This window comes from Thermopolyspora sp. NPDC052614 (assembly GCF_040678635.1).
Lineage (GTDB): Bacteria > Actinomycetota > Actinomycetes > Streptosporangiales > Streptosporangiaceae > Thermopolyspora.
The window spans coordinates 165,800-212,163 of record NZ_JBFATZ010000014.1; the positions used below are offsets into that span (position 1 = coordinate 165,800).

Consider the following 46,364-nt stretch of genomic DNA (forward strand, 5'->3'; position numbering starts at 1 on the left):
GCCCTGGGCCCCCAAGCCCACACGAGCAACCGCCCCCACCACGAAAGACCCCGACACCTCGAACAGGGCGGGAGCGCACATACCCGCCCCGAGAACCGGGAGAGCCGACCCACCCGCCGCGCAGCCGCACAACCACGCCCTGGGCCCGCAAGCCACACGGCCGACCGCCCCCACACCGGCAGGGACCTCGACGCCTTCAAAGAGCGCAGGGCATAAGTCCGCCCGGTGAGATCCGTGCCTGTGCCTCCGGACACGAAAGCCCGCCCGGCGGCGCGGAAACGCGGCGCGCGGGCAGGCGGAAGTGCTCCGGCCGGGTGGACGCCGGCGGAATGGGACGTCCGGGCGTGTGAACGTCAGGTCAGGCGGAGGAGGGCAGGCTGCTGACGGCGGGCCAGCCCATCTTGACGCGCATGCCCTTGGGGCTCGGGTAGACCTCGACGTCCTCGGCCAGGCCGGCGATGACCGCAAGCCCGAGTCCCGACATGTCGGGAAGCAGGCTTGCGAGTTCATAGCCGTTGGCGATTCCGCCCGGTTCGGTGACCTCGCCGGAGAGGTCGGCGTCCTCGTTCGGCGCGACGTCGGTGACCGTCACCTCGAACCGTCCCGAATCATCGCTCAACTCGATGCGGACGGGCTCGTCCGGGCAGTGGAGCCGGTGGGCCTCCACCGCCCGGGAACACGCCTCCCCCACAGCGAGCCGTACCTCGTCCAGCAGATCCTCGGCCACCCCGGCCCGCCGCGCGACCGCCGTGGCGATCAGCCGGGCCGTGCGAACATGTGCCGGGAGGGCGCTGAACGTCAGCTCGACGGTGGCCATGTCTACTTGTCTCGGCCGTGGGCTTCCTTGGCCTCGTCCACCGAGGCGTAGATCCCGAAGACCTTGGTCAGCCCGGTGATGCGGAAGATCTTCAGAATGCGCTCCTGCGTGCAGACGAGTTCCAGGGACCCGTCGTGCGCGCGAACGCGCTTGAGCCCGCCGACCAGGACGCCGAGCCCGGTCGAGTCCAGGAAGTCCACCTTCTCCATGTTGACGAGCAGGTGGAAGTTGCCCTTGTTGACCAGATCGATCAGGAGCTCACGCAGCCTCGGCGCCGTGTACACATCGATCTCACCCTCGACCTCGACGATGGTGAGGCGACCCTCGGTGCGATGGTCCAACTTCAGATCCACAGATCCTCCAGCGCCTTGCCTGCAGAATAATCGATACGGGCCTGCGGCCCCGAGACCCATTGTCCAGGGAAGCACGACCCCGACGCGCGGCATTCAACCACGCTCCGCCTCCGTGTCTATACGAAATCACGACTCCGGGCGACTCTCCCCACAGATGCCAAACTAGAAACCAGTGACTTCGAACGCATCACCTTCCCAGCGAGCCGGCACCCTGCTGACCCGGCTGCTGACCATGCCCGCCCGTGCGGGAAGGGTCACCCATGTGGAGCATGTTCCAGCACGTCAGGCCGGTCAAGCCCGCTGGCCGGACTGGATGCCGGAACTGCTCGCCGACCGCCTGCGCAACCAGGGCGTCGAGGGCCTGTGGGAGCATCAGCTTCGCGCCGCGGAGCACGTGCACCGTGGCCAAAACGTGATCATATCGACGGGCACGGCGTCGGGTAAATCCTTGGCATACCTGGTCCCCGCCGTGGCGGAGATCCTCGCCGGGCGCACCGTGCTGTACCTCACACCCACCAAGGCGCTCGCCGCCGACCAGCTCCGCATGCTGCGCTCCCTGCACCTCGCCCAAGTCAGAGCGGCGACCTACGACGGCGACACACCCCCCGACGAACGCTCCTGGGTACGGCAACATGCCAACTATGTCCTGACCAACCCGGACATGCTGCACAGGTCCATGTTGCCGCGACACGCCCAATGGGCGGCCTTCTGGCGGCGACTCTCCCTCGTGATCGTCGACGAGTGCCACGGCTACCGCGGCGTCTTCGGCTCGCATGTGGCGCAGATCCTTCGCCGGCTGCGCCGGGTCGGCGGCAAGTACGGCTCGCGCCCGACGTTCCTCCTGGCCTCGGCCACGGCGAGCGACCCCGGCGTCGCTGCGATGCGCCTGACGGGCCTGGAAACGGCCGAGGTGACCTTGGACGCCTCGCCCCGGGGTTCGACCACCTTCGCCCTCTGGGAGCCGCCTCTGACGGATCTGCGGGGCGAGAAGGGGGCACCGGTCCGGCGCACCGCCACGGCCGAGACCGCCGACCTGCTGTCGGACCTCGTCATCGCCGGGGTGCGTACGCTCGCCTTCGTCCGCTCCCGCCGGGCCGCCGAGACCGTGGCGCTGACCGCCCGCAGGTACCTGGAGGAGGTGTCGCCGGAACTGCCCGCCCAGGTGGCCGCCTACCGCGCCGGCTATCTCGCCGAGGACCGCCGGATGCTGGAGAAGGCGCTGCGCTCCGGCGAGGTGACCGGCCTGGCCACCACCAACGCCCTGGAACTGGGCGTGGACGTCTCCGGCCTGGACGCGGTGCTCATCGCCGGCTGGCCGGGCACCCGCGCCTCGTTGTGGCAGCAGGCGGGCCGGGCCGGACGGAATGGTCAGGACGCGCTGGCAGTGCTCATCGCCCGCGACGACCCGCTCGACACCTACCTGGTGCACCACCCCGAGGCGCTGTTCGGCCGCCCCGTGGAGGCGATCGTCCTCGATCCCGACAACCCGTACGTGCTCGCGCCCCACCTGTGCGCCGCCGCGGCCGAGATCCCCCTCACCGAGGCCGACGTGCCGCTCTTCGGCCCCGCCGCCCCCGACGTCCTCGACGACCTGGTACGGCGCGGCATGCTGCGCCGACGGTCCAACGGATGGTTCTGGACCCGCCGGGAGCGTGCCTGTGACCTGGCCGACATCCGCGGCTCCGGCGGCCCGCCGGTCCACGTGGTGGAGGGCTCCACCGGCCGCCTGCTCGGCACCGTCGACGAGCCCTCGGCGCACACGACCGTGCACGAGGGCGCGGTCTACCTGCACCAGGGCGAGACATACCTGGTGGAGGTGCTGGACCTCGACTCCGGCGTCGCCCTGGTCGAGGCCGCCGACCCCGACTACTCCACCTTCGCCCGAGACGTCACCGACATCACGATCGTCGAATCGCTGCGCTCCGAGCCTTTCAGCCCCGGCGAGTTGCACTTCGGCACGGTCGAGGTGACCAGCCAGGTGGTCTCGTTCCTCAAGCGCCGTGGCCAGACCGGCGAGATCCTCGGCGAGGAGCCCCTGGACCTGCCGCCCCGGGGCCTGCGCACCCGCGCCGTCTGGTGGACCCTCCCCGACTCCGCCCTGGCGCGCCTCCCCGATCCGGACAGGGCCGACCTCGGCGGAGCCGCCCACGCCGCCGAGCACGCCTCGATCGGCCTGCTCCCCCTGTTCGCCACCTGCGACCGCTGGGACATCGGCGGCGTCTCCACCGAACTCCACCCCGATACCGGCCTGCTCACCGTCTTCGTCTACGACGGCCACGCCGGCGGTGCCGGCTTCGCCGAACGCGGCTACACCCGCGCCCGCGAATGGCTCCAGGCCACCCGCGAGGCCATCGCCTCCTGCGAGTGCGACGAGGGCTGCCCCTCCTGCATCCAGTCCCCCAAATGCGGCAACGGCAACGAACCCCTGAACAAACACGCCGCCATCCACCTCCTGGACATCCTCCTGTCCCCGTAACCTCGCCCGCCGCACGCAGAGCGCCTCCGCCTCGCCCAGCGCCCACACCCACCATCAGCCACCACCCAGCAGCCGACACGCACTACCAACGCTCGCCGCGCCCGAAAAGCCACCACCGAACCCCGGCCATCTCCCCAGGCATCCCCTCTGAAGCAACCACGCGCGGCCACCGCACACCCCAACCACGACGGCTCCGCCCCCACCGTTCCTCGCCCGAGCCAACCCCTCCCTCGGGCCCAGCCAAAGGCCGGGCAGCAGGCACTGCCTCCCCACGTCGGTCCCCGACCCGCGCTGCTCCTCGTCGCAAAATGGCGTTTCATGCCGGAGTGGCCTGACGGTCACGCATGGCCTGACGGTCCACTTCGGGAACCTGGCGGCGGGCCTCCGCTCTGGCGCGGGCGGTCACCGTGTGGACTCCCAGCGGCGGCAGGTCGATTTCCATCGTCACCGCGACGTCCGCGATCGCTCCGACGACCGCGCATCGCACGAGGCGTGCATGATTCGCCATCGCGACCTTCACACCGCGCTCGCATGCCTCCTGCCCCGCGGGCACCGCCTGGGCCGCGACGGCCAGCGCGCTGAGGTCAGCCGCCGCCTGGGCCCGATGCCGGGCCGCGCGAGCGCCTGCCACGGTCAGCAGCCCCAGCACGACCGTCCACATCACGCCCATGGCGGCCACCGCCCAGAGAGTCGCCATGCCCTTGTCGGACCTCACCTGCCACGTCTCGCGGCGGAAGGTGCCACTCGTCGCTCCCCAGGCGGGGAAGGCGGGGTCGCTTCGGAGTGCCTCCGGCTTTTCCGGCGACCACGGCCTTTCCGGCGACCACGGCGTGTCCGGTCTCGAGGTGGGCGGCCCGTCAACCATGGCGGGCCTCCGGGTGATGGTCGAACTCGCGTTCGGTGGCCGATGAGGCGGTGGCGGTCACGGTGATGGATGGCAGCGCCGCTCCCCAGTTTGGGCGGACGACCGCGGTCACCACCACCTTCGTCAGGTCTCCCTCATCGATGACCGAGGCCGTGGCATGGGGCGGGGCCGCGCGGATCACCTCGGTGCGCACGTCGTGGATTGGTTCGCCGCGGGCGGCGGCCCGAGCGCCGGCTCGGGCCGCGTCCACACAGGCGAGTTGCGCGGTGACGACGGCGATCGCCCACAGCCCCGCCGCCAGGACGAGCACGAGCGCCGGGATGGCCATGGCCGTCTCCGCCGTGACGTAGCCGTCTTCGCCCGTCCTTCGCGTCATCCGGCCAGCTTCAGAGCGCGGTCGATCAGCCCGGACAGCATCTCCTGGACCTCCGGGCTGGTCACGATCTTGAAGAGAAGGGCGGCGAAGGCACAGGCGGCGATGGTGCCGACCGCGTACTCCGCCGTGGACATGCCCGCCTGCCCGCGCACTCGGCTGCCGGGAACCACGGCCCGCACTCTTCTGACCCACTGCACACCCCGCATGGGACTCCTCCGTTTCTGAGCCCGTCCCTTGGTCTCGGGCTCGCCACGGACAGGTTCGCGTCTCGCGCCCTCCTCCCGGGGAGCCGAACCGGGTTCTGTGGATAACGCGATCCGCCCAGGTCATGGCACGAGCACCTGCGAGGCAAGGCCCGCGATGACGGGCACGATGCCCAGGCAGACGAACGCGGGCAGGAAGCACATGCCCAGCGGGGCGACTGCGCGGACTCCCACCCTCCTGGCGGCGGCCGTGGAACGCGCCCTCGCCTCCTGCCGGGCGTCCGCGGCGAGCCGGATGAGGACATCGGCCACCGGGGCCCCGCTGAGCGCGGCGCGGGTCATGGCGCGGGCAAGCGGAGCGAGGGACGGCTCAGCCGCCATCGCCGCCCAAGCCTCCCCCGGGTCGGCTCCCAGCATGAGCCGCCGCCCGACCGACGCCAATCCCTCCCCAAGCGGGCCGCCCACCGCCCCGGCCACGGCTTCAACCGCCGACCGGGTTGGCTGGCCGGCGCGCAGACAGGCCACCAGCATCTCGACCGCGAATGGCAGGTCGGCGAGCAACCGTTCACGCCTCCGCCGCGCGTCCGCCGGTTCCCGCCTCCGCATCACCGTCACAACGACCGCGGCCACCGCCATCCCGGCCACAACCCCTGGAACGCCTCCCACGCCGATGGCCACCGCCACCGCACAGGCGATCGACATCCCCCACTCCCGCCCCCGCGCGCGGTCCGCCGGTATCCGAACGTCCCCCACCGACGACGCACCGTCCGGCGATGTCACCCCGAGCACCTCCCGCCGGATCGCAAACAACCGATCACGGGCACGCGTCGAGGGCGGCCAGACCAACACCGCGACTCCCATCAGTGCCACGGCCAAGACTCCACCCATCACACAGCCTCCCTTCCAACAGGGCCGGGGCAACTGCACCGCCCACGCCCAGAACCCCCATCGGGGCGCTCACATCGAGTCGCAGGAGCGGCGACCCGCGGCGCGACAAATCTCGGGACCAAGGCCCGGGGAACAGTGGAAACACGGAACCCTTTTCAACCTGGCCAGAAGGCCGGGGCTGGGCCCACCCGACGTTGGTCGGAATATGGCCGCCCTGCACCACGGGCCGCCTGGGGCGCGATGGCCGAGGCCGCGCATACCTGTCCTGACCGGCAAGCATGAGGTTGGAAAGGGTTCACGGAACGGGAACCTGGCCCGGCATCTCGTCCCTGGGCAGCGGCACCGGGCCTTGTGCTTTCAAGAGGCCCGATCGCTCCATGCACGTGCATGGTGGGTCGCGCCCAACGCCGAGGACGCGAATGTCCCATGGGCGGTCGAGCCGATGCCAGACGGGAGCGGACAGCCATCGCACCCGGCCGCATCGAACGCCGTGCGCACCTACGGCGCACCCTCGGCGCAGGAATCACGGAATTCGACAGGCGTGCTCATGCCGGCCCGCGAACGATGATCATGGCACGGCAGTAGGTTGCGCGATCAAAGGGACGCGGATCTCTCGGCGGCGGCCACCATTCGATTGATCCACACAATGCCCGCAGCGTCCAACGACAGGCCCACCACTAGGCAGACGATGCCACCCAGGTGGCCGAGCAGGAAGTCGAAGGGCCGCATGCCCAGAGCGACGGCCATGAGGATGCCGAGCACGGGCAGACCCGCGAGTAGGCGTGCGGTGGCCCGAGGGCCCGCGAGCTGGGCGGCGAGGTCTCGCCGGTGGGCTTCGGCCTCGCGCAGGGATGTGGCCACGCCTTCGACGAGCCCGGCCAGACCGGCGCCGACCGTCACGCTGACCTGCCAGCACATCGCCAGCCGCCGCAGCCCCTCGGCACCGGGAAGGTGGGCCGCCTCGGCCAGCGCCGAAGGGATGTCGCCGCCGTCGCGGGCCACGGCGGCGACCGGCCGGAGCACCACCGGGTCCGGTGGATCGACAGCGGCGATCGCCTGGACCAGCGCCTCTCCTGATGCCCGGCCCGCCGCCAACTCGGCCACGATCGCCTGGCACAGCTCGACGCAGGCCCGCCGCCACGCCGCCGCCTTCCGATCCGCCCGGCCCGGCCGCGCCAGCCTCCCCAGTCGCAGCACGAACCCGCTCGCCCACGTACGCCACCGTCGTTCCGCGACCGAGCGTAGCGCCAGTTCCCGCAGCCTCAGTCGCCTCGGCCCCGGCCCGCAGCCCACCCATGCGGCGAGCCCAGCAACGAGAATCGCGACCATCCCCATCACCAGCGAGCCCTCCCACCGGCCCAACCGAACAACGTCGAGAAACACCTCGCCTCAGCGCCCTCACCCACTCGCATGGCCACCTCGATCCCGAGCCCACCTCAACACCGCCCAGCCCCGGCTAAGAGGCCATCCGACCAGTGCGGGGCGAGCGCGGCCGTCCCCGCCGGCACCCTGATGCCGGTTCTCGGCGACATCAGGGTGTCGTCGGCTACCGCCACGACAAGTCCCCGGCTCGATTTCGAAGGCCTAAGCCGACGCGCCAAGCCCACCGGCTCGACCGGACGGCGTCGAACACGCGCCCAGCCCAAGCCCACCCACACACAGCCCGCCTCGACGCCGAGACCGACCACCGAGCCCTGCCAGCCGTCTCCGTCAGACGGCACCGAACACGCGCCCAGCCCAAGCCCACCCACACACGGCCCGCCTCGGCCCCGAAGTCGACCACCGAGCCCTGCCAGCCGTCTCCGTCAGGCGGTGTCGAACAAGCGGGCGATCGCCGGAATCCGGTTTGCCAGGTCGGGGAAGGCGGGCCCCGGGATGGGCGCACCCGTCGCAGGGAACGTCAAAGCCGGGGCAGCCGTCACCAGGCCGGAGAGCTCGCGGCGCAACAGGCAGATCTCCGACAGGCGGCGGCGACCGCCGCCGGGGTCACGGACTAGGCGGACGACGGCGTCGAGGGCGGCGGCGAACACGCGCCCAGCCCAAGCCCACCCACACACGGCCCGCCTCGGCCCCGAAGTCGACCACCGAGCCCTGCCAGCCGTCTCCGTCAGGCGGTGTCGAACAAGCGGGCGACCGCCGGAATCCGGTTCGCCAGGTCGGGGAAGGCGGGCCCCGGGATGGGCGCACCCGTCGCAGGGAACGTCAAGGCCGGGGCAGCCGTCACCAGGCCGGAGGGCTCGCGGCGTAACAGGCAGATCTCCGACAGGCGGCGGCGGCCGCCGCCGGGGTCGCGGACCAGGTGGACGACGGCGTCGAGGGCGGCGGCGATCTGGCTGTGCACTGCGTGGCGGGGAAGGCCTGCGGCGCAGGCCAGGGCCTCGAGGCGCGCGGGCACGTCGCCGGCGGTGTTGGCGTGCAGAGTGCCGCAGCCCCCTTCGTGGCCGGTGTTCAAGGCGGCCAGGAGGTCCACAACCTCGATTCCTCGGACCTCGCCGACGACGAGGCGGTCCGGACGCATGCGCAGGGCTTGCCGGACCAGGTCGCGGAGCTCGACGCCGCCTCGGCCCTCCAGGTTCGGCGGGCGGCACTCCATGCGCACCACGTGCGGGTGGAGTGGGCGGAGTTCGGCCGAGTCCTCCACCAGGATGAGGCGCTCGCCGCGGTCGGCGATGGAGAGCATGCTGGACAGCAGGGTCGTCTTGCCCGTTCCCGTGCCGCCGGTGACCAGGAACGCCAGTCGGGCCGCGAGGATCTCGGCGAGGACGCGTGCGCCGATCCCGGGGACGAGTTCCTCCAGCCCGAACACGCGCCGCGAGGGCAGGCGCAGGGACAGGCAGGTGCCGTCGATCGCGATGGGCTTCAGCACCGCGTGCAGTCGGATGCCGCCGGGCAGCCGGGCGTCCACGTAGGGGCTCGCGTCGTCGAGGCGGCGGCCCGCGCTCGCGGCGAGGCGCTGGGCCAGCCGCCTGACGTCGTCGTCGCCCGGGAAGACGATCGGCGTGCGGCGCAGGCCGCACCCGTCGTCGGCCCACACCTCACGTGGCCCGTTGACCAGGATGTCGGTGACGCCGGGCTCCGCGAGCAGCGGCTCAAGAGGCCCGGCCCCGATCAGGTCGGCGCGCAGCACCCGGGTCACCTCGAGCACCTCGGCGTCGCCGAGCACCGCCCGCTCGGCCCGCAACGCCGCCGCCACCTGAGCCGCCGTCGGCTCCGCGCCGGCCCGCGCCAGCCGTACCCGGACGGCTTCCACCAGTTCGGCGGGGACCGCCGGGGTCTCCCCTCGCGTTCGTTCGCGTTCTGCGGCATCGCCGTGGGGGCGTGTCATGAGGCCTCCTCCCGGCGCAGCGTGTCGATGAAGTCGGCGCAGAAGCGGCCGAGGGGGGTGCGTGGCGAGAGGGGAGGGGCGTCGCCGCGGTCCAGGGCGGCCGTCAGGCCGCGTTGGTCCGGGAGGTGGCCCGCGCACGGCAGGGCGAGGCAGGAGGCGGCGACGTCGGGGGCGAGGGGGTGGCCGCGGAGCACGGCGCGGATGTCCTGGGTGTGGCGGCGGAGCACGAGGAGGATCTGGCCGGCGGCGAGGACGCCGCGCAGGTCGGCGGGCACGACCAGGAGGGTGGTGCGTGACCTGGCGAGGGCTTCGGCGCCGCCGGGGTCGATGTGGCGGGGGAGGTCGACCACGACGAGGTCGCAGCCGCGGCGGGCGGCGTCCAGCACCGCCCGCATCGCCTCGGCGGGGATAAGGGTGGGCTCGCCGCGGTGCCAGGACAGCACGGTGAGGGCGCCGAAGGTCGGCAGGGCCTTGCGCAGCGCGGCGAAGGAGACGCGTCCCTCCCGCCCGACCACCTCCGGCCAGCGGGCGCCCTCCGCCCGTTCCTCTCCGAGCAGCACGTCGATGCCGCCGCCGAGGGGATCGGCGTCGACGAGCAGCGTGCGCGCGCCGGCCCTGGAGGCGCTGAGCGCGAGGGAGGCGGCCAGCACGCTCGCCCCCGAGCCGCCGCGCCCGCCCACCACGCAGATGATCCGCCCGCCGCGTGACGCGGGCTCGGCGGCCTCGGCGAACTCGTCGACCAGGTGCCGCTCGGCGGCGGGCAGCTCCAGCACGCCTTCGGCGCCCACCGCGACGCAGCGGCGCCACAACTCCGGGTTCTCCGGCTCGCGCGTGACGAGCAGGACCCCGGCCCGCCGGGGCGGCCCCGTGGCGGCGACCGCCTCGGCGAGGTCGGAGCCGACGACCACCAGTGGGGCGGGGGTCCAGTACGGCCGGGCGTGCGCGGCCGCGTGCGCGACGTCGAGTTCCACGCCGGCGGCGGCCGCGATGCGGAGGAGTTCGTCGAGTAGTTCCTGATCGTCGGTGATGACCAGGGGACGGTTCATCGTTGCCTCCCTGTCGAGTGGGAGGTCCACCGTCGGCCACATCTGGCCTGCCCAGGGGGCCCGAACGCGGTTCTGTGGAAACTTCGGTCCCCTGTGGAAAAAGGGCGACCCCCGCCGGGGGGGAGAGCGGGGGTCGCCGAACCGGTCCGGCTCCGGGGGGGTAGAGCCGGTCCCGTGTTAGAAGAAAGCTTTCAACACCTGGCCACTACATGGCAAGAGGCCTGCAAAGAAGCCGGTGCAAGGTCACACCAGTGTAGGAAGATACTCCGTATGCTGCCCGATCCTTGGGAGTTTCGTCGAGAACCAAACTGAATTTTCGCCGGTTTTCTGGCCGCTTCGGGCCCGAACCCGGTAAAGGTCTTGCTCCGAGGGGTTCCCAAGCCTGTGAATCCGACGTAGAAAGGTTCCACGGACCGAGTGTCCGAGTACGGCCATCGGGTACCCACGCGCGACCAGCCGCGGGAGGCGCGTCGAGTTGGGCTAGTCCCACTCAGACGGATTGAGGTGCACGCTTGGTAGCCCGGTGTGACGTACTGGCGACGGCGTCCCGCACCAGGGACGCCGTTCGCTTTGCCGTCGCGGTGCACGTGGGGAATGCCCGCGCCACGAAATCCCGCGCCGCCGGACTTCCGGTCCGATCCCGGTCCCGTGAATGGGCTCACGCGCGCCGTCGGCCGGGAACCCTGTGCCGCGCCGGCCGGGCCCCACGCTTCGCGGCTCACGTCCGCGCGTTCGCTCACGATGGGCTCCTGACCTGCTCGGCTTCTTGAATCGGGACCACAGCGGGCCGTCGATCGGCACCCGCATCGTTGATCATGGCAGAGACGGCGGTTCGCCACCAGTCCCGATCTCTAGTATATGAGCAGGCATCATCTTTGTCCTGACAACGCGAGCAAGGCCCGGTCCGGGCCCGCGGCGGTGAATCGCGGCGCAGGTCAAGACCAGGTCGAGATAAGGTCAAGCGCAGGTCAAATGGTCATTTCGTGGCCTGACGTGCCCATCGCGATCGGCCGCCGCGCGATCCGACCCGGCGCTCGAGCCCGCAGATCAGGGATCTTAAATTATCCGCGCCGCCGCACGTTACGAAGCTGAACCGGTGTAGTCGAACCTCAAGTCCGCCGCTATCGGCCCGGCCCTGCGACGCGCATTGGACGGCCTTCGACCGGCCAATGAAGAGGCGCAAGCCGTACCGTCGCGCTCCGGCCGGTCCTCTTGTCATCGAAAATAAATTCGGTCGGCGCGGCCGTCAGGGCGGACGACATACGGCGTCAAACGCCTGGTCAAACGCCTGGTCAACGGTCGTCAGGGCGGGTTCCGGCGCCTCGCCGGCGCTTTGCGGCCGCGATGAACGGCATATTCCTGTCACGGGCCGATCATCGCCGTGGCGGTCAACGCGACAGGGCCTCGCAGACGGCCGTGGCCTCGCGTGCCCCAAGAACCACGGCGGTCGCGCAGTGCCGGACCCACGCCGCCACGCCGTCCGGTGTGCCCTCCAGATAGGCCCGCAGGTTCTCCGGGTACGCGTCGCCGAGCTCGGCGTGCCCCACCTCGACGGCCACCAGCGATTTCGGATCCAGGCCGAACTCCATGAGCGTGAGCCGCTCCGCCGCCCGGGCCACCAGCCCGTCCACCACGCCGAACGGCCGCACCGCGACCAGCTCGGCGTGCACGAGCGCGCCGAGCACGAGGGCGGGCGCGTCCCCCACCCCCGTCACCAGGTCCGAGAGCGCCTCGATGCGCGCCGCCGCCTCCCGCGCCTGCGGCGCGGCCCCGAGCTTCAGCGGGTCGGAGCCGGTCGGCCCCTGACGCGGGCGCCCCAGCTCCCGCTCGTCCGTCAGCCCGATGGCGGCCACCGCGTGCAGCCGGGCGAGCACCTGCCGGGGAGCGGTCCGCCAGGTCCGGCCCAGTCGCGCCGCCTCCGCCAGGGTGCGCAACGCGCCCTGGGAGACCGGATCCGTCGCCTCGCCCCGCCGTACCGAATCGAGGGGGACGTCCACGCCCTCCAGCGCGGCCGACGCCCGTGCGCCGCGAAGCGCCGACTCGGCCGAAACCTCCGGTCCCCGTCGCCGCAGCACCCGATGGCGGTAGAGCCGGTCCACCGCCTCGCGCGCCTCGCGCACGGCCTCCGCCACCCCGGGAAGTGCGGCGACCGCCGCGACCGGGCCGCGGGCCCGCCCTTCAGAACTCATAGCCACTGATCGCCGTCCGCCCCATCGCTTGATACGCCTGCCGGTCAACTCGGGTCCCGACCCTACAAGGTGCCGCTCACCGACCGGTTTATACCGTTGGTCGAGAGGCGTTGGGCGTCCCTACCACGGCTCTTCCATTTGTCGTGGGATACCGGTAGGAACACGAAACCCGGTTTCGCCGCACCCGGCGGGATCGGCAGGCTGACTTACGGGCATGGGGAGCGCCTCTTGTCCCTGCCGGTGGGTAACTGCTGGAGTGGATAGCGCCACCACCCGATACGAGGCATGTGAGGAGTACGTCGTGGCCCCGGAAACCCCTGGTCGTCAGACCCAGGAGACGCTGTCGAACCTGCTGCAGGAGAACCGCCGATTCGAACCACCGGCCGAGCTCGCCGCGCAGGCGAACGTCAAGGCGGACGCCTATGAGCAGGCCGCCGCCGATCGCCTGGGATTCTGGGAGCAGGCCGCCGAACGGCTGGACTGGGCGAAGCGGTGGAACACCGTACTCGACTGGAATCCGCCGTTCGCCAAGTGGTTCGTCGGCGGCAAGCTGAATGTCGCCCAGAACTGCGTGGACCGCCATGTGGAGGCGGGCAGGGGCGACAAGGTCGCCTACTACTGGGAGGGCGAGCCCGAGGGCGACAGCCGTACGATCACCTATGCGGAGTTGCAGCGTGAGGTCGCCAAGGCGGCGAACGCGCTGGAGGAGCTCGGTGTGGGCAAGGGCGACCGGGTCGCCATCTACCTGCCGATGATTCCCGAATTGCCGATCTCGATGCTCGCCTGCGCCCGCATCGGCGCGATCCACTCGGTGGTCTTCGGCGGGTTCTCGGCCGCCGCGCTCGAAGGCCGTATCCAGGACGCGGACGCCAAGATCGTCATCACCGCCGACGGCGGGTTCCGCCGCGGCAAGCCCAGCGCGTTGAAGCCGACCGTGGACGAGGCCGTGGCCAAGTGCCCGGGGGTCGAGCACGTGGTCGTCGTCCGGCGTACCGGCGAGGAGCTGCCCGCCACCGACAAGGACATCTGGTGGCACGACCTGGTGGACCGCCAGAGCGACAAGCACGAGGCGGTGCCGCACGACGCCGAGGACCCCCTGTACATCCTCTACACCAGCGGCACCACCGGGAAGCCGAAGGGCATTCTGCACACCTCCGGCGGTTACCTCACGCAGGTCGCGTACACGCACCACGCCGTGTTCGACCTGAAGCCGGACACCGACGTCTACTGGTGCACGGCGGACATCGGCTGGGTGACCGGGCACTCCTACATCGTGTACGGCCCGCTCGCCAACGGCGCGACGAGCGTGATCTACGAGGGCACGCCGGACACGCCGCACCGGGGCCGTTTCTGGGAGATCATCCAGAAGTACAAGATCACGATCTGCTACACCGCGCCCACCGCGATCCGCACGTTCATGAAGTGGGGCGACGACATCCCCGCCAAGTTCGACATGTCGAGCCTGCGGGTGCTCGGCTCGGTCGGCGAGCCCATCAACCCCGAGGCGTACGTCTGGTACCGCGAGCACATCGGCGGCAACCGCTGCCCGGTGGTGGACACCTGGTGGCAGACCGAGACCGGCGCCATCATGATCAGCCCGCTGCCCGGCGTGACCGCGGCCAAGCCGGGGGCGGCGATGCGCCCGCTGCCGGGCATCGTCGCCGACGTGGTGGACGACACCGGCGCGAGCGTGCCGAGCGGCGGCGGCGGCTTCCTGGTGGTGCGGGAGCCCTGGCCGGCGATGCTGCGCACGATCTGGGGCGACGACCAGCGCTACATCGACACCTACTGGTCGCGTTTCGAGGGCATGTACTTCCCCGGCGACGGCGCGAAGAAGGACGAGGACGGGGACCTGTGGCTGCTCGGCCGCGTGGACGACGTCATGCTCGTCTCCGGGCACAACATCTCCACGACCGAGGTCGAGTCCGCCCTGGTGTCGCACCCGAAGGTCGCCGAGGCGGCGGTCGTGGGCGCCACCGACCCCGTCACCGGGCAGGGCATCGTGGCCTTCACGATCCTGCGCGGCGACGCGGGCGAGGGCCCGGAGCTCGCCAAGGAGCTGCGGGACCACGTGGCCAAGACGCTCGGGCCGATCGCCAAGCCGCGGCAGATCCTCGTCGTGCCCGAGCTGCCGAAGACCCGCTCCGGCAAGATCATGCGCCGGCTGCTGCGGGACGTGGCCGAGAACCGGTCGCTCGGTGACGTCACCACGCTCACCGACAGCACCGTGATGGACCTCATCTCCGCCAAGCTGCCCACCGCCAAGAGCGAGGACTAACCGGAGCAGGGACCAACCGGAGCGAGGACTGGCCAGAGCGAGGACCGGCCGGAGCGAGGGCCGGCCGCGAGCCGGGCTGAGCCCGGACCGGTACGAGCGCCCGGACCGCCCAGATGATCGGGGCAGGTCCGGGCGTTCGTACGTCCACGGGCCCTCCCTTGTCCACAGGGTCGCCGGTTGTCCACAGGCCGGCACGATCACCTCGCGTGATCTTGACGAAGGGGGTAGTTCTTAGTCAGACGGCCGAGGCGGCCACGCGTGCGGCGGCGGGTTCGCACGCAGGATGATGTCCGAGGCAGCTTTCGATAGGAGAATCAACGATGGCCACACCGCCCGACCAAGAGGAGTCGCTCGGCACGCTCGTCGCCCAGGCGACCGACCAGATCTCGACGCTGGTGCGTTCGGAGATCGAGCTGGCCAAGGCCGAGCTGAAGTTCGACGCCAAGAGGGTCGGCAAGGCGGTGGGGGCGTTCGCGGCCGCGGCGTTCATGGCCCATCTGTGCCTGATCCTCGCCTCGTTCGCCATCGCGTACCTTCTGACGTCGGTGTTCGGATTGTGGGAGTGGGCCGCGTTCGCCGTGGTGACCCTCATCTATCTGCTCGTCGCCGGGCTGCTGGTGCTCTTCGGCGTACGGCGGCTCAAGGGACTGACCGGCATGAAGCGCACCACCCGTACGCTCAAGAGCCTTCGGGGAGGAGACGACGACGCGGCACTCGCCTCGGGGCAGGTCAAGCCGTGATCGCGTCCGCTGCCGCGGCGCCCGACGAGTCGCAGGTCCAGATCGAGGGCCCGTGGAGTCACCGCGCCGTGCACGCGGGCGGCACCCGCTTCCATGTCGCCGAGGCCGGCAAGGGGCCGCTGGTGCTGCTGCTGCACGGTTTTCCGGAGTTCTGGTGGGCCTGGCGGCATCAGCTCGTCGCGCTCGCCGAGGGCGGGTACCGGGCCGTCGCGGTCGACCTACGGGGGTACGGCGCCAGCGACAAGCCGCCTCGCGGGTATGACCTGCCCACCTTGGCCGGAGACGCCGCCGGGCTGGTGCGCGCGCTGGGCGAGACCAGCGCGACGATCGTCGGGCACGACTGGGGCGGCCTGCTGGCCTGGACGATGGCCGCGCGCTACCCGAAGACGGTGCGCCGCCTGGTGACGGTGTCGGCGCCGCATCCCCGGCGGCTCCGCGCGTCCATTCTGGCCGACCCCCGGGGGCAGGGCCGGGCGCTTGGGTTCGCCCTGGGATTCCAGCTTCCCTTCCTGGCGGAGCGGCGGCTCACCAAGGGGCTGGTGGAGCGGCTGCTGTGCCGCTGGTCGGGGCCTGACTGGCCGGATCCGGATGTCGCCGCCCGCTACGCCGAGGCCTTCCGCATCCCGCATGTCGCCCACTCGGCCCTGGAGTACGTCCGCTGGTTCGGCCGATCCCAACTGCGGCCCGACGGCTTCCACTACGCCCGGCAGATGCGAAGACAGATCGAGGTGCCCACGCTGCAACTGCACGGCTCCCTCGACACCTGCACACTGCCCCGCACCGCGCAGGGTTCGGGCCGGTACGTCACCGCGCCCTACCGCTGGCGACTGATGGAGGGCACCGGTCACTATCCCCACGAGGAGCGCCCCGAACAGTTCAACGCCGAACTGCTCGGCTGGCTCGCCGACCCGGAGCCTGAACGGTGACCGGCGCAACAAGCGCGACGGGTTGGGCAGGAGGAAGGGCGTGAGCGGGAACGAGGGCGCGGAGCGGGGCCAGGACACGGGCCGGGGCGCGAACATCGACCAGGGCACCGATCAGGGCACGGACAGGGGCTGGGATGCCCGCCGGGACCGGGGTGCCCGCCCGGACGGAGGCGCAGGCCAGGGCACGGACACGGGCCAGGGCACGGACACGGGCCAGGGCACGGACACGGGCCAGGGCACGGACACGGGCCAGGATATGGATCAGGGCACGGACCGAGGCGCAAACATCGAGCAGGACGCGGATATGGGCCGCGACCGGGGCACCGTCGATCAGGAGAGCGCCGTGGCTCGCGACAGGGACGCCGCTGGGCGGCCCCGCAATGCCCGTCCCCGGGACGCCTTCGGTCGTCCGTTGCCACATGGCGCGGAGGGCGTCGAACGCGTGCCCGACGACTACGCCCCGAGCGCCGAGGAGGCCGTCGAGGTGGCCAGCGGCTATCTCGCCGACGAACGCCCCTTCCATGCACACGAGGTGCTTGAAGCGCGCTGGAAGTGCGGGCCCGCCGACGAACGCGGCCTGTGGCAAGGGCTGGCTCAGATCTGCGTCGGGCTCACCCATATTCAGCGTGGAAACACGGCCGGCGCCGCCGCCCTGCTCTCCCGCGGAGCCGACCGCGTGGCCGCGTACGGCTCGCGCGAGCCGTACGGGATGGATCTGGCGCAGACCGTCCACATCGCCCGCGTTCTCGCGGGCTCCGGCGCCGAGGCCACTGCGGCCATCGCGGCCATCCGCCGCACCCTCCACCCCGACGAACCGGTCATCAGATCACGCAACGCATAACCGAGTACGCATCACCTAAAACCCGCTCCGAAGCCCCCACAACCTCACACAGAAGCCCCATCGCCCGCCTTCTCACGGGTCCCAACACCGACCAAGCCCCGGCAAGCAGTCCCGGCCATCCGCCGCACCCACCACCCATGAACCGGTCATCAGACCACGCAACGCATAACCGAATACGCATCACCCAAAACCCGCTCCGAAGCCCCCACAACCTCACACAGAAGCCCCATCGCCCGCCTTCTCATGGGTTCCGACGCCCACCGAGAGTCGGCCCAGACTGTCCGTTTGGTGCACGTTCTGGTGGGCTCAGGTGGCCAGACCGCGGCGGCGCGTTCGATTGCGGATTAGTCGCAGTCCTGGGTGCCTACGCGTGCTACGGCGGCGCTGCCGGCCTCGGCGTCGGGGGCGACCTCCTTGGCGGTGAGGGCGTAGCCGGTGTCCTCCTGGTCGGTGGCGGCGGCGAAGATCACGCCGTATACCTGGCCGGACGGGGTGAGCAGGGGGCCGCCGGAGTTGCCGGGCTGGACGAGGCCGCGGATGGCGTACACCTCGCGCTCCACCTCGCGCTGGTGGTAGATGTCCGGGGCGGTGGCGGGCTGGCGCACCCGGATGCGGGCGGGCAGGGCGGTGAAGCCCTTGTCCTTGGGGAAGCCGGCGATGATGGCGTCGTCCTGGGACTCGGCGGTGTAGTCGAACTTCAGCGTCGGGGCGACGAGCGTCGGCACGAACAGGACGGCGATGTCGCGGGCGGGGTTGAACAGCACCACCCGGGCGTCGTGCTGCCTGCCCTCGGAGTCGGTGACCCGCAGTTCCTCCGTCACGCCCGCGACCACGTGGGCGTTGGTCATCACCCGCCGGTTGGAGTAGACGAAGCCGGTGCCCTCGATGCGCTTGCGGCAGGCGGGCGCGTTGCCCTGCACCTTGACGATCGCGCGGCGGGCGCGGGCGATCTGCGCGTTCCCCTCCAGGACGCTCTGGTCGGGCGGGGAAACGTCCACGATCCGGCCCCCGCCGATGTCGCTGAACACCTGCGGGAACTCGGAGGTGTTGATGAAGTCGCGGAAGAATCCCTGCCAGTTCTTCGCCGCGTCCGGTATGGCCTGATCGACTGTCTTGAGGACCAGCGATCCGTTGATCTGCTGCACGATCAGCTTGATCGGCGCGGCCACCAGCAGATTGCCGATGAGCCACGCGATCACCAGGACCGACAGCGCGCTGGCCAGGGTCCCCCCGAGCGAGTCGACGATGCTCGCCGGCTGCCAGGTCACGTGGCTGCGCACCACCGCGCCCAAGGTGGACGAGGCGAACTGCCCGATCGTCGCGGTCAGGAACACGATCACGATGGCGAGCAGGGCCTGCTCGGTCGACCCGGAGACGACCGCGCGAGCGATGGGCGGCGCGATGAACACCCCGAGGACGGCGCCGCCGACGAAGCCGAGGAAGCTGAAGGCTCCGATGATGAAGCCCTGCCGATATCCGGATATGGCGAAGGCAATCACCAGGCCGATGAGGATGAGGTCGAGGAGATCACCTTGCACGATATCCACCGTAGCCAGCGGACCTTCGACCCGTGCGCCGTTTATCAACGTGACGTCTACCAAAGATCCCGCACGGCCCATCACCGGCCTTCCCGCCCCTCCACGCTGAGTGTTCCCCCGGTCACATCGTTCGATCCGCCGCCCGATGATGGCAAGCCGCCGATGGCCGCCGTGATCGGCACCCAGGGGTCGTCGGCATCGCACCAGGGCCACGGATCACGCCGCGCCTCCGATACGCGCCTCCGATATACGGTTCACCCACGATGAGGCCCGGGGTGAGCACCGGCTTCAGGCATCCGGGCGAGCACACCGGATGCGGCCACCGGGCACGGCGAAGCCTGTGATCAAGCCTGTCATCAAGCCGTAATCAGGCTCGGAATCATGCGGGGCCCTCGGGCATGCCGCCAAGCCCATGAAGGGCATCGACCGGCCCGAGCACGGTCCTCAGTTGATGGCGGCGGCCGGATCTCGAAAGGCCGGTTCAGGCGATGATCGGTTCAGCGGGAGGCGAGGTTGAGGATGTCGGGAGGGAGGTCCTCGATACGCGAGGGATCCCAGGGCCGCTCGAAACCGCCCGCCTTGAGCACGTTGTTCAACAGCCCGGCGGTGAATCCCCACACGAGCAGGCCGCGTACGCGGAAGGCCGGGCCGATGTAACCGCTGGGGGCGCGCAGGCGGAGCCGGTTCTCCGGGTCGACGAGCTCGGCGATCGGCACGCGTTCGACGGCGTCGACCTCGTCGGGGGCGGCGGCGTGCACGGCGCAGGGCGTGTGCCACCACCCAAGGACGGGCGTGACGCGGTTGTCGCTGCGCCAGATGTAGAGCTCGGGCAGGGTGCCGACCACCGTGACCCCGGAGCAATCGAGGCCCGTCTCCTCCTCCGCCTCGCGCAGCGCCGCGCCCACCGGTCCGCCGTCGCCCGGATCGACGCCGCCGCCGGGGAAGGCCGGCTGCCCCGCGTGCCTGCGGCCCCGGGCGCTGCGCTGGATGAGCAGGATGTCGGCCCCCAGCGGCCCTTCGCCGAACAGCAGCAGAACGGCGGCGGGACGCCCGCCGACCTCCGGGGGGCGGAGTTCAACGGGCACCGGGGAGCGTGCGGCACGCGCCGTCAGGTCGTGCAACCAGGCGGGCGCCTCACGGGAAGTCGACTCGGTCATGAGAACAGCCCGGTTCGCACCAGTTTGGCCGCCTTGGCGGCATCGGTGGGGCCGGTGCCGTACGAGGGGCACAACGCGGCCAGCGGGCAGGCGCCGCAGGCCGGCTTGATCGCGTGGCAGATCCGGCGACCGTGCCAGATCACACGGTGGGAGAAGATCGTCCACTCCTTCTTGGGGATGAGTTCGCCCACCTCTCGCTCGATCTTGACCGGGTCGTCCTCCTTGGTCCAGCCGAAGCGGGTGGTGAGACGCTTGAAGTGGGTGTCCACGGTGAGCCCGGGCACGCCGAAGGCGTTGCCGAGCACCACGTTGGCGGTCTTGCGCCCCACGCCGGGCAGGGTGACCAGGTCCTCCATGCGGCGCGGCACCTCGCCCCCGTACCGGTCGCAGATCGCCTGGCCCATTCCGATGATGTTGTTGGCCTTGGCCCGGAAGAAGCCCGTGGACCTGATGATCTCCTCAAGCTCGGCGCGATCGGCGCCAGCGTAGTCGGCGGCCGACCGATACTTCGCGAAAAGCACCGGAGTCACCAGGTTGACTCTCTTGTCCGTGCACTGGGCGGATAAGATCGTCGCGACCAGAAGTTCCAAGGGCGAACCGAAATCCAGCTCACAGTGGGCGTCCGGATAGGTTTCCGCCAGTACTCGGTTCATCCGTCGTGCGCGTCTTACTAGAGCCAGCCGGGACTCCCCTACGGCAACGGCATTGCGGGACACCCCGTAAGCCTACGCGGACCGGGGCGGTGTGACCGCTGGTGGGGTGCGTCACAATAAATTACAACGTCCGGGCATCCCTGGGACCGCGCGTGCGCGATCATATGCGAGGAGGCATCGTGAACGATGATGTGCTGAGCAAGGCTCCGCTGTTCGCCGCGCTCGACCGGGAGAGTGCCGCGGCCCTGCGTACGGGTATCACCGAGGTCACCCTGAGCAAAGGGCAGACGCTGTTCAGCGAGAATGAGACCGGTGACCGGCTTTACGTCGTTCTGGAGGGCAAGATCAAGCTCTCCCGTACCGCGGCGGACGGCCGGGAGAACCTGTTGAGCGTGCTGGGCCCGGGCGAGATGTTCGGCGAGTTGTCGCTGTTCGACCCCCGCCCCCGTACGGCCAGCGCCATCGCCCTCACCGAGGTACGCCTGGCGGGTTTGGGCCACGACGATCTGCGCCCGTGGCTGACCGGCCGGCCCGAGGTGGCGTTGCATCTGCTGCGGGCGCTGGCGCAGCGGCTGCGCCGTACCAACGACGTGCTGGCCGACCTGGTGTTCACCGATGTGCCCGGCCGGGTGGCCAAGCAGTTGCTCGACCTGGCGGACCGTTTCGGGCAGAAGACCGAGGAGGGCGTGCGCGTCCACCACGACCTCACCCAGGAGGAGCTGGCCCAGCTCGTCGGCGCCTCCCGGGAGACGGTCAACAAGGCCCTGGCCGACTTCGCCCAGCGCGGCTGGCTGCGCATCGAGGCCAAGGCGGTGCTGATCCTCGACCGGGAGCGGCTGCACAACCGTTCCCGGTAGCGCGGTCTCGCCGGTCGCGGACGTCCAGAGGTCTCGTCTAGAGGTTTCGTCTAGGTCTCGTCCAGGTAGGCGAGCTGCGCCCGTACCGACATCTCGGCGGCGGGCCACAGGGCCGGGTCCACCTCCGCGTAGACGATCTCCACGATCTCCCGGGGCGTCCTGGCCCCGGCCGCCCGCGCCCGCCGGATCTGGTCGAGGCGCTCGCGCCGATGGGCGATGTAGGCGTCCAGCGCTCCCACCGGGTCGGCGAGCACCTGCCCGTGGCCCGGCAGCAGCGCCGTCGCCCGGACCGACTCCACCATCGCCCGCAGCCGGTCAAGCGAGCGCAGATAGTCGGCGAGGTCGCCGTCGGGGGCGATCACCGTGGTGCCCCGGCCGAGCACCGTGTCGCCGGTGAACATGGCCCCGTCCTCCGGCAGCCAGAAGCAGAGCGAGTCGAACGAGTGACCCGGGGTGCCCGCCACCCGCAACTCCAGGTCGCCGGCCGTCACCACGTCCCCGTCCACGAGCCCTTCCGAGCCCAGCCGGTGCCTGGGGTCCAGCGCCCGCACCGGCGCACCGGTGAGCTCGGCGAAGCGCGCCGCGCCCCCGCTGTGGTCGGAATGCCCGTGGGTGAGCAGGATCGCCGTCACCCGCCGCCCCTCCAGCCGGTCCAGCACGCGCCGCAGGTGGCCCTCGTCGTCCTCCGGCCCGGGGTCCACGACCAGGGCGTGCTCGTCGCCGGGACGGCCGACGATCCACGTGTTGGTGCCGTCGAGCGTCATCGGCGAGGGGTTGGGCGCCAGCACGGCGACGGCGTTGGGGGTGCCGGCGCCGTCCGGCCCCGATGCCGGGATGTGCAGCCCGCTCACCGCCGCACCATCCCGTCGCCGGGGGCGGCCTTCTCCAGAAAATCGGCTTTCAGCAAATCGGCTTCCGTCAAATCGCCACAGGTACGCCAGGGTGTCACGCCCGCTCCTCCAGCACAGGGGTTCCCTCACGTTCGCCAGGGATGATCAGCCGCAGCCCGCCGTCCTGCGCGAGCGCGAACTCGGGCATGACGGTGACGATCGTCCGCTCGACGGCCAGCACCTCCCGCACGCCCGGGTAGCCGTTCAGCTCCTCGATGGTGCGGCGGGTCGGCGGCATGAGCAGGATCTCGCGCCGCCGGGCCCGTTCCAGCGCCTCCGCCGGCCGCATCCAGACCACCTGGTCGGCCTCGCCGCCCACGTCCCGCGTACGCTGCCCGGGCGGCAGCGCGGCCACGAAGAACCGGGTGTCGAAGCGGCGCGGCTCCGCCTCGGGCGTGATCCAATGCGCCCACGCCCGCAGCAGATCCGTGCGCAGCACCAGCCCGCGCCGGGCGAGGAACTCGGCGAAGGACAGGCTGTGGTCGATCAGCGCGAGCCGGTCGTCCTCCCACACGGCGGTGTCCTCGACGACGGTGTCCGGCCTCGGCCCGGCCAGCAGCACGCCGGACTCCTCGAAGGTCTCGCGTACGGCGGCGCACACCAGGCCGCGCGCGGTCCGCTCGTCCGAGCGCAGCACACGCGCCCAACTCGCCGGGCTCGGCCCGGCCCAGGCGATGTCGCGGTCGGTGTCGCGCGGGTCCACCCCGCCGCCGGGGAACACGTACGCCCCGGCCGCGAACGCCATGCTCGCCTTGCGGCGCAGCAGGTAGACCTGCATCGTGCCGGGCACCCCCGGCCGCTCGCGCAGCACGACCACGGTCGCGGCGTCCCTGGCGGTGACCGGCGGCACCCGGCCTTCGATGACGTCCCGGACGCGTTGCGCGGCCCCGGCGGAAAGCGCGACTCCGTCCATTCGGACACCTCCCCCCATAGTTCAACCGAACATCGCTCGGTTGAACTATGGTGTCACGCCGACCGGACCTCGGCGATGAGCTCCACCTCGACCGGGGCGTCCAGCGGAAGCACGGCCACCCCGACCGCGCTGCGCGCGTGCGCGCCCGCCTCCCCCAGCACCTCGCCGAGCAACTCGCTCGCGCCGTTGACCACCTGCGGCTGCCCGGTGAAGTCGGGCGCGCTCGCCACGAATCCCACGACCTTCACGATCCGCACGATCCGCGACAGATCCCCGGCCACCGACACGGCCGCGGCCAAGGCGTTGAGGGCGCAGATGCGCGCCAGCTCGCGCGCCTCCTCCACGCTCACCTCGGCCCCCACCTTGCCGGTGCGCGGCAGCTTCCCGTCCACGAACGGAAGCTGGCCGGAGGTGTAGACGAGATCGCCGGTCCGCGTCGCGGGCACGTACGCCGCGACCGGCTTCGGCACCTCGGGCAGGGTCAGGCCCAGCTCGGCGAGTCGCGCGGCCGGGTCCACGGTCATTCCTTCTCCCGCTTCAGGTAGGCGACCAACTGCTCCGGGTTCGGCCCCGGGACCACCTGGACGAGCTCCCATCCGTCCTGGCCCCAGTTATCGAGAATCTGCTTGGTCGAGTGAATCAGCAGAGGCACTGTGACGTACTCCCATTTCCGCATGGGAAAACCCTAACGGGGGCGGGCCGCGACGTGGGCCACGCCCCGGAGGGCCGCGTATCGCCGCATGTCGATTGGGTAGCCTCGAAGTGATGAGCGCTCGTGACACGGACTGGGACGGGGTGCGGCTGCACGTCGTCACCGGCAAGGGCGGCACCGGCAAGACCACGGTCGCCGCGGCCCTCGCCCTCGCCCTCGCGGCGGGCGGGAAGAAGGTGCTGCTCGTGGAGGTCGAGGGACGCCAGGGCATCGCCCAGGTCTTCGACATCCCGCCGCTGCCGTACGAGGAGCGCAGGATCGCGGTCGCCCCCGGCGGCGGCGACGTCTACGCCCTCGCCATCGATCCCGAGGCCGCCATGCTCGAGTACCTCGAGATGTTCTACGGCATGCGCCGGGCGGGCCGGGCGCTCACCAAGATGGGGGTGGTCGACTTCGCCACCACGATCGCGCCGGGGCTGCGCGACGTGCTGGTCACGGGCAAGACCAGCGAGGCCGTACGGCGCCGCGACCCGAAGACCGGCCGCCGGACCTACGACGCGGTGGTCCTGGACGCGCCCCCGACCGGGCGGGTGGCCCGTTTCCTCAACGTCACCTCCGAGGTGGCCGGCCTGGCCCGGGTGGGGCCGATCAAGAACCACGCCGACCTGGTCCGCAAGGTGGTCGCCTCGCCGGAGACGGCCGTGCACATCGTGACGCTGCTGGAGGAGATGCCGGTTCAGGAGACCCTCGACGGCATCGCCGAGCTGCGCGCGGCCAAACTGCCCACCGGGGGCGTATTCATCAACATGGTGCGGGCGGAGGAGCTGCCGCGCAGCGCGCTGGAGGCGGCGCTCAAGGGGCGGTTCGAGGTCGAGGAGCTGGCGCTGGGGCTCAAGGCCACCGGCGTGGCCGACGGCGCCGAGGCCACGGCCCTCGCCGAGGCGCTGGCGGTCGAGGTCACCGAGCACGCCCGCCGTACCCAGCTTGAGCGGCGGGAGCGACGGATGCTCGCCAAGACCGGCGTGCCGTGCTACGAGCTGCCGCTGCTCGCCGAGGGCGTCGATCTCGCCGGGCTCTACGAGCTCGCCGAGGTGATTCGCGAGCGGGGCGTCGCCTGAGCCCTGGTGCGGCGCGGACGCCTGGTCCGTTACATCATCGGACGCGCCCAAAAACCGCGAAACAGACGGCCTGATATCGCCAATCGCCGGCCGTGCCGGTGGAACGCCGGGCACCGCCCGCACGTTGTCCCGGATGTGGGCGAGTCGGCCGCACGGTGGCGCGCCGGGGAGGATGTCCGCGTGTTGAATGGCGGCGTGACCTGCGGTTGACCGGCGACGTACAAGAGATCTTGATATTTCGGGAAGTGTCGTCCGTTGCGGGAATGTTGCCGGTTCATGAGACGGCGATGACCAATTAGGGGCACGATGACCGGCAAGAACGTAACGAGCGTTGAAAAGGTGACGTACGTCAGGAGTGACGCCGGAGCCGGCGTCGGGAATGCGGCAGCGGTGAGAGCGGTATGAGCGCGGCGAGCGGTGCGACCGTGGGGCACGCCACGCGTCTGGCCCCGGTCATGGACGTCGACGCGATCCTGGACGATCCGGGCACGCGCATCGTGGTCTGCTGCGGCTCGGGAGGCGTCGGCAAGACCACCACGGCGGCGGCCCTGGCCCTGCGCGCGGCCGAGCGCGGCAGGCGGGTGGTCGTGCTCACCGTCGATCCCGCCCGGCGGCTCGCCCAGTCGATGGGGCTCACCGAGCTGGACAACACGCCCAGGCTCGTCGCCGGCACCCGGGGCACGGGCGAGCTGCACGCGATGATGCTCGACATGAAGCGCACGTTCGACGAGATCATCGAGGCCCACGCCGACCCCGAACGTGCCCACCAAATCCTGACAAATCCCTTTTATCAGTCGCTGTCGTCGAGCTTCTCCGGCACACAGGAGTACATGGCGATGGAGAAGCTGGGCCAACTGCGCCACTCCGACGAGTGGGATCTGATCATCGTCGACACCCCGCCGTCGCGGTCCGCGCTGGACTTCCTGGACGCGCCCGAGCGGCTCGGCCGGTTCCTCGACGGCCGGCTGATCCGCATCCTGATGGCTCCGGCGCGCGCGGGCGGCCGCAGCGCGTTCAAGTTGCTCAACGCCGGGTTCGGCTTCATCGCCGGGGCGTTGACCAAGGTGCTCGGCGCCCAGGTGCTCAAGGACATCCAGACCTTCGTCTCGGCCCTCGACGCCGTCTTCGGCGGCTTCCGGCAGCGCGCCGAGCAGACCTACCGTCTGTTGCAGGCTCCCGGCACCGCGTTCCTCGTGGTCGCCGCGCCGGAACGGGACGCGATGCGCGAGGCCTCGTACTTCGTCGAGCGACTGGCCGAGGAGCGCATGCCCCTGGCGGGACTCGTGGTCAATCGGGTGCACCGCTCCCCGGCGGTGGCCCTCTCCGCGGCCCGTAGCGCCGCCGCGGCCGAAGACCTTGAAGCTCGACACGAACATGAGCTGACCGCCGCGGTGTTGCGGCTTCACGCCGGGCGGATGCAGCTAGCCGCCCGTGAACATCGGGAACAGGAGCACTTCACATCGGCACACCCCACGGTGCCGATCGCACAGGTGCCCGCGATGCCGGAGGACGTGCACGATCTCACAGGGCTGCGTGAGATCGGCGCTCTTCTGGCCGCCTAATCATGCGCGGCGTCATCCTCGACACCGGGCGGCGGCCCGAATCAACGGCCCCGAATGGACGGCTTGGCGGGAATGCGAGGACGTTCCCCTCGCCATTGAGGGGACCCTCGCCGAATATCAGCCGGCGATCAACTCGTTGTCCCGCTCGTACTCTTCCTTGGCGGACTCCAGAAGGTCACGCCAGGAGCTGACGTCGGGTCGCCGCCGCAGCAGCGCCCGCCGTTCCCTTTCGGTCATACCGCCCCAGACCCCGAACTCGATGCGGTTGTCCAGCGCATCGGCGAGGCATTCGGTACGGACCGGGCACCCTCGGCAGATGAGTTTGGCCCTGTTCTGGGCGGCGCCCTGGACGAACAGAGCGTCCGGGTCCGCACCACGACAGGCGGCACGGGAGGTCCAATCCGTGATCCACATTTTTCGACCCCACTCCCCTTAGGTGGTCAGTCGTCACTTCGGCCGACGGGCGCGGGCGTCGAGCCTCCATATTCAGTTGCCGCAGAGGAGAACGTACGCAACCCGGTGTTCGGTTCGACAGACCCCGCGCGGACCAATTTCCGGCATGGTCATGTCGGGCCAGGTGGCCGGGATTGACTAGTCACCCCGGGGGTAGACGTGCACACAACGTATCGAAATGGACTTATGGTACCGATCACCTCTACCGAGAGTCGTAGGCTTGACCTGTGCAAGCTCGAGGCAAAGGCAAAGGTCCGATGGCCGCTATCAGTCGAATCCTCCGGCTGGCGCTGGCCAGCGCCGCCGCCGGGGTGCTGATCGCCGCGATCGCGTTGCCCGCGGTCGGCGGCGCCGGTGTCACCGTGATGTCGACCACTGGCGCCCTGCGGTTGGCTCCCGAGGAGCTGCACGAGCCGCCGCTGCCGGAGAAGGTCACGGTGCTGGACGCGACCGGCAAACGAATCGCCCAGTTCTACTACCAGTACCGCGAGTCCGTGCCGCTGTCGAAGGTCTCCGACATCATGAAGACGGCGATCATCGCGGTCGAGGACGAGCGGTTCTACCAGCACGGCGCGCTGGACATCGAGGGCACCTTCCGCGCCCTGATGAAGAACCTGCAAAGCGGCGGGGTAAGCGAGGGCGGTTCGTCCATCACCCAGCAGTACGTCAAGCAGGTGCTGTTCAACCAGGCCAAGACCAAGAAGGAAAAGGAAGCGGCCACCGCCCCGACCTTCAACCGCAAGCTGAACGAGCTGCGCCACGCGCTGGCCGTCGAGGACAAGTACACCAAGGACGAAATCCTCGAACGGTACCTGAACATCTCCTACTTCGGCGCCGGCGCGTACGGCATCGAGGCCGCCGCCAAGCGGTTCTTCAATAAGCACGCCTCCGAGCTCAACCTCGTGGAGGCGGCCACGCTGGCGGGAGCCGTACAGAACCCGAACATCACAGACCCCAACCTGGGCAAGGAGTACCGCGACCGCCTGCTCGCCCGGCGCAACCTCGTGCTCGACGTGATGCAAAGGGCCGGGAAGATCACGGCGGAGGAGGCGGCCGAGGCCAAGAAGAAGAAGCTCGGCTACAAGGGCTGGGACATCTCCGGCGGCTGTGAGCAGAGCAAATACCCGTACTTCTGCCTGTACGTCCAGCACGAGATCCTGAGCAACGAGGCGTTCGGCAAGACCGCGAAGGAACGCAAGGAGTTCCTCACCCGCAGCGGCGCGACCATCAAGACCACGCTCGACCCGCAGATGCAACAGGCCGCGGACCAGGCGATCCGGCAGTACGTCCGGGCCGGCGACAAGCCCGTGGCCGCCGAGGCGCTGATCGTGCCCGGCACCGGCGAGATCCGGGCGATGGCGGCCAGCAGGAAGTTCGGCACGAACAAAAAGAAGAACGAGTCGAACTACAACCTCGTCGCGGACGTAGCACATGGTGGTGGCGCGGGTTTCCAGGCCGGTTCGACGTTCAAGGTCTTCACCTTGGCGACCGCCCTGGAAGAGGGAATGCGGTTCGGTGACGGCATCAACGTGGGAGGTGGCTATCGGGCGGCGAGCTACGACACCTTCCACAACTGCAAGGGCGAGCGGGTCGGCGACCCCAGCCACACCGTGCACAACGCCAGCGGTGAGGGCGGTGGCGGCTTCAAGACGCTCCAGACCGGCACCTGGGGCTCGGTCAACACGTTCTTCATGGCGTTGGAGCAGAAGGTCGGCCTCTGCGACGTCGTGAAGACGGCCAAGCGACTCGGCATCAAGCGGGCCGACGGCAAGAAGCTCAGCGAGGTCGAGACCTTCACCCTCGGCGTCAACGAGATGGACCCGGTGACCGTGGCGAGCGCGTATGCGACCTTCGGGGCGCGCGGCGAGCACTGCGAGCCGATGGCGATCACCGCGATCGTCGACCGCAACGGCAAGACGACCGAGTTCAAGCCCTCGTGCAAGCAGGTCATGGAGCCCGAGGTCGCCGACGCGGTGAACAACATCCTGTCGGGCGTGTTCACCAAGGGCACCATGAGCGGCGTGGGCGGCATCGGGCGCGACGCCGCCGGCAAGACCGGCACCACCGACGAGTACCGCGCGGCCTGGTTCGCGGGCTACACGCCGGACCTGGCCGCCGCGGTCAGCCTCGGCGACCCGCGCGGCTCGTACAAGCACCCCCTGCGCGGCGTCACCATCGGCGGCCGGTACTACCCGAGCGTGTTCGGCGCCTCGATCTCGGGCCCGATCTGGAAGCAGACGATGCTGAAGGCCCTGGCCGACACCGACCCCACATCCTTCACCAATCCGGATATGTCGCGCTTTGGTGGCTGTAGGGGCAGCGGCTGCCCGAAGAAGCCGAAGGAGGATCGCGACGGTGGTCGCGACCGGGACGACGACCGCGGCCCCTTCGGCGGGGACGACGACGGCCCCTTCGACGACGGCCCCTTCGACGACGGGCCCTTCGGCGGCGGTTTCGGCGACCGCTTCGGCGACCGGGGCCGCTGATCGCGAGAACGCCCGCGATGACCGATCACAGAACCGGTCATCGCGGGCGTTCCCGCGTCCGGGGGGCGAACCCGCCGCGCGTACCCGATGCGTCCGTAACGGCTCGGATTCCCGCACGTCGCCCGAAGTGGGCCTATGTCGGCCTCGTCACCCGCCGGCTTGCGCCGCGGCCGCACACGTCCGTCCGGAAGCCTGTATCGAAGCGGGTACGGCACGCCGGTCAGCCCGCCCGGGGCGCGTCGGGGGAATCCTGGGGGAATTCGTCGGCCCGGCAGGCACGCGGAAGGAGGCGGAGAAGCCGGTCAGCCCGACAGACGTGCGCGAACCGCCGCAGCGACCCTGCCGCCCTCGGCCCGCCCCGCCACCTTCGGGTTGAGAACCTTCATCACCTGGCCCATGGCGCGCGGACCCTCCGCTCCGCTCTCCGCGATGGCCTCCTCCACCAGCCGGTTCAGCTCCTCATCGCTGAGCTGCGCGGGAAGATACTCGTCCAGCACCGCCTTCTCGTCCAGCTCCGCCTGCGCCTGGGACTCACGCCCCGCCCCGGCGAAGGCCTCGGCCGCCTCCCGGCGCTTCTTGGCCTCCTTCGTCAGCACCTTGACGATCTCGTCGTCGGAGAGCTCCCGGGCCGCGTCCCCCGAGACCTCCTCGGTGCTGATCGCGGTCAGCGCCATCCGGATCGTCCGCGTCCGCACGTCGTCGCGGTTCTTCATCGAGGCCGACAGATCGGCCTTCAGCTTGTCCTTCAACGAACTCATAGGGACCATCTTGCCGCTTCGCGTGGGGCATCATGTTGAGGTGAGGAAAGCCGCAGCGATACCCCTGTCCGTCCTGGGCCTCGGCGTGGCCGGCGTGGCCTACGCGTCGATCATCGAGCGCAACTGGTTCCGGCTGCGCCGTTTCGACGTACCGGTGCTCGAACCCGGCCAGCGACCGATCCGCATCCTGCACCTGACGGACCTGCACCTCACGCCCGGCCGCAAGCGCCTGATCGAGTGGGTCCGCTCCCTCGACGCGCTCCGCCCCGACCTCGTGGTGAACACCGGCGACACCATCGCCCACCCCGACGCCGTCCCCGCCTACGTGCGCGCCGTCGAGCCGCTGCTGTCCCGCCCCGGCCTGTTCGTCTACGGCTCCAACGACCTGTACGCCCCGCGCCCCAAGAACCCGGCCCGCTACCTGTGGCGTACCTCCAAGGGCGACATCGCCCAGCACATGCCGTCCCTCCCCTGGGAGGAACTCGGCGCGAGCATGACCGCCGCCGGCTGGCTCGACATGAACAACACCGTCGCCCGGATCAAGGTCGCCGACCTCGACGTCCACGTGGGCGGCATCCACGACTCCCACATCAACCGCGACCGCTACGACGCGATCGCCGGCCCGGCCCCCGCCGACGCCGACCTCCGCCTGGGCGTCATGCACTCCCCCGAGCCCCGCAACCTCACCCGCTTCGCCATGGACGGCTACCAGCTCCTGCTCGCCGGCCACACCCACGGCGGCCAGCTCTGCATCCCCTTCTACGGCGCCCTCGTCACCAACTGCGGCATCGACCGCGCCCGCGTCAAGGGCCTGCACCGCCACACCACCGCCTGGCTCCACGTCTCGGCCGGCCTGGGCACCTCCCCGTACGCCCCCGCCCGCTTCGCCTGCCCGCCGGAGGCCACCCTGCTGACCCTGATCGCCCGTCCGCCGAAAAGGAGAGGCACGACCACCTCCAGAGTCCGCTAGACTTACGGAGGCAATGCCGCACCGGGGTGTAGCGCAGCTTGGCAGCGCGCTTCGTTCGGGACGAAGAGGCCGTGGGTTCAAATCCCGCCACCCCGACCCAAGGTAAAGGGCCTGATCGCCGAGATGGCGATCAGGCCCTTGGTCGTTCGTCGGCCGGGCGTCGGTGGCCTGATGTCGATCACGCGATCGTTGGCGGCCCCAGGCGCGCGCCTGAAGATCGCCGTGTGCGCGGTCGGGTGGGGCGAGCCGCCTCGGACGCCTGAGGCGGCCCTGTGCCGGGGCGTACGCCGGGGCTCAGGAGTGGGAGGCGAGCAGGTCGGCGGTGATCTGGCGGAGCCGGGCCGCGTCGTCGGGGTTGAACGCGGGTGTGTCCAGGGGGAGGCGCGTGCGCTTCTTCCACGCGCTGATCCGCTCGGCGGGCGGGTTGTCGATCAGTCCGATGATCGGCTGCACGCCCTTGTCGACGGGTGTGGCGAGCAGTTTCTTCGCGATCGTGATGAACACCGCCACCGGCTTGGAGTAGTCGCCGGAGAAACTCGTCGCCACGAACACCGGGTTGTACAGCACGTAGCTGATCCTGCTGTCAGGGTGCTCCTGGGTGAATCCGATGCCGAGCAGGTCGTTGGCGCGGCTGCCCTGCATCATCGCCTTGAGGCCCGCATAGCCCTGGGTGAGCTGGAGGTCGTCCCAGTGCATCTCGCCCGCCTTCACGCCGGGGCCGCACACGTTGACCACCACCGGCTGCGGTGCCTTCTCCAGCAGCGGGACGAGCGCGTCGCCGAGCGTCTTCCTCGCCAGGTAGTAGAGGGCGAATGTGGCCTCGTAGCCGTCCTCGGTGACCATCCGCGTGCTGTGGAAACGCTGCGCGGTGAAGACCAGCCCGTCGACCACGGGGAAGATGCGCGCGATCTGCGCGGCGGCCGTTCGCTGCCCGGCCAGCGTGCTCAGGTCGGCCTGTACGAAATGGGCTCGGTCGCGCGCGTCCGGCCCCGCCTCGGCGAGGAACCCTTTGCCTTTGGCGGCGTTCCGGCCGACCACCATGACGGCGTCGCCGGTAGTCACGTAGTGGCGCGCGAGGGCGCGACCCATACCATCGGTCCCGCCGACGATGACGAAGTTTCTCATGAGCGTTTCCCCTGTACGCGTAATCCTCGGCGGGCATGTGGGACCCGCAACCCGCAGGATCCACCTGGCTACCTTCACGTCCCGGGGACGCACGCGCAAGAAGGCACACAAATGTCAGATAGGCACATCTATGTAACCATTGTGGCGATATGCGAGGAAACCGGCCGATGGTGACTGTGATCACATGGTCACAATCACTCGCGGAGTATAGGCCGTTCGGATAACCCGCTTGAACCGCTTCGTGTTACACCTCAGTAAACCAGCTGTTAGCACAATCCGAATTCCAATGCAAACCATTTTTTCCCCGGCGTACACACCGGCCCACGGCCTTGCAACCTCGTCACATAGAATGGAGCACTGGCCCTTGATCAAAACGTGATCAGACCTTAGGGGACGGAATGACAACGTTGATCGAGCGCGACGCTGAGCTGCATGTGCTCGCATCGATGCTGAAAGAGGCCGATCGGGGAAACGGGGGTGTGGTCGCGGTCACCGGTCCCGTCGGGGCGGGAAAGACCGCGCTCATCGAGGAGTTTATGGACCGGGCCGGCCGGGCCGGCGCCCTTGTGATGAACGCCACCGCCGCGCGCACCGAGGAGGAGTTGCCCTTCGAGGTGATAGCGCAGCTCTTCCAGCACGTCGTCCTGCGTCCCGACTGCTGGGAACTCGTGCAGCAGCAGATCGACCCGCGGCTGTGCGAGGCCCTGTTCACCGCAGAGTCCACCGGCCAGGACGCCGAGCGCGCCTACTCTCAGATCGTCAGGACGCTGTGGTTACTCCTCGTCCACCTGTCCCGGGACCGGCCCGTCGTGCTGGTCGCCGACGACGTGCAGCACGCCGACGAGCTGTCCGCCCAGGCCATGTTGTTCCTCGCCCGGCGGCTGCGCCGCAGCCGCATGCTCATGGTGCTCACCGAGCAAAGCTCGCCCCGGCACCAGTACCGGCCGCTCCACTCCGAGCTCCTGAGCCTCCCGCGCTATCGCAGGATCCGCCTGGCGCCGCTCACCCCCGGCGGCATCCGCGACGGCCTGCACGCCGCGTTCCCCGACGGGCCACCCTCGTGGGCCATGGCCACCGGCCCCCTCCGCCTCGCCGAGCCCGCCCGCACCGACCCCCAAGGTGAGGACCAGCACGCACGAGGTGCGCCGGCGGACGAATGGCGGGCGCTCGCGAAACACTGGTACGCGTTGACCGGAGGGAGCCCGCTGCTGGTCTCGGCGCTCATCGAGGAGTATCGGGCGCGGCGGGCGGGCCGGCCCGCGCGCGGCAACGGCGGGGCGTTCGCGGAGGCCGTGCTGGCGTGCCTGCACCGCAGCACGGTGCCGGTGCTGCGGACCGCACAGGCGATCGCACTGCTCGACGACGCCACCACCCCCTGCCGCGCCGGGGAGCTCGCCGGGCTGGACGTCAGCTCCGTGAGCGAGCACATCGCCGCGCTCAACGCGACCGGTTTGCTGACCGGGCACAGGTTCCGGGCCGAGGCGGCCCGCCTCGCCGTGATCAATCACACCGAGCCCGGCGAGCGTGCCCGGCTGCACACCCGCGCCGCGACCGAGCTGCACCGGGCCGCCGCCGGGCAGGACCAGGTCGTCGGCCATCTGCTGAAGGCCGCGCCGCCGCTACCGCGCTGGGCCGTCACGGTGCTGCGGCAGGCCGCCGTCCAGTCCCTCAAGGCGGGCTTGGCCGAGCGTGCCGTCTCCTGCCTGGAGCTGGCCCGCAGCACCGCCGACGAGGACGAGCGCACCCCGATCACCGCCATGCTCGCCCGCACGGAGCTGCGCAACGATCCGGCGCTGCCGATGCGGCACGTCCCCGAACTGACCGCCGCCGTCAAGGCCGGTCGGCTCACTCGCACAGACGCCTGCTTCCTGCTGCGGTACCTCGCCTGGCACGGCCGGTTCGACGAGGCCGCGCAGGTCCTCGACGAGATGGAACGGCTCCCCGGCGACCGCACCGAGGAGGAGCGGTTCCTGCGGGCCTGGCTCGCGTACTACTTCCCCCTGCTGGCCGTGCGCGTCCCCGAACCTCCCGACAGGTCGGCGCCGGCCGTCCCCGAGAACGGCCCCTACACGCTCGCCGCCGACACCCTGATCGCCCTGCTCGCGGGCCACGCCGATGTGATCGAGACCGACACCGTCGAACGAACGCTCGCCACCTGCCGACTCGACGACGTCACGTTCGGGCCGCTCACCGCCATGCTCACCGGGCTGCTGAACGCCGGGAAGGCGGACGCCGCCGCCCGCGGCTGCGACATCCTCATCGAACAGGCCGACGCGCAGCGCGCGCACACCTGGCAGGCCATCCTCGCCGGTCACCGCGCCGAGATCGCCGTACGGCAGGGCGCCCTGGAGACGGCCCGCGAGTACGCCGTCACCGCGCTGACCTTGCTCGACATGGAACGCTGGGGCATCGCCGTGGGAGTGCCGCTGGCGGCGATGCTGCGGGCGTCCGTCGCGGCCGGCGACCTCGCCGAGGCGGCGAGGCTCGCCGCCATGCCCGTCCCCCCGGCCCTGTTCCGCACCAGATACGGTCTGGACTACTGGCGCGCCCGTGGCCGCTACCACCTCGCCGCGGGCCATACCGCCGACGCCGACGCCGACTTTCGCGCCTGCCGCGACCTTCTCGCCGTCTGGGAGGCCGCCGCCCGGGAATGCACCGCCACGAGCGCCGGCGGCGGCCATCCGGACGCGGTCGCCGACGAGTGGCCGGACAAGACGCCCGACGCGGACCCGCCGTCCGCGCGGATACTCGACGGCCCGTTCCGGCCGCTGCCCGACGGGCCCGGCAGGCTCAGCAGGTCGGAATGGCGGGTCATCAGGCTGGCGGTGCGCGGCCTCACGAATCGGGAGATCGCCCGTGAGCTGCACATCACCGTCAGCACGGTGGAACAGCACCTCACCCACGTGTACCGGAAGCTCAAGGTGACCCGCAGGACCCAGCTTCACGGCCGCCTCACCGACCTCGGCCTCACCGACCTCGCTTTCACCGGCGCCCGCACGGCCTGACGTCCTCGGGCCCGGGGACTCCCGGGCCCCGAGGATCAGCGGGTACGGGCGTCGTACTCGGCCTGGCTGTACTGGATCTCGGCACGGCGGCGTTGCGCCCAGCGGCCCAGCTCCGCCACCTGGGCGACGAACTCGGCGCCCAGGCCGGTGAGGGAGTACTCGACGTGCGGGGGCGTGGTCGGAAGGACGGTGCGGGTGACGAGGCCGTCGCGTTCGACCCGGCGGAGCGTGCGGGTGAGCATCCGCTGCGAGATGCCGTCGGCCACGCGCCGCAGCTCGCCGAAGCGCATCGAGCGTTCTACGAGGTTGCCGAGGACGATGAGCGTCCACTTGTCGCCGACCAGGCCGATGATCTCCTGGACCTCGCGGCACGTCTCCATGTCGCCGTCGGTGCCCAGGTCGCCGCGGAGGTCGCCAAGGGGGTCGTCGCGGAGGTCGCCGCGGAGGTCGCCGCGGAGGTCGCCTAGGAGATCGCCTAGGAGGTCGGGGGTGCGGTCACGCGAGCTCACCGGTGCGGCTCCTTCCTCGGGACGGCGTGGCACCCTGGGCCGGGGACCTCGTAGACAGGATGCCATGCCGGACGCTGCCGGGGCGCGGTGCGAGCGGGTCGGCGCCCGCCTCGCGGAAAGGCCGAAAAGCTCAGGCGCGGACGAACGTGGCGATCACGCAGTTGCCGGGTAGCCGCATGTCGGCGACGGTCATCCCGGCGGCGGCGCACATTCCGGCGAGTTCGTCGGGGTCGAACACGACGACCCCGTCGGGACGGGTCTGGAACCGGCGGTACAGCGGGTCGTCGGCGCCGCGGAACGTCAACAGGCTGAACGTGCCGCCGGGCATGAGCACCCGGCCGATCTCGCCGATCACGGCGGACGCGTCGGGCAGCGCCTGGAGGGCGTTCCAGCAGACGACGGCGCCCATCGACGCGTCGGCCAGCGGCAGCGCGAGCGCGCCGGCGCGGACGGCGGGCACGTCCGGCAGGGCCGCGCGGAGCCTGCCGAGCATGGCGGCGTTGAGGTCCACGGCGAGGACGTCGCCCGCGCCGAACCGCTCGGCGAGCACGCTCGTCCACCGGCCGGTGCCCGCACCCACGTCGAGGACGGGTCCGGGCCCCGGCCTGACGTGTTCGGCGAGGTAGGCGTCCTCGTCCTCGACGGGCAGGACACCCGCCCAGTTCCCGCCCATGAACCGGATGAACGCGGGCCGCAGCACCTGGTCGTAGCGCAGCGGCACGTTCCTGGTCATCTCGGCCGTGGCGTCGCCCACGCCCGCGGACAGGTCGAGGATCCCGTCGCGTACGGGGTGCTCCACCGTGCAGGCGGAGCAGTGCGCGGCGGCCGGGGTGAAGGTGAGGCCGCCGCGGCAGGACGGGCAGCGCAGCGCCGCGGCGTGGGCGTCGGGCGGGGCGTGCGGGCCGGACCGCTGCGGCGGGACCACCCCGGCGGGCCGGTAGCCGGGCATGCCGTGCTCGACAGCCCACAGCGCCTTGGCTCCGGAGTAGGCGAGGAGGGTACGGGTGTCGGATCGCCACATCGCGCGGACCCGGTCGGGGTCGAGGCGGGCCAGCCAGGCCGCGTCGCGGGCGCGCTCGTCGGACGACAGCTCCCAGTCGGACGGCGCGGGCCAGACCCGGCCGATGGCGGGGTCGCCGGGGTCGAACGCGGCCAGCTCCCGGTCGAGCCGGGACCGGTCGTCGGCGCTCACGGGGAGCGCGTCGGCGACCGGCGGGATCGCGGCGCGGTCCTCGGGAAAGTGGCCGAGCAGGTACAGCAGCGCGCAGGCGAGGACCGGGTCGGTACGGCGGGCCGAACCGGCCGCGAGGTACCGGTCGAGGCCGGTCCGGACGGCGTGGTGCGCGCCCGGCCCGGTCTCGGCGGCCACGCCCAGCAGGATGAGCAGCGGCGCGACCCGGTCGGGCGGCGCGTCCGCCGCGGCGGCGGTGAGCGCGGCCACGTATCCCGGGTCGGGTTCGCGGCCCGCGTCCTCGGCGGCGAGGAGGGGCGCGGCGAGCCGGCGCAGCGCCTCGCCGACCTCCGCGGAGACGGCGGGCCGGGTGGTGACGACGTCCAGGTCGGCAGCGAGGTCGGGCGCAAGGGTCTGGGTGGGGTGGTCCACGAGGATCCGCCTTTCGAAAGGGAGTCTGGGCACGGCGGACGGGCGGACAGACGCGCCGGCGCCGTGCGTGATGCCGTCACCCGGGGCCACCCGACGCGGGGGCGTGACTCATGCGGGCCCCCGCGCAGGGATGTGCCCGGTGACGGGCACGTCGATGAGCAGGGGTCCGTCGCGCTGGGGAGCCTTGGCGACGAGCTCGGCCAGTTCGTCGGGGTCGGCGGTGCGTACGGCGGGGACGCCGAAGAACTCCGCGGCGGCGGTGAACGGCAGCCGCGATGCCGCCCGGGCCCCGGCGGGGCCGGACCCAAGGCCGGAGTCAATGCCGAGGTCAATGCCGGGGTCAATGCAGGGGTCGAGGCCGAGGTCGAGGCCGGGGTAGACGCCGGCGGCGGTGGCGCGGCTCCCCCACCGGTCGAGGGTCTCCTTGAGGGTGCGGTACTCGCCGTTGTTGGCGACGACGAACGTGGTAGCCGTACCGTACCGGGCCGCGCTCCACAGACCTTGCAGTCCGAACGTGGCGCAGCCGTCGCCGAGGACGGCCACGACGGGGCGGCCGGGCCGGCCGAGCGCGGTCCCGACGGCCATGCCGGTGCCGGAGCCGAGCCCGCCGCCGACGGTGTGCACGAAGCCGCCGGGCTCGTCCTGCCGGAGCACCCGGCGAAGCAGCACACCCGTGGTGATGGCCTCCTCGACGACCACGGCCCGTGGCGGCAGCGCGGACGCGACCGCGTATCCGAGCGCGAGCGGGTCGAGGACGTCGCCGTCGGCCGCCGCGAGGGCGGCGCGGGCCGCGTCCTCGGTGGCGGCGCGGGCCGCGGCGATCCGCGCGGCGGTCTCGGCGGCCCGCGCGGACGCGTCCGGCGGGGGCGGGTCCGCGAGTTCCGCGGCCAGTCGCCGCAGCGTCGGCGCGAGGCCGCCGGACAGCGCCAGTTCGACCGGGAAGTTCCGGCCGAACTCGGCGGGGTCGGAGTCGGCCTGCACCACCCGCATGCCCGGGGGAATGGGCGGGCCGAACGAGTAGTGGTGCGGGTTGAACGCGTGGCAGCCGGCCAGGAACAGCACGTCGTACGGCGCGAGCGTCCGGGCGATGTCGGCGTTGACCGGATTGAGGACGCCCGCGTAGAGGGGGTGCCCCGTCGGGAAGTCCAGGGCGTCGTTCATCGGCTGGTGGTAGACGGCCGCGCCGAGCGTTTCGGCGATGGCGACGAGCGCGGCGACCGCGTCCTCCCGGCCGACGCCGTCGCCCGCGACGATCACCGGGCGCCGCGCGGCGGCGAGCACGGCCGCGGCCTCCCGCGTGTTCGGCGCGGGGGCCGGGGGCACGGCGGCGGATCGCGGCGGCAGGGACACCTCGGTGTCCTCGGCGAGCAGGTCCATCGGCACCGAGAGGAACACCGGGCCGGCCGGGGGCCGGGCCGCGAGCGCGAACGCGCGGCGCAGCAGAACCGGCAGGTCCGCGGCGTGCTGCACGTCGTACGCGGACTTGACGGCCCCGCTCGCGAGGCGCACGAGATCGCCGGCGAGCATCGGGTCCTGGATGAGGTGCCGCCGGTCCTGCTGTCCGGCAGTGACGACCAGCGGGGTGCGGGACCGGCTCGCGTTGAGCAGCCCGACGAGTCCGTTGGCCAGGCCCGCCGCGGCGTGCAGGCTGACGAAGGCGGGCCGCCGGGTCGCGCGCGCGTAGCCGTCGGCCATCGCGACGACCGCGGACTCGTGCAGCCCCAGCACGTACTCGGGGGCGTCGGGGGCGCCGATGAGGGCGTCGACGAACGGCAGCTCGGTGGTGCCGGGGTTGCCGAACACGCGGTCGGCGCCCTCGTCGCGCAGCACGCGCAACAGCGCCTCGACCGGCCGCATCAGGGTGCTTGCGCGGACGCGGCGGCGCGGCGGGCGAGCCGGTCGCAGGCCGCCAGGTGGGTGCCGAGCGCGTCCTCGAAGGTGGTGGCGGCGGCCTCCAGCAGCAGGCGGCGGCGGATCGCCAGCTCGGTGCCCGACAGCCCGGAGATCAGCTTGATCTGTGCCTCCAGCGCCGCCTTGAGATCGGCGGCGATCTCGTCGACCAGGCCGAGGTGGAGTGCCCGCTCGGCCGGCACCTCGGTGCCGAACAGCACGAGCCCGCGGGCGCGGGCCACGCCGAGCTGGTTGGCGAGCCGGTGCACGAGCATCCCCGGCCAGGGGGCGCCCGCCGTGAACGGCAGCCGCAGCCGCAGGTCCTCCGCCCCGATGCGGTGGTCACAGGAGAGCAGCGCCTCCACCGCGACGCCCGAGCAGATGCCGCGGGCGACCGCGAGGGTGGGTGCGCTGACCCGTTCCAGCCGGCGCAGCGCGCGTTCCCACTTGTTCACCAGGTGGACGGGTGCGGGGTCGTGCGGCGGAGGCTCCTCGCCGGGGCCGAGTCCGAGGCGCAGCACGACGCCCGCGGGGGCGGCGCCGGCCGCGGCGGCGTCCTCGACCCGGTCGCACAGGCCCTCGACGGCCGCGACACGGTCCGCGGTGAGCGGACCGCCTTCGATCTTCACATGCAGAACCGACAGGCCGCCCAGCTCGTAACCGTCCGTATCGGTACCGGGCGGCGGGGCGGCTTCGGCCGGGGTCTGGCTCATCTGCTCGCTTCCCGGTCCGCGCGGCACGTCCGCGGCGGACCTGACAGGACCGCAGGGCGCGCGGCCCGCGGTCGTGGACGTCACCCGCCCGCTGCGGGCGGCGGGTGGAGGGCTAGTACCGGACGAGGGCCGTCTCGATGGTCGAGCCGGGGCCCATCGTCATGAACACGCCGTGGTCGCCCGGGCCGACGACGCCGGACTCGATGAGGCGCTCGTAGGAGAACAGGAACGAGCCGCTCGACAGGTTGCCGTAGTCGCGCAGCACGTCGATGGTGTGGCGGACGTCGTACCGGGTCAGGCCGAGGTTGACCATCACCGCGTCGATGACCTTCTTGCCGCCGGAGTGCACGATCCAGTGGTCGATGTCGCTGATCCGCAGACCCGTTCCCGCGAGCAGCCGCCGGACGACCTCCTCGGCGTGCGCGCCGACCACATAGGGGATGTCACGGTCGAGGAAGAAGCTGAACTTGCCGTGGTCGTCGTCCCAGTCGTACCGCATCGCCCCGATCGCCTCGGGGATGATCCGGCTGGCGAACCGCAGCACCGCCGGGCCCGGCGGGACGTCGCCCGCCTGCTCGCCGGAGACCAGCGCGACCGCGGCGGCGCCGTCGCCGAACAGGCTGTTCACCACCGACGTGCGCATGGTCCCGTCGAACACGTACGCGGCCGAGCAGGCCTCCACGCACACCATGACGGCCAGCTCGCCCGGGTTCGCCCTGGACCAGCCGGCCACGCTCGTCAGCCCGTTCAACCCGGCGTTGCAGCCCATGCCGACGACGTCGAGCCGGGCCGTGTCGGGCCGCATCCCCAGTTCTCGGATGAGAATGCGCTGAACCCGGGGGTGAGAAAGCCGGTGGACGTCACACAGACGAGGTAGCGGACATCGGCGATGTCGGCGCCGATCTGCTTGAGGCAGCCGAGCAGCGCCCGCGACCCCATGTCGACGCCCTGCTCGCGGTGTTTGCGTAGCAGCTCGCCCTGCGACTCGATGCGCCGGCCGCCCGCGCCGTCCTCCGGCGGAAGCTGCAAGTACCTGCGGTCGATCGCGCTGCTGAGGAACAGCGATCGGATTTTCGGGTCCTTGATTCCGAAGATATCAAGCAGTTCCCGCTGCGAATAGGAATGGGCGGGGACCGCCGTTCCGACACCGACGATTCTTGGTGCCGTGCGCATTGCAACGGTCATATCGAATGGCACGACAGGGGTCAATGTCTCGGTCATGGTCCACTCCGGTGGGTCGGCACCGCCGGCACACCGCGCCACGGCTGTGCGCCTGTCGCGATCTAGATTGCGCAACCGCCGACGCGAACCGCAACCCCTAAAAATCCCCTAACGCACTTAGGGGTACACCTGCGGAATTGATCCGGGTACTGTCCGATTCATTCGATCCTCGTCCGCCATCCGCCCTTTCGCGGCCGAAGCAAGGTGTGGAATGAGCTCCGAGAACGAAAAAATCGTTGAATATTTGAGGAAGGTCACCGCGGATCTGCGCAGGACCCGGGATCGGCTGGCCGAGCTCGAACGGCGCGACCGCGAACCCATCGCCATCGTCGGGATGGCGTGCCGGCTGCCGGGCGGCGTCGGCTCCCCCGACGACCTGTGGCGGCTCGTCGCGTCCGGCGGCGACGCGGTGTCGGCGCTGCCGGACGACCGCGGCTGGGATCTGGCCGCCCTCTACGACCCCGACCCGGATCGGCCCGGCACCAGCTATGTGCGCGGCGGAGGGTTCCTCGCCGATGCCACCGGGTTCGACGCCGCGTTCTTCGGCGTCAATCCACGCGAAGCCCTTGCCATGGACCCGCAGCAGCGGCTGCTGCTGGAGACCTCCTGGGCGGCCGTCGAGGACGCGGGGATCGATCCGGCCACGTTGCGCGGCAGCCGTACCGGGGTGTTCGTCGGCGTCGGCGGCCCCGCGTACGCGACCCTCGCCGGCGGGGACACCGGCCTGGAGGGCTACCTCGTCACCGGCAACACGGCGAGCGTCGCGTCCGGCCGGGTCGCCTACACCCTCGGGCTTGAGGGTCCGGCCGTGACCGTCGACACGGCGTGCTCGTCGTCGCTGGTCGCGCTGCACCTGGCCGCGCGGGCGCTGCACCGGGGCGACTGCACCGCCGCGCTGGTCGGCGGCGCGATGGTGCTGGCCACCCCCGAGGGCCTGGTGACGTTCTCGCGGCAGCGTGCCCTGGCGGCCGACGGACGCTGCAAGGCGTTCGCGGAGGAGGCCGACGGGTTCGGCATGGCCGAGGGTGCCGCGATGCTGCTCGTCGAGCGGCTGTCCGACGCGCGGCGGCTGGGGCATCCGGTGCTCGCGCTGGTCCGCGGCAGCGCCGTCAACCAGGACGGCGCGTCGGCCGGGCTGACCGCGCCGAACGGGCCCGCTCAGGAACGCGTCATCCGGGCCGCCCTGGACGACGCCGGCCTGTCCCCCGCGGACATCGACGCGGTCGAGGCACACGGCACCGGCACCGCGCTCGGCGACCCCATCGAGGTGGGCGCGTTGCTGGCCGCGTACGGGCGGCACCGCCCGGCGGACCGGCCGCTGTGGCTCGGCTCGGTCAAGTCGAACATCGGGCACACCCAGGCCGCCGCGGGCGCCGTCGGGCTGATCAAGACGGTGCTGGCGCTGCGGCACGGGCACCTTCCGCCGACGCTGCACGTGGCCAACCCCACGTCCCGGGTCGATTGGTCCGGCGGCGTCGAGCTGCTCGCCGAGGGACGGCCGTGGCCGCGCGAGGGAAGGCCGCGCCGCGCGGGCGTGTCCTCGTTCGGGGTTTCCGGTACGAACGCGCATGTCATCGTCGAGGAGGCGCCCGAGCCCGAGCCCCGTGACGGCGCGCCCGAGGCCGTGGACGGGCCGGTGCCGTTGCTGCTGTCGGCGAAGACCGCGACAGCCGTACGGGAGCAGGCCGGGCGGTTGCGCGAGTTCCTGACCCGTCGCCCGGAGACCGGACTCGGCGACGTCGCGCACGCGCTCACCCGGCGAACCGCGTTCCCGCACCGGGCGGTCGTGCTCGCCGCCGACCGCGACCACGCCCTGGCCGCGCTCGACGCCCTCGCCGCCGACACGTCCGACCCCGACATCGTCACCGGCACCGCCCATCCGGTGAAGACGGTGTGGGTGTTCCCCGGCCAGGGCTCGCAGTGGCCCGGGATGGGCCTGCGGCTCGCGAAGGAGTCGCCGGTGTTCGCCGGACGGCTGCGCGAGTGCGCCGAGGCGTTGCGCCCGCATGTGGACTGGGACCTGCACGAGGCCCTCGGCGACCCGGCCGCGCTGGACCGCGTGGATGTGGTGCAGCCCGCGCTGTGGGCGGTCATGGTGTCGCTGGCCGAGCTGTGGAGCTCCTACGGCCACCGGCCCGACGCGGTCATCGGCCACAGCCAAGGCGAGATCGCCGCCGCCACCGTCGCCGGAGCCCTCACCCTCGCCGACGGCGCCGCGATCGTCGCGCTGCGCTCCCGGCTCATCCGCCACCACCTGGCCGGGAAAGGCGGCATGGTCGTGGCCGGCCTGTCCGCCGAGGCGACCGCCGAGCTGATCGCGCCCTGGCCCGACCTGCACGTGGCCGCGCTCAACAGCGCCTGTCAGACCATCGTCTCCGGCGGCGCCGGCTCCATCGCCGAACTGCTGGCCGCATGCCAGAGCCGTGGCGTCTGGGCGCGGCGCGTCCCGGTGGACTACGCCTCGCACTGCCCGCACGTGGACGCCATCGCCGAACCGCTGCAGGCGGCCCTTCGCGGCATCACCCCGGCCGACGCGGCCATCCCGATGTTTTCCACCCTCACCGGCGACTGGATCGACGGGGGCCGGCTCACCGCGCGGTACTGGGTCGACAACCTGCGGCACCCGGTACGGCTGGCGCCGGCGCTGGAAGCACTCGCCGCGGCCGGGTACACCGGCGTCACCGAGATCAGCCCGCACCCGACGCTGCTCGCCGCGATCACCGACGCCCTGCCGGACGCGCTGGGCGACATGCCCGGCGGGGGTCCCGTTGAGACGCTGCACCGAGACCGTCCCGGCCTGCGCAACGTCCACGCCGGGCTCGCCCGTGTCCACGTGCGCGGCGGCGCCGTGGACTGGAGCCGGGTGCTGCCGGAGGGCGCGCGGCCGGTGACCGGGCTGCCGACCTATCCGTTCCAGCGGGAGCGGTACTGGCCCACGCCCGCCCCCGCCGCCGAGGTCGCCGCCGCCGGGCTCGATCCCGCCGGGCATCCGCTGCTCGGTGCGCTCGTCGAGCTCGCCGCCGACGGCGGGATCGTGCTCACCGGGCGGCTGTCCCTCGCCGCGCATCCGTGGCTGGCCGACCACCGCGTCGGCGGCTCCGTGCTGCTGCCGGGGACCGCGGTCGCCGAGCTCGCCGGGCACGCCGCCGACCGGGCGGGGTGCGGCGCCGTTGAGGAGCTCACGCTCGAACGGCCGCTGCGGGTCGATTCGGGCCGGCCCGTGCAGATCCAGGTGGCGGCGGGCCCGCCGCGGGCGGACGGCCGCCGCGACCTGACCGTGCACGCCCGCGACCGCGACGACGAGCCCTGGGTCCGGTACGCGTCCGGCGTTCTCGCCCCCGAGCCCGCCGAGCCGGACGCGGACTTCGGCGTGTTCACCGCGTGGCCGCCGCCCGGTGCCGTTCCGCAGGATCTCGACGGGTTCTACCCGGGTCTGGCCGCCGACGGCCTGGACTACGGTCCCGCGTTCCAGGGCCTGCGCGCGGTCTGGCGGGACGGCGACGACGTGTACGCCGAGGCGGAGCTGCCCGCGGCCCTGCACGATGCCGCCGCCCGGTTCCTCCTGCACCCGGCGCTGCTCGACGCCGCCCTGCACGCGGCCGTGCTCGGCGGCGCGCCGCGCCTCCCGTTCACCTGGTCGGACGTGCGCGTGCACGCGGTCGGCGCGACCCGTGTCCGCGTGCTGATCCGCCCCATCGACGCGGACGGCGTCCGGATCCTGCTCGCCGATCCGGCCGGCGCTCCCGTGGCCACCGTCGGCGCGCTCATCGGACGGCCCGTCCATGACGCCCCCACCGGCACCTCCAGCGCCGCCGGGGACGATCTGTTCGAGCTGGTCTGGGCCGAGCGGACTCCGTCCGCCGCGGGTCCGTCGGGACGGGTCGTCCTTGTGGGTTCCGACCCGGTGGGCGCCGCGGATCTGCTGCGCGCCCAGGGCGTGCCCGTCACCCCCGTCCCGGATCTCGCGGCTCTGGCCCGGGCCGGGGGAGACGACGGGGAAGGCGACGGGGGAGGCATCGCCCTGCTCGTCCGCGCGGCCCCCGCGCCGGAGGCGGTCACCCGGGCCGAGGCCGTCCGCGAGGCGGTCGCCGAGACGCTCGAAGCCGTCCAGGAGTTTCTCGCCGAGCCGGCGCTGGCGGCGACGCGGCTGGTGGTGGTGACGCGAGGGGCGGTCGCGGCGCAGCCCGGCGACGATCCGGTGGATCTGACGTACGCGCCGGTGTGGGGGCTGCTGCGGTCGGCGCAGACCGAGCATCCGGGCCGGATCACCCTGCTCGACCTGGACGGGTCGGGCACGGGTGCGGCGGCGGCGCTGACGGTGCCCGAACCGCAGCTCGCGGTGCGCGGCGGGGTGGCGTTCGCGCCGCGGCTGGCGCGGGCGGCGATGCCCCTGGAGGTCCCGGACGCGGCCACGTGGCGGCTGGACACGCCGGGCGGGCCCGGTGCGCTCGACGGGCTCGCGCTCGTTCCGGCGCCCGACGCGCAGGCGCCCCTCGCGGCCGGGCAGGTGCGGGTGGCGGTCCGCGCGGCCGGGCTGAACTTCCGGGACGTGCTCATCGCGCTCGGCATGTACCCGGGCGCGGCCGTGCCCGGCGGTGAGGGCGCGGGCGTGGTCGTCGAGGTCGGCCCCGGCGTGCCGGGTTTCCGGGTGGGCGACCGGGTGTTCGGGCTGATGCCGGGCGGGTTCGGCCCGGTCGCGGTGGTCGATCACCGGCTGATCGCGCCGATCCCGGACGGCTGGTCGTACGTCCAGGCCGCCTCCGTGCCGGTCGCGTTCCTGACCGCCTACTACGCACTTCTCGACATCGCCCGGGCCCGCCCCGGCGAAAGCGTGCTCATCCACTCCGCCGCCGGCGGCGTCGGCATGGCCGCCACCCAGCTCGCCCGCCACCTCGGCCTGGACGTCCACGCCACCGCCCACCCCGCCAAATGGCCCGCCCTCCACGGCATCCCCGCCACCCGCCTGGC

39 protein-coding genes and 1 tRNA gene are annotated in these 46,364 nt (G+C 71.6%); 13 read left to right on the top strand and 27 right to left on the bottom strand.

From position 1 onward, the window contains the following. Positions 1-358: 358 nt before the first annotated feature. Positions 359-817, bottom strand: a complete 459-nt coding sequence (locus tag AB0K60_RS26985; RefSeq protein ID WP_364060737.1) for an ATP-binding protein — start codon at positions 815-817, stop codon at positions 359-361. A 2-nt stretch (positions 818-819) separates the two neighbouring features. Continuing rightward, the gene (locus AB0K60_RS26990; protein ID WP_364060740.1) at positions 820-1,170 is read right to left on the bottom strand and encodes an STAS domain-containing protein; all 351 of its coding nucleotides are present in this window, start codon (positions 1,168-1,170) and stop codon (positions 820-822) included. A gap of 232 nt (positions 1,171-1,402) precedes the next feature. On the opposite strand from AB0K60_RS26990, the gene AB0K60_RS26995 reads away from it, so the two are divergent. Further along, complete coding sequence (locus AB0K60_RS26995; protein WP_364060875.1) at positions 1,403-3,646, top strand: DEAD/DEAH box helicase; 2,244 nt, start codon at positions 1,403-1,405, stop codon at positions 3,644-3,646. Between the two features lie 316 nt (positions 3,647-3,962). Here AB0K60_RS26995 and AB0K60_RS27000 read toward each other — a convergent pair whose 3' ends face one another. The 9 genes from AB0K60_RS27000 to AB0K60_RS27040 form a co-directional block, all read right to left on the bottom strand. Continuing rightward, positions 3,963-4,343, bottom strand: coding sequence for an Rv3654c family TadE-like protein (locus AB0K60_RS27000; protein ID WP_364060743.1), 381 nt, complete (start codon positions 4,341-4,343; stop codon positions 3,963-3,965). A gap of 160 nt (positions 4,344-4,503) precedes the next feature. Next, complete coding sequence (locus tag AB0K60_RS27005) at positions 4,504-4,887, bottom strand: TadE family type IV pilus minor pilin (protein WP_364060746.1); 384 nt, start codon at positions 4,885-4,887, stop codon at positions 4,504-4,506. After that, positions 4,884-5,093: a DUF4244 domain-containing protein gene (locus tag AB0K60_RS27010; RefSeq protein WP_364060749.1), complete on the bottom strand. Its 210-nt coding sequence runs from the start codon at positions 5,091-5,093 to the stop codon at positions 4,884-4,886. The genes AB0K60_RS27005 and AB0K60_RS27010 overlap by 4 nt, the downstream gene beginning before the upstream one ends. Positions 5,094-5,213: 120 nt before the next feature. Further along, complete coding sequence (locus AB0K60_RS27015) at positions 5,214-5,792, bottom strand: type II secretion system F family protein (protein WP_364060752.1); 579 nt, start codon at positions 5,790-5,792, stop codon at positions 5,214-5,216. A gap of 780 nt (positions 5,793-6,572) precedes the next feature. Then, entirely contained in the window at positions 6,573-7,307 is a 735-nt protein-coding gene (locus AB0K60_RS27020) for a type II secretion system F family protein (RefSeq protein WP_364060755.1), read from the bottom strand. Between the two features lie 476 nt (positions 7,308-7,783). Continuing rightward, complete coding sequence (locus AB0K60_RS27025; RefSeq protein WP_364060758.1) at positions 7,784-8,008, bottom strand: hypothetical protein; 225 nt, start codon at positions 8,006-8,008, stop codon at positions 7,784-7,786. A gap of 77 nt (positions 8,009-8,085) precedes the next feature. After that, on the bottom strand, positions 8,086-9,303 hold the full coding sequence (locus AB0K60_RS27030; RefSeq protein ID WP_364060761.1) for a TadA family conjugal transfer-associated ATPase: 1,218 nt from the start codon (positions 9,301-9,303) through the stop codon (positions 8,086-8,088). Then, entirely contained in the window at positions 9,300-10,349 is a 1,050-nt protein-coding gene (gene ssd / locus AB0K60_RS27035; protein ID WP_364060764.1) for a septum site-determining protein Ssd, read from the bottom strand. The genes AB0K60_RS27030 and ssd overlap by 4 nt, the downstream gene beginning before the upstream one ends. Positions 10,350-11,737: 1,388 nt before the next feature. Continuing rightward, positions 11,738-12,538 (bottom strand): oxidoreductase, encoded by an 801-nt coding sequence (locus AB0K60_RS27040; RefSeq protein WP_364060767.1) that lies wholly within the window; start codon positions 12,536-12,538, stop codon positions 11,738-11,740. A 301-nt stretch (positions 12,539-12,839) separates the two neighbouring features. On the opposite strand from AB0K60_RS27040, the gene acs reads away from it, so the two are divergent. The 4 genes from acs (at position 12,840) to AB0K60_RS27060 (ending at position 17,323) form a co-directional block, all read left to right on the top strand. After that, positions 12,840-14,816 carry an acetate--CoA ligase gene (gene acs / locus AB0K60_RS27045; RefSeq protein WP_364060770.1) on the top strand — a complete coding sequence of 659 codons (1,977 nt, stop codon included), beginning with the start codon at positions 12,840-12,842 and terminating at the stop codon, positions 14,814-14,816. Positions 14,817-15,136: 320 nt separating this feature from the next. Next, positions 15,137-15,556: a phage holin family protein gene (locus tag AB0K60_RS27050; protein WP_364060773.1), complete on the top strand. Its 420-nt coding sequence runs from the start codon at positions 15,137-15,139 to the stop codon at positions 15,554-15,556. Continuing rightward, complete coding sequence (locus tag AB0K60_RS27055) at positions 15,556-16,482, top strand: alpha/beta hydrolase (protein ID WP_364060878.1); 927 nt, start codon at positions 15,556-15,558, stop codon at positions 16,480-16,482. Before AB0K60_RS27050 ends, AB0K60_RS27055 begins: the two co-directional genes overlap by 1 nt. 40 nt (positions 16,483-16,522) lie before the next feature. Next, positions 16,523-17,323, top strand: coding sequence for a DUF309 domain-containing protein (locus AB0K60_RS27060; protein WP_364060776.1), 801 nt, complete (start codon positions 16,523-16,525; stop codon positions 17,321-17,323). A 344-nt stretch (positions 17,324-17,667) separates the two neighbouring features. Here the strand turns inward: AB0K60_RS27060 and AB0K60_RS27065 are convergent, their stop codons facing one another. The 3 genes from AB0K60_RS27065 to nth form a co-directional block, all read right to left on the bottom strand. Then, positions 17,668-18,861 carry a MarP family serine protease gene (locus AB0K60_RS27065; RefSeq protein ID WP_364060779.1) on the bottom strand — a complete coding sequence of 398 codons (1,194 nt, stop codon included), beginning with the start codon at positions 18,859-18,861 and terminating at the stop codon, positions 17,668-17,670. A 497-nt stretch (positions 18,862-19,358) separates the two neighbouring features. Continuing rightward, on the bottom strand, positions 19,359-20,018 hold the full coding sequence (locus tag AB0K60_RS27070) for a CoA pyrophosphatase (RefSeq protein WP_364060782.1): 660 nt from the start codon (positions 20,016-20,018) through the stop codon (positions 19,359-19,361). Beyond that, complete coding sequence (gene nth, locus AB0K60_RS27075; RefSeq protein ID WP_364060785.1) at positions 20,015-20,734, bottom strand: endonuclease III; 720 nt, start codon at positions 20,732-20,734, stop codon at positions 20,015-20,017. Before nth ends, AB0K60_RS27070 begins: the two co-directional genes overlap by 4 nt. Positions 20,735-20,835: 101 nt before the next feature. On the opposite strand from nth, the gene AB0K60_RS27080 reads away from it, so the two are divergent. After that, positions 20,836-21,528 (top strand): Crp/Fnr family transcriptional regulator, encoded by a 693-nt coding sequence (locus AB0K60_RS27080; RefSeq protein WP_364060881.1) that lies wholly within the window; start codon positions 20,836-20,838, stop codon positions 21,526-21,528. Between the two features lie 50 nt (positions 21,529-21,578). Here AB0K60_RS27080 and AB0K60_RS27085 read toward each other — a convergent pair whose 3' ends face one another. The 4 genes from AB0K60_RS27085 to AB0K60_RS27100 form a co-directional block, all read right to left on the bottom strand. Then, a complete protein-coding gene (locus AB0K60_RS27085; protein WP_364060788.1) occupies positions 21,579-22,379 on the bottom strand; it encodes an MBL fold metallo-hydrolase in 801 nt (266 codons plus the stop codon). A 94-nt stretch (positions 22,380-22,473) separates the two neighbouring features. Then, positions 22,474-23,331, bottom strand: a complete 858-nt coding sequence (locus tag AB0K60_RS27090; protein WP_364060791.1) for an NUDIX hydrolase — start codon at positions 23,329-23,331, stop codon at positions 22,474-22,476. Between the two features lie 53 nt (positions 23,332-23,384). After that, positions 23,385-23,855, bottom strand: a complete 471-nt coding sequence (locus AB0K60_RS27095) for a RidA family protein (RefSeq protein ID WP_364060794.1) — start codon at positions 23,853-23,855, stop codon at positions 23,385-23,387. Then, positions 23,852-24,007 carry a DUF4177 domain-containing protein gene (locus tag AB0K60_RS27100; RefSeq protein ID WP_364060797.1) on the bottom strand — a complete coding sequence of 52 codons (156 nt, stop codon included), beginning with the start codon at positions 24,005-24,007 and terminating at the stop codon, positions 23,852-23,854. The genes AB0K60_RS27095 and AB0K60_RS27100 overlap by 4 nt, the downstream gene beginning before the upstream one ends. An 89-nt stretch (positions 24,008-24,096) precedes the next feature. Between AB0K60_RS27100 and AB0K60_RS27105 the strand changes: the two genes are divergently transcribed. Both AB0K60_RS27105 and AB0K60_RS27110 read left to right on the top strand, forming a co-directional pair. Continuing rightward, positions 24,097-25,101 carry an ArsA-related P-loop ATPase gene (locus AB0K60_RS27105; protein ID WP_364060800.1) on the top strand — a complete coding sequence of 335 codons (1,005 nt, stop codon included), beginning with the start codon at positions 24,097-24,099 and terminating at the stop codon, positions 25,099-25,101. 401 nt (positions 25,102-25,502) lie between these two features. Beyond that, entirely contained in the window at positions 25,503-26,663 is a 1,161-nt protein-coding gene (locus AB0K60_RS27110; RefSeq protein ID WP_364060803.1) for an ArsA-related P-loop ATPase, read from the top strand. A gap of 117 nt (positions 26,664-26,780) precedes the next feature. Here the strand turns inward: AB0K60_RS27110 and AB0K60_RS27115 are convergent, their stop codons facing one another. Continuing rightward, positions 26,781-27,077, bottom strand: coding sequence for a WhiB family transcriptional regulator (locus AB0K60_RS27115; RefSeq protein ID WP_364060806.1), 297 nt, complete (start codon positions 27,075-27,077; stop codon positions 26,781-26,783). 296 nt (positions 27,078-27,373) lie between these two features. Between AB0K60_RS27115 and AB0K60_RS27120 the strand changes: the two genes are divergently transcribed. Continuing rightward, positions 27,374-29,602, top strand: a complete 2,229-nt coding sequence (locus tag AB0K60_RS27120; protein ID WP_364060809.1) for a transglycosylase domain-containing protein — start codon at positions 27,374-27,376, stop codon at positions 29,600-29,602. Between the two features lie 302 nt (positions 29,603-29,904). Here AB0K60_RS27120 and AB0K60_RS27125 read toward each other — a convergent pair whose 3' ends face one another. Then, entirely contained in the window at positions 29,905-30,360 is a 456-nt protein-coding gene (locus AB0K60_RS27125; RefSeq protein ID WP_364060812.1) for a GatB/YqeY domain-containing protein, read from the bottom strand. Between the two features lie 40 nt (positions 30,361-30,400). On the opposite strand from AB0K60_RS27125, the gene AB0K60_RS27130 reads away from it, so the two are divergent. Both AB0K60_RS27130 and AB0K60_RS27135 read left to right on the top strand, forming a co-directional pair. Continuing rightward, complete coding sequence (locus AB0K60_RS27130; RefSeq protein ID WP_364060815.1) at positions 30,401-31,330, top strand: metallophosphoesterase; 930 nt, start codon at positions 30,401-30,403, stop codon at positions 31,328-31,330. Between the two features lie 22 nt (positions 31,331-31,352). Beyond that, positions 31,353-31,426: transfer RNA gene (locus AB0K60_RS27135), tRNA-Pro, on the top strand. 198 nt (positions 31,427-31,624) lie between these two features. On the opposite strand, the gene AB0K60_RS27140 is transcribed toward AB0K60_RS27135, so the two are convergent. After that, entirely contained in the window at positions 31,625-32,455 is an 831-nt protein-coding gene (locus AB0K60_RS27140) for an SDR family NAD(P)-dependent oxidoreductase (RefSeq protein WP_364060818.1), read from the bottom strand. A 398-nt stretch (positions 32,456-32,853) separates the two neighbouring features. Here AB0K60_RS27140 and AB0K60_RS27145 point away from each other — a divergent pair, with 398 nt between their 5' ends. Then, entirely contained in the window at positions 32,854-35,460 is a 2,607-nt protein-coding gene (locus tag AB0K60_RS27145) for a LuxR family transcriptional regulator (RefSeq protein ID WP_364060821.1), read from the top strand. A gap of 35 nt (positions 35,461-35,495) precedes the next feature. On the opposite strand, the gene AB0K60_RS27150 is transcribed toward AB0K60_RS27145, so the two are convergent. From AB0K60_RS27150 to AB0K60_RS27175, 6 genes are all read right to left on the bottom strand, one after another. After that, the gene (locus tag AB0K60_RS27150; protein ID WP_364060824.1) at positions 35,496-35,969 is read right to left on the bottom strand and encodes a helix-turn-helix domain-containing protein; all 474 of its coding nucleotides are present in this window, start codon (positions 35,967-35,969) and stop codon (positions 35,496-35,498) included. Positions 35,970-36,099: 130 nt separating this feature from the next. After that, positions 36,100-37,572: a class I SAM-dependent methyltransferase gene (locus AB0K60_RS27155; RefSeq protein ID WP_364060827.1), complete on the bottom strand. Its 1,473-nt coding sequence runs from the start codon at positions 37,570-37,572 to the stop codon at positions 36,100-36,102. Between the two features lie 108 nt (positions 37,573-37,680). Next, positions 37,681-39,429, bottom strand: coding sequence for a thiamine pyrophosphate-binding protein (locus AB0K60_RS27160; RefSeq protein WP_364060830.1), 1,749 nt, complete (start codon positions 39,427-39,429; stop codon positions 37,681-37,683). After that, the gene (gene dpgB, locus AB0K60_RS27165) at positions 39,429-40,175 is read right to left on the bottom strand and encodes an enoyl-CoA-hydratase DpgB (RefSeq protein ID WP_364060833.1); all 747 of its coding nucleotides are present in this window, start codon (positions 40,173-40,175) and stop codon (positions 39,429-39,431) included. The genes AB0K60_RS27160 and dpgB overlap by 1 nt, the downstream gene beginning before the upstream one ends. Positions 40,176-40,287: 112 nt before the next feature. Then, positions 40,288-40,980, bottom strand: a complete 693-nt coding sequence (gene dpgA / locus AB0K60_RS27170; protein WP_364060836.1) for a 3,5-dihydroxyphenylacetyl-CoA synthase DpgA — start codon at positions 40,978-40,980, stop codon at positions 40,288-40,290. Next, positions 40,923-41,396, bottom strand: a complete 474-nt coding sequence (locus AB0K60_RS27175) for a hypothetical protein (RefSeq protein WP_364060839.1) — start codon at positions 41,394-41,396, stop codon at positions 40,923-40,925. The genes dpgA and AB0K60_RS27175 overlap by 58 nt, the downstream gene beginning before the upstream one ends. Positions 41,397-41,607: 211 nt before the next feature. Between AB0K60_RS27175 and AB0K60_RS27180 the strand changes: the two genes are divergently transcribed. Continuing rightward, positions 41,608-46,364 (top strand): beta-ketoacyl synthase N-terminal-like domain-containing protein (locus AB0K60_RS27180; protein ID WP_364060842.1); only part of this gene is annotated, 4,757 nt, incomplete at its 3' end.

Excerpts from the sequence above, each read along its gene's own strand:
- AB0K60_RS26985 (WP_364060737.1), bottom strand. The coding sequence starts at position 817 with ATGGCCACCGTCGAGCTGACGTTCAGCGCCCTCCCGGCACATGTTCGC.
- AB0K60_RS26995 (WP_364060875.1), top strand. The coding sequence starts at position 1,403 with ATGCCCGCCCGTGCGGGAAGGGTCACCCATGTGGAGCATGTTCCAGCA.
- AB0K60_RS27000 (WP_364060743.1), bottom strand. The coding sequence starts at position 4,343 with ATGGCGACTCTCTGGGCGGTGGCCGCCATGGGCGTGATGTGGACGGTC.
- AB0K60_RS27005 (WP_364060746.1), bottom strand. The coding sequence starts at position 4,887 with ATGACGCGAAGGACGGGCGAAGACGGCTACGTCACGGCGGAGACGGCC.
- AB0K60_RS27010 (WP_364060749.1), bottom strand. The coding sequence starts at position 5,093 with ATGCGGGGTGTGCAGTGGGTCAGAAGAGTGCGGGCCGTGGTTCCCGGC.
- AB0K60_RS27015 (WP_364060752.1), bottom strand. The coding sequence starts at position 5,792 with ATGTCGATCGCCTGTGCGGTGGCGGTGGCCATCGGCGTGGGAGGCGTT.
- AB0K60_RS27020 (WP_364060755.1), bottom strand. The coding sequence starts at position 7,307 with ATGGTCGCGATTCTCGTTGCTGGGCTCGCCGCATGGGTGGGCTGCGGG.
- AB0K60_RS27030 (WP_364060761.1), bottom strand. The coding sequence starts at position 9,303 with ATGACACGCCCCCACGGCGATGCCGCAGAACGCGAACGAACGCGAGGG.
- ssd (WP_364060764.1), bottom strand. The coding sequence starts at position 10,349 with ATGAACCGTCCCCTGGTCATCACCGACGATCAGGAACTACTCGACGAA.
- AB0K60_RS27040 (WP_364060767.1), bottom strand. The coding sequence starts at position 12,538 with ATGAGTTCTGAAGGGCGGGCCCGCGGCCCGGTCGCGGCGGTCGCCGCA.
- AB0K60_RS27050 (WP_364060773.1), top strand. The coding sequence starts at position 15,137 with ATGGCCACACCGCCCGACCAAGAGGAGTCGCTCGGCACGCTCGTCGCC.
- AB0K60_RS27070 (WP_364060782.1), bottom strand. The coding sequence starts at position 20,018 with ATGACCGAGTCGACTTCCCGTGAGGCGCCCGCCTGGTTGCACGACCTG.
- AB0K60_RS27080 (WP_364060881.1), top strand. The coding sequence starts at position 20,836 with ATGCGAGGAGGCATCGTGAACGATGATGTGCTGAGCAAGGCTCCGCTG.
- AB0K60_RS27090 (WP_364060791.1), bottom strand. The coding sequence starts at position 23,331 with ATGGACGGAGTCGCGCTTTCCGCCGGGGCCGCGCAACGCGTCCGGGAC.
- AB0K60_RS27095 (WP_364060794.1), bottom strand. The coding sequence starts at position 23,855 with ATGACCGTGGACCCGGCCGCGCGACTCGCCGAGCTGGGCCTGACCCTG.
- AB0K60_RS27100 (WP_364060797.1), bottom strand. The coding sequence starts at position 24,007 with ATGCGGAAATGGGAGTACGTCACAGTGCCTCTGCTGATTCACTCGACC.
- AB0K60_RS27105 (WP_364060800.1), top strand. The coding sequence starts at position 24,097 with ATGAGCGCTCGTGACACGGACTGGGACGGGGTGCGGCTGCACGTCGTC.
- AB0K60_RS27110 (WP_364060803.1), top strand. The coding sequence starts at position 25,503 with ATGAGCGCGGCGAGCGGTGCGACCGTGGGGCACGCCACGCGTCTGGCC.
- AB0K60_RS27115 (WP_364060806.1), bottom strand. The coding sequence starts at position 27,077 with ATGTGGATCACGGATTGGACCTCCCGTGCCGCCTGTCGTGGTGCGGAC.
- AB0K60_RS27120 (WP_364060809.1), top strand. The coding sequence starts at position 27,374 with ATGGCCGCTATCAGTCGAATCCTCCGGCTGGCGCTGGCCAGCGCCGCC.
- AB0K60_RS27125 (WP_364060812.1), bottom strand. The coding sequence starts at position 30,360 with ATGAGTTCGTTGAAGGACAAGCTGAAGGCCGATCTGTCGGCCTCGATG.
- AB0K60_RS27140 (WP_364060818.1), bottom strand. The coding sequence starts at position 32,455 with ATGAGAAACTTCGTCATCGTCGGCGGGACCGATGGTATGGGTCGCGCC.
- AB0K60_RS27145 (WP_364060821.1), top strand. The coding sequence starts at position 32,854 with ATGACAACGTTGATCGAGCGCGACGCTGAGCTGCATGTGCTCGCATCG.
- AB0K60_RS27160 (WP_364060830.1), bottom strand. The coding sequence starts at position 39,429 with ATGCGGCCGGTCGAGGCGCTGTTGCGCGTGCTGCGCGACGAGGGCGCC.
- dpgB (WP_364060833.1), bottom strand. The coding sequence starts at position 40,175 with ATGAGCCAGACCCCGGCCGAAGCCGCCCCGCCGCCCGGTACCGATACG.
- dpgA (WP_364060836.1), bottom strand. The coding sequence starts at position 40,980 with ATGCGGCCCGACACGGCCCGGCTCGACGTCGTCGGCATGGGCTGCAAC.
- AB0K60_RS27175 (WP_364060839.1), bottom strand. The coding sequence starts at position 41,396 with ATGACCGAGACATTGACCCCTGTCGTGCCATTCGATATGACCGTTGCA.